This window comes from Pandoraea terrigena (assembly GCF_902459705.1).
In the GTDB taxonomy this organism is placed as follows: domain Bacteria; phylum Pseudomonadota; class Gammaproteobacteria; order Burkholderiales; family Burkholderiaceae; genus Pandoraea; species Pandoraea terrigena.
Genome location: NZ_CABPRU010000010.1, coordinates 113,577 through 168,851, shown reverse-complemented (window position 1 = coordinate 168,851; position 55,275 = coordinate 113,577). Strand labels below are relative to the sequence as shown.

Below are 55,275 nucleotides of genomic sequence, written 5' to 3'. Positions count from 1 at the left end.
CCGGCGCCACGGGCTGGGCCAATTTCAACCGAAACGTCGAACCGTTGGTTGACGCCGGTTATCGCGTGCTGCTCGTTGACTGCCCTGGCTGGGGCAAGAGCGATCCCGTGGTCAACACCGGATCGCGTTCGGAGCTCAACGCCCGTGTGCTTAAGGCCGTGCTCGACGAGCTGGACATCCAGCGAGTGCACATCATTGGCAATTCGATGGGGGGGCACAGCACGGTGGCATTTGCGTTGTCGAACCAGGCGCGTGTCGGCAAGCTGATTCTGATGGGCGGCGGCACTGGCGGCCCGAGCCAGTTCGTGGCGATGCCGACCGAAGGCATCAAGCTGCTCAACGGCTTGTACAAGGAGCCGACCATTGAGAATCTGAAGCGCATGATGAATGTGTTCGTCTTCAATGCCAGCGCGATCACCGACGATCTGATGCAGGCGCGGCTCGACAACATGCTCGCGTCGCGCGAACATCTCGAGAACTTCGTGAAGAGCCTCGCGGCGAACCCGAAGCCGTTCACGGACTACGGCGCACGTCTTGGCGAAATCGCTGCGCCGACGTTGATCGTCTGGGGACGCGAAGACCGCTTCGTTCCAATGGACGTCGGTCTGCGCCTGCTGGCGGGGCTGCCCAACGCCCAGTTGCACGTGTTCAATCGCTGTGGCCACTGGGTGCAGTGGGAGCACGCCGACGCCTTCAATCGCATGGTCCTCGATTTCCTGGCGCATTGAAGTTGGGACGGTCAGCGCAAGTTTTCCCTCGGGGAGGCCCCATACGCGCACCGGCGGGTGGGGCGCCCGTAGCAGCGACGTCTCCCCCGATTGAATGCGCCCAATACACGAGCGAACACTTCCAGGCGCTGCTCAAGGAGCAGGGCATCACGTGCAGCATGAGCCGTGCCGACGAGGTATGGGACAACTCCGCGATGGAGAGCTTCTTCAGTTCATTGAAGACTGAGCGCACGGCTCGTAAAGTGTATCTGTCCCGAGAGCAGGCGCGTGCCGATGTGTTCGACGATATCGAGCGGTTCTACAACCCGACGCGCCGGCATTCGACGCTCGGCTACGTCAACCCGATAGCGTTCGAAAAAGCGCAAGAAGCTTAGGTCGGTGTCCACCGAATCGGCAGCAGCCCACACGATTGTTCGTAAATGGCCGCAAACTGCGGCTCAGTATCTGGGTTGCTCAGGGCGATGCAGATCCTCGTCACTTCATTACCGCGAAATTCATAATTATCGAACGCTGAACGAGTTAGCCATCGGCGATGGGGATGACCTATTAGTCTTCATCCCGAGCGCCTGGTGTGGGCGCCGGTGGTTGTAGAAACGTATCCAGTCACCGATCACGCGGGCGGCATGCTGAATCGTCTCGAAGCGTTGCCGATGCACGCATTGCTCTTTCAACGTACGGATGACGCGCTCAACCATACCGTTCTGTTGCGGGCAATGCGGTGTGATGAACTCTTGGCGCAATCCGTAGCGGCGTACCAGCGTCGTGTAGCTTCGCGAGGTAAACACCAAGCCGTTGTCTGAGCGCAGCAAGAACGGAGCGGGCACGCGACCAAGCGTGCCGAAGCGAGCGATCAGGGCGTGTTCCAGTGCGCTGACGGCCGTGCAGGCTTTGCCACTCCGCGACAAGCGCCAGCCAAGCAGTTCGCGCGTATGGCAGTCGATCACCAGTGAAATTAGACTCTTCGAACTTTTCTTGCTTTTGGCTGCTCATCTGCGGCCTCGCGCAAGTTTTCACTCGGGTACGTCTCGTACGCGTACCGGTGGGCCGGGCACGCATGGCAGCTCAATTCGATGCGTATGAACGCGCATTTCGCTGTTTCTGCATGACTTGCCATCGTTCAAGAGAGCGAGCAAAAGCCCACCTGACGCAAGGTTTTGTATGGGGCATGGCCACATGCCCATCGCGATTCACTGCTCAAATCTCGTACCTGTTCGTCACTTCGACCGTGGCAAACGTGTGCGCCCATTAAGGGGGAGAGCTACGGTTGTCCCGTATGTCATTGATTTCATAAGGTTTGTATCGGCTGTCGATCTGGCGAGTTCAAAGTTGAGTGAACAAAGTTCAAAATTCAGTGAATCTCGACATCGATTTCCCCCCGGGAAAACCCCGTGTCTTGAAATCGTCAACCCTCGTCCCTATAATTAGCACTCGTTGGCGCAGAGTGCTAACGCCATGAATTCACCAAATATGCAAACGTTTGCATATTTAGGTTTTGTCGATCTCACAGAGAGAATGAGGAGCTTGTAATGAACCTTCGTCCCTTGCATGACCGCGTTATTGTCAAGCGCCTGGACAACGAAACGAAGACCGCATCGGGCATCGTGATCCCTGAAGCCGCTGCTGAAAAGCCGGATCAGGGCGAGATCCTGGCAGTCGGCCCGGGCAAGAAAGACGATCAAGGTAAGTCGATCGCACTCGATGTGAAGGTGGGCGACCGCGTTCTGTTCGGCAAGTACGCCGGCCAAAGCGTGAAGGTCGATGGCCAGGAACTGTTGGTCATGCGTGAAGAAGACATCATGGCCGTCGTGGCCGCCTAAGACTGTCTCCCCCAGACATCTACGTAAAGTATTCAAGGAGTTAATGCAATGGCAGCTAAAGAAGTCGTTTTCGGCGATGCCGCTCGTTCCAAGATGGTCGAGGGCGTCAACATTCTCGCCAACGCCGTCAAGGTGACCCTGGGCCCGAAGGGTCGCAATGTCGTGCTCGAGCGCAGCTTCGGCGGCCCGACCGTGACCAAGGACGGTGTGTCGGTCGCCAAGGAAATCGAACTCAAGGACAAGCTCCAGAACATGGGCGCGCAAATGGTCAAGGAAGTGGCTTCCAAGACCAGCGACAACGCCGGTGACGGTACCACCACCGCCACGGTGCTGGCCCAGTCGATCGTGCGCGAAGGCATGAAGTACGTGGCCTCGGGCATGAACCCGATGGACCTGAAGCGCGGCATCGACAAGGCCGTTACCGCCGCCATCGAAGAACTGCGCAAGATCAGCAAGCCCTGCACGACGAACAAGGAAATCGCGCAAGTCGGCTCGATCTCGGCCAACAGCGACACCTCGATCGGTGACTACATCGCCAAGGCGATGGACAAGGTCGGCAAGGAAGGCGTGATCACCGTCGAAGACGGCAAGTCGCTGCAAGACGAGCTGGACGTCGTCGAAGGCATGCAATTCGACCGCGGCTACCTCTCGCCGTACTTCATCAACACCCCGGAAAAGCAAGTCGCGATCCTGGAGAACCCGTTCGTCCTGCTGTTCGACAAGAAGGTCTCGAACATCCGTGACCTGCTGCCGGTGCTCGAGCAAGTCGCCAAGGCTGGCCGTCCGCTGCTGATCATCGCCGAAGACGTCGAGGGCGAAGCCCTGGCAACGCTGGTGGTCAACAACATCCGTGGCATCCTGAAGACCTGCGCCGTCAAGGCCCCGGGCTTCGGCGACCGCCGCAAGGCCATGCTCGAAGACATCGCCATCCTGACGGGCGGCCAGGTCATCGCCGAAGAAATCGGCCTGACGCTGGAAAAGGCTACGCTCAACGAACTGGGCCAAGCCAAGCGCATCGAAATCGGCAAGGAAAACACCATCATCATCGATGGTGCCGGCGAAGGCGTGAACATCGAAGCGCGCGTCAAGCAAATCCGTGCCCAGATCGAAGAAGCCACGAGCGACTATGACCGTGAAAAGCTGCAAGAGCGCGTGGCCAAGCTGGCCGGCGGTGTTGCAGTGATCAAGGTCGGTGCCGCGACCGAAGTCGAAATGAAGGAAAAGAAGGCACGCGTCGAAGACGCGCTGCACGCTACCCGCGCTGCCGTGGAAGAAGGCATCGTCCCGGGCGGTGGTGTTGCGCTGCTGCGCGCTCGCGTGGCCGTCGCCGACATCAAGGGCGCCAATCCTGACCAGGACGCCGGTATCAAGATCGTCCTGCGCGCCATGGAAGAGCCGCTGCGCCAGATCGTCGCCAACGGCGGCGAAGAAGCCAGCGTCGTTGTGGCCAACGTGATTGCCGGCAAGGGCAACTACGGCTACAACGCTTCGAGCGGCGAGTACGGCGACCTGGTGGAAATGGGCGTTGTGGACCCGACGAAGGTCACCCGCACCGCACTGCAAAACGCCGCTTCGGTGTCGGGCCTGCTGCTCACGACCGACTGCGCCGTTGCCGAACTGCCGAAGGAAGATGCACCGATGGCCGGCGGCATGGGTGACATGGGTGGTATGGGCGGCATGGGCATGGGCATGTAAGTCTCGCAAGAGACGGCATGACGGGGTGCCGCAAGGCACCCCACCTGCCCGGTCGTCGGGCTTCGCCACGGAATCTTCGATTCGGCGGCGCAAGCCCGTACCGGAAACGGCAACGAGTTCTTCGGAATTCGTTGCCGTTTTTTTATGCCTGGGCGTTTGGTGTGCCGGCGTCGCGATGTGGCGTCTGGGATGCGGCAAGCGGTGTCATGGCCGCGATCTCATCCTGCATCCACTGCCAGAAGGCGTGAATCGCATGCTCGCGCGGATGATTCTCCCGCCAGCTCACGTGATATTCGAGGCTCGGCGCAATGCGGACATCACCAATCTGCACCAGTTCGCCGGACGCGAGCGCATCGCGCACGAGCAAGCTGCGTGTGGTGGCAACCCCTTGTCCGGCCATCGCCGCACGCAGGAGCAACCCGGAATCGTCGAAAATCGGCCCGCGCGTCGGCTCGTGCGGCGTCAGGCCGGCGGCGACCTGCCAGTCGCGCCAGGATCGATAAGCGAAGCGCAGCATCGGCAGTTTGGGCGTATCGGCCACGGTGAACCCGGGCACGCGCGCGATCACATCGGGGTGGCACACGGCGATCACGTAGTCGTCGAGCAGCTTGCGTGTCACGAATCCCGTCGCTTCCACCCGTTGATGCCAGATGCCGACATCGACCGAATAGGGATCGGGCGCGGCGATATCCGCGTGAATTCGTACCACCAGATCGATATTGGATTGCCGCTCGCCAAAGCGGCCCAGCCGAGGAATCAGCCATTGTGCCGCCAGATCGGTCATGACGCTGATTTCCAGGCGCACGATCGCGGGCGACCCGCTCGATGCCGTGCCGGCCCGGGCTTCGGTCATCGCCTCGTCGAGTTCCGACATCCCGATACGCACTCGCTCGGCCAAACGCGCCCCGACACTGGTCGGGATCATCCGCGCCCCCACGCGGCGAAACAGCGTCGTGCCGAGCTGCTGTTCGAGCGAGCGCATGTGATGACTCACCGCACTGTGCGTCAAATTCAATTCGTCGGCCGCCCGCGTGAAGCTACGGTGGCGGGCTGCGGCTTCAAGCGCCCGCAGCGATTGTAGGGGAGGGAGGTGAGGGAACATGATGTCAAATTTTACTCACAATACGGACGCAAAGGTTTCGTTGGCTTCGTGAGGGGGTTCCGTCGACAATCGATACCCAAGCAAATGATCAGGGTATGGCTTCATGTCGAAGGCACTTCGCATCTTCGTGTTGTTCGCCTGCGGGTACTTCGTCTCCTACGTGTATCGCGGCGTGAATATTGGGTTTGCGCCGTATATGACAGGCGACCTCGGCCTCTCGTCGGCCGACCTCGGATTGTTGACGAGTCTCTATTTCCTCGGCTTCGCCGGTGCCCAATTGCCGGCGGGCGTGCTGCTCGACAAATTCGGCCCGCGTCGGGTGGCGTCGCTGGTGCTGCTGCTCGCGGCGGCCGGTGCCGTCCTGTTCGGACTGGCGCACGGCGTCGGCGCTTTGATGGCGGGACGCTTGTTGATCGGTGTCGGTGTGTCGGTGTGTCTGGGCAGCGCGTTCAAGGCGTTGGCCCAGTGGTTTCCGGTGGCGCGTCTGCCCTTGCTCAACGGCCTGGTGATGGCCGTGGGCGGCATCGGTGGGGTGGTGGTTGGCACGCCGCTCAACTGGCTGCTGGGGCTGACTGACTGGCGCATCGTGTCGTTCGGGCTGGCGGCATTGACCGTCTTCATGTCGGTCGCGCTGTGGTTCGGTGCCCCCGAGAAGCCGGGCTCGCACGCGCAAGGTGGTTTGTCCGAGGCGCTCAGGGGCGTTCGCCAAGTACTGGGAAGCGGAATGTTCTGGAAAGTGACGTCACTCTCCGGTATTACGCAGGGCGTGTTCTACGCGATGCAATCGTTGTGGATGGCGCCGTTCATGCGCGACGTTGAAGGGTTGTCAGCGTCGCAGGCGGCCTCGCTGGTTTCGGTCGTGGGGCTCGCGATGATGGCCGGGAGTGTGGTATTCGGTGCGGCCGCGCGCTCGCTCGAACGCCGCGGCGTGAGCGTGTTTGCCTTTTCCGGCAGTGGGATGTTGTTGTTCGTCGTGGTGCAGTTACTGCTGATGCTGCGCGCACCGATTCCGCCGGTCTGGCTTTGGGCGGCCTACGGTATCTTCGGCGGCACGGGCATCCTGTCTTATGCGGTGTTGGCGGAGCATTTCCACGGCACGCTGATCGGGCGCGTGAACACGTCGCTCACGCTCGTTATCTTCCTGCTGATCTTCTTGTGTCAGGTGGGCGTCGGGGCCGTGCTCGGCGCTTACGCGGCGCACAGCGCGCAAGCACATTTTTCCGCCTGGACGATTCTGATCGCGCTGCAGGCGCTCGGGGCGGTGTGGTACTTCTGGCCGCAACGCCAGCGTAGCTTCAGTCCTGCGCCACCCAATCCCCCGACTTCCCCCCATGCTTCTCCATCACCTTCACATCGGTGATGGTCATGCCTCGATCCACCGCCTTGCACATGTCATAGATGGTCAGCAGGCCGATTTGAACCGCCGTCAGCGCTTCCATCTCCACCCCCGTGCGGCCGATGGTTTCGACCTGCGCGCGGCAGTGGACGGCGCTCGCGCCCTCATCCACCAGAAACTCGACCGTCACACGCGTGAGCGCCAGCGGATGGCATAGCGGAATCAGATCGGCGGTGCGCTTGGCGCCTTGAATCGCCGCAATGCGAGCGATACCCAGCACGTCACCTTTCTTGGCCGTGCCGGTGCGAATCAGCGCCAGCGTTTCCGGCTTCATCTGAATGGTGCCGCGCGCCACGGCGATACGATGCGTGCTGTCCTTGCCGCCGACATCAACCATGTGGGCCTGACCGGCGGTGTCGAAATGGGTGAGTTCTGCCATGAGTCGATGCTGAGAAGAGGTTGCGATAGTGTCGGGAGACGGTTCGCGAGCGCCTTTTGCGTGCGAAAGGATAGCGCCGTTTCGGATGAGTTTTGCCTGTATTGACGACGTATTGGCGATGCTGCGGAACGTCTGCGTCTGGCTGCTATCATAGCAGCAGCCCTGAATGATCAGCGCCAAGCGGCGCCCATTTCCATGACGCGTTCGTTCCGCTCGTTATGTTCGTTTCGCGCCGCCATCGGCATCTCCGGCCTGATTCCCATGTGTCGCGCGTTCTCGTTGCCCGGTCCAGGGCGCCCATCTGGCGCATGATGCGCATGACCTCCATGCCGAAGCCGTCGTCCCAGCCGCCTCACCCCGAGCGCCACGTCGCCCGGTGGCGGCGTTTCATGGCGTTGGCCATGCTGCCCGTAATGACGGCAATGACGTTCGCCGCCGTCGTCATCCCCACCCAGGCGGCCGCGCAGTCGCTCCCGTCCCTCGGCCAGAGTTCTGCCGCGGACCTGTCGCCGGCGATGGAGCGCAAGCTCGGCGAGCGCGTGATGCGAGAGATTCGCGCCGATCCCGATTACCTGTCGGATCTGCTGCTGTCCGATTACGTCAATGCCCTGGGTGGCAAGCTCGTGGCGGCCGCGCGCACAGTGGGACTCGACGCCAGTCAGAGTTTCGAATTCTTCGTGGTGCGTGATTCGGACATCAACGCCTTCTCGCTGCCGGGGGGCTTCATCGGCATCAACACGGGATTGATCGTCGCGACGCGCACCGAGTCGGAACTCGCTTCTGTGATCGGACACGAGACGGGGCACGTTCTGCAACATCACATCGCGCGCATGCTCGGCCAACAGTCGCAGAACTCGTGGATCGCCCTCGGCGGCATGCTGCTCGGCCTGCTCGCCGGGATCGGGGCGCGTAGCCCGGATCTCGGCATGGGAATCGCGATGGGCGGGCAAGGCCTTGCCGTCGATCGGCAACTGCGTTTTTCGCGCGATGCGGAACGTGAGGCCGATCGCGTCGGCTTCCAGTTGCTCCAGGCGGCAGGCTTCGACACGTACGCGATGCCGACCTTCTTCGAGCGTCTGCAACGGGCTGATTCGATCAACGAAGCCGGTGTGCCGGAGTATGTCCGGACTCACCCGCTGACGACGGATCGCATCGCAGACATGCTCAATCGCTCGCGCACTGCCGCTTATCGTCAGCCTGTACAGTCGCCCGAATATGCGTTTGTGCGGGCGCGCTCGCTCGTCTTGCAGCAGAAGTCCGCGAGCGATTACGCGGCGATCGCCGACGCGCAACGCACTGCGATCCGCGCGCAGACCACATCGAATGTGGCGGCGGCATGGTACGCGGTGGCGCTGGCCGAGTTCAAGCAGCGTCGCTGGGTGCCGGCGCGCGAGGCGCTGGAGAAGTCGCGCGCGGCCTTCGGTGGCACGGGGCCGGGCACGCCGAGTCTGGCTGTGCTGGCGTCGGATATCGCGCGCTTGTCGGGCCAGCCGGACGAAGCCTTGCGCGTCGCCGCGCAGGCGCGTGCCGCGTTCCCACTTTCGCAGGCCGCCGATATGGCTTATGCCGACGCCTTGGTCGCCAGCCAGCGGATTCCCGACGCGACGAAATTCCTTCAAGCGCAGGTCGAGCGCTATCGAAGCGAGCCCATCTGGTGGCGGGCGCTGGCAGGGGCATGGGCCGCGGCCGGCAAGCGGACGCGTCAGCACGCAGCATTGGCGGAACAATATGCGCTGCAAGGGCAATGGATGGCGGCCGTCAGCCAGTTGAAGCTCGCGCGCGAGGCCGGCGACGCCAGCTTTTACGAGATGTCGGTCATCGACGCGCGACTTCACGAGTTCCAGCGCCGCTACAAGGACGACAAGGAAGACGAGAAGGACTTCGGCAAACTGGCCGGATAAGCGGATAAGCGGCGCGTGCTGCGAAGTTGCGTACACTTATTCGCGTGCGAGTTGCGCCGTTGCTTTTAATCTATCGGAAAGCGCCCGCCATGTGAAACTGGCGAAGCGTGAATATCTTGGGGTTTTCGCTATTTTTCGAGTGTCGATCCCAAAAGATCACGGAGAAATTGGAACATCGGAGTTTTCCCATTTGGGTTTCTGACGCACTCCCATTGCATACAACACTTCGATTGGCGAGTATGGCGACACGGTACCGTGCTCGCTTCGCAGTGTGATTTCGCTGCGAACTTTTCGACCAATATTCACTGAATGCGGTGAAGTATGGAGAATTGCCAGTACGAAGTCGTGATAGACAACGAGCGACCCATTAACAAGCCGATTGTTGCTTTAACGAAATGCCGAATCAAGTTTGGCGACCGCGATAACCTGCGCCAATGTGTCGAAGAGATTCGTAAGTCTGATCTTCGGCTGAGCTTGCGGCCAGAGGAGGACGTCCAATACGATTGGCAAAATCCAGTCGGAATTCGGGGGAATACCTTGTACTTTGGTGTGCGCTGGTTTGATGCCAAGTATTTTTCCGAGCATCGGGATGTCTATTTAAACAACATGCATACGCGATTGCTGAAGCAATTTGGTGTCGATTGGGTCGACGCCAATGTCGAGCATTTCGTAGCCGCCCGCTAACATTCGCCTAGTGGCTGCCACGGCCGACGTTCGGTCGTGGTTGCTCTTTGACCTCGCACCGTGTCCCCATTCCGCGTTTACCTGTCGTTGGATTTTTTCCTTGCGGCCTACCTAGGCATGTGGAACGCAATGGTTCCCATCGTATTGCTCGGCCGCTTCGGCACCGCGGGCGTCGTAGCGTACGAGATAGCGCTCGCCACAAGTGCCTTCATCGCGCTGCCGGTGGCGGCTTCATGGACTGAGGGGTTGTCCCGCAGTAAGGTCCTGCGCTGGGCATGTGTGATCATCGTGCTATGCGGCGTGTCGCGGCTGGTGATTGCAAGTGCAACGCATAGCGTCACTTTTTGGATAGTGAATGACATGGTGGCGGTCGCCGCCTTCGCCGTCTTACAACCGCTACTTAGCATCTACCCGGCGGAGCTTGTCGAGAAAGCGCGTGTGTTATCCGCGTTCCGCCTGAAGCGGGTTACGGTCAATCTCGGTCGTATTATCGGGCCGTTGTTCGCCGGCGCCGCCTTACTACTCAGCACTCACCAATACGCTTTGTGGTGTGTTGCATTGTTCGGGGGCGCTTTACTGCCCCTGCTGTCACGACTTCCAGTACTGCCTTCGATGTCCGGGATCGGGACGTCAGCACCTGCCCCCGCGAGAACATGGTTTCGTCGTGCGTTTGCTGGATTTACACTGAAAATCCGGTTGCCGGCGGAACGCTTCTTCACGCTCTGCGACATGTTGCTGGTTATCGCGACGGCAGGGATCGTTCCGATGCTGATTCCTCAACTCGTTCAACACGCGACACTACCGGACGCGCAGGTCGGTTGGTTGATTGCCGCATTCGTCGTCGGATCGATTGCAGGGGTTGTTGTTTTTCACCCTATCCTCTTCGGCGCACTGCAACACAGGCTGGGTTACATTGCGATTTGGGCGGCGCTGGGCGCTAGTCTTGCCGTGGCAACGGCTGTCGATTCCGTTGCCGCACTGGGTGGGTGCTTGATGTCGGCTGGCGTGTTCGGTGCGTGTCTGTCCATGAACGGCATCGATCGGCGGGTGATTGCGATGCCATCTTCCGTGCGGGTTAGAGTCGCGAGCGCAACGCTGCTGGCGGGACAGATGGCGAGCATGCTGTCATTCACACTTTACGGTGCCGCGAACGCTTTGGGCAACATGAGTGGGGGATGGTGGTTGTACGGCGGGCTGGTCTGCATCGCCGGATTGGCGTCGTGTCTCGCGCGTGAGCCGTGGATTTTGCTTGGCGAGAACGACGTCGGCGATGGCGTCGAGCGCTTCTATACGAACCGATATCCCGAGGTATTTGGTGAGGCCGAGTCAGTGCGACGTGATGTCGCGGCGTAATGGCGCAACGACTCAGGCGGATTGATTGTCGGCCTGCGGGTCCCGCTCGAACCCATACGTCTGCGGCAGGGTACCCGCATGGACCGTCGCGAACGGCAGCGAGTCGCCGTTGCGCCAATGCAGTCGCACGGCGCCCTTGGCGTCAGCGGTATCGTCCGACGTCTGCGCAATCTCGAACGCCTGCGTCAGATCGGATACCTGCGTGAGCAGGTCGATGTCGTGATCGTGCAGCAACGCGAGCGGCGCGCTCGGCGTCGATGTCCCTCCCCCCTCGCCACCGGACGCCGCGCCCACGAACGCGACATTGCCATCCTCGTCGAGCAGGCATGCCTGCGGCACGAACGCGCGGCCCAGTTGATCCGTCAACACCGGCGCGCCGCGACCGTCGTTCGCCGCCGCATCCCACGTCAGCCGTACCACGAACGGTGCATACGCGAGCGCGACGTACACGCGTTGCGGCCCGTTCTGAAAGTACCACTGCCCGGCGTCGTCGCTAGCGTAATTGCGTGCGATGAACGCCAGCAGCGCCTCGTGACGAATCGGATCGCCGGCCGTGCCCGCTGCCTGCGCCGCTTCGTCGCGCATGCGCCACTGACCGCGCCGGTCGAGGGCGAGCCAGCCGTAGCAATGCGGGACGTTGGGCCACTTGGCCATCGCTTGTTGAACGATCTCATCCATGTGGCACCCTCAGGCCGGATTCGGCAAAAATTGACGGAAATAGTCGATGACCGTGTGCGGCATCCACGTCATGCCGCCCGGAAACGGCCCGCTCATGAAGCCGACGTGCCCACCGTGCGCCGGTTGCAGGAGCCGCACGTGTTGCCCGACATCGTCGTCACCCGGCAAGACATGCGCCGGCTGGAACGGGTCGTTGCGGGCATTGATGACCAGCGTAGGCACTTCGATGGCCGGCAGAATCGGCTTGCTCGACGCACGCGTATAGTAGTCGAACGCGCTGTGATAGCCGTGCAACGGCGCCGTGACCACATGATCGAACTCGCCGAGATCGCGCGCGGCCATCATCCGGTCGCGATCGTAAAGCCCGGGGTATTGGTCGAGCTTGGCGAGCGCCTTCTTCTTGAGCGTGCCCAGGAAATTGCGCGTGTACACCATGTTGAACCCGTGCGAGAGCGCCAGTCCACCCGCCCGCAAATCGAGCGGCGCCGAAATCGCGCACGCGGCGCTCACTACCTGCGCGGCGTGCCCCTCGCGCTCGCCGAGCCAGCGCAGCAGCACATTGCCGCCCAGCGACACGCCCGCCGCAAAAATCGGGCCGGACGTGTTCGCCCGCAGTCGTCGGAGCATCCAGTCGACCTCGGTGCTGTCGCCGGAGTGATAGAAGCGCGGCGCGCGGTTCATGCGGCCGCTGCAACTGCGGAAGTGGGGGATCACGCCGCGCCATCCCTGCGCTTCGACTTCGCGCATCAGGGTGCGGGCGTAATGGCTGCCGGACCCACCTTCCAATCCATGAAACAGGACGACGAGCGGCGTCTCCACAAGCGCTTCCGGCGCGGGCGGCGCTTTCTGCGCCGCGGGCGGTGCGACCAGCCAGTCGACATCGACGAAGTCGCCGTCGGGCGTGTCCCACGTCTCGCGCCGGAATTCCACGTGCGGGCGACGACCCAGCAGTGCCGGGTAGATCGTCTGGCTATGCCCGTCGGGCAGCCACCGCGGCGGCCGGTAATCCGGGGGGAGAAACGTCGCGGGGCGCGCCGTCATGGTCGTACCGTAATGGTCAGTGCAGTCCGTCCGGACGGGCATGCATCATCAGGCTGAACTGCTCGACGGCATGCGGCGGCAACGGGCTGGAGTGGATATGGGCGAAGCGCCAGTCGCCCTGCTCGTGCACCAGCACGTAAGTCGTGTGGATGAGCTGGGCCGTCGTCTGGCCTGCGTCTTCCTTGCCGACGCGCATCGCTTCGGTCGCCGTGTGCACGACGGTGCCCACGGTGTCGTACTCGGTCGTGTCCAGCGAATCGATGAGCACCACGCTCTGCGTGAACTGGGCGACCAGACCGTTGCGGATCTGCTCCAGACCGTCCCAGCGGGTGCCATCGGCGCGAATGTAGCTGACGAAATCCTCGTTTGCCCACAGCGACATGGCGCGATCCGTCTGCCCACGGCGCAGTGCGTCATAAAAGGCCGTGATGGTTTCACTGGCGGCATCGAACAGACGGACAAAACGTGGCATGGGGATGTACCGTTGAGTGTTACCGGAATCGGGCTGAAGTCAGCACTGCCATGGGCCGGATCAGCGCTGCGTGAGCAGGATGTTGCGCAAATTCGCGAACACGTGCTCGGGCATCAGCTCATTGAGGCAGCGTGTGTGGCCCAGGGGACACTCGCGGGCAAAACACGGACTGCACTCCAATTGTAGCCACAGGATGTGCGCCTGGTCGGACAGCGGCGGCGTGTGGCGCGGATCGGACGAACCGAACAGGGCGATCTGCGGGCGACGCAACGCTGCCGTCACATGCATCAGCCCCGAGTCGTTGCTCACCACCGCATTGGCGCGTGCCAGGAGCGCGCACGCCTCGGCCAGCGACGTCTGCCCGCACAGGTTGCGCACGAACGGGGCGTCGGCGGCGATTTGCTGCGCCAGCGCGCCATCCTTGCCCGAGCCGAGCGCGATGATCTGCGCATACGGGAACGAGCGGCGAACCAACTGGGCAAGCTGCCCAAAGTGGCCCGGTGGCCAGCGCTTGGCCGGTCCGAATTCGGCCCCCGGGCAGAACACCACGAGCGGTACGCGCAGATCTAGCCCGAAGCGCGCGAAGACACGCGCCGACTCGTTCAGGTCGGCGTCGATGCGCGGCGTCGGCAGCGTCTCGGGCAACTTGGCCCCGGGCGCGAACGCGAGCGCGGCGTAGTGCCGTACCATCGGCGCTCGCTCGTCCTTGCGCGGATTGGCGTGACGCACGTTGAGCAGGCCGTAGCGCTGCTCGCCCTTGTAGCCGATGCGCAACGGAATGCGCGCCAGCCACGGAATCAGCGACGATTTCAGGGAGTTCGGCAGCACATAGGCGGCATCGTAACCCTCGTCGGCGAGCACGCTCGCGAGCCGGTAGCGCTCCAGCGGCTGCAACTTGCCGTGCGCGAGGTCGGTGGCGACGACGCGCGAAATCTCCGGCATGCGTTCCAGAACCGGGGCGACCCAGCTCGGCGCGATCGCGTCGATGGTCAGACGCGGATGCAGGCGCTTGAGCAGGGTGAACAACGGCTGCGCCATCAGCGCGTCCCCAATCCAGTTGGGGGCGATCACCAAGGCTTTATGCATCGTGGCGGAGACTCTAAACGTTAAGCGTTGCGATGAAACGGACAGGCAACCGGGGGGCGCATCTCAACAGCAGCGGGCTGCGCCCGGCCGGTCGGGGCAACGGCAGGCGGCTCAGTGGTGACCCTTGAGCACCACGCCGGCCTTCACGCGATAACGCGTGCCGCAGTACGGGCAAGCGGCTTCGCCGTGGGTCACATCGATGAACACGCGCGGATGGGCGCTCCAGGCCTCCATCTTCGGATTCGGGCAATGGACCGGCAGATCTTCGGCGCCGACTTCGACAACCGGCATTTGTTTGACTTCGCTCATGGGGTTCGGACCGTGATAGGTATTCGGGATGTTGGGGATTGCATGGCCGGTGCAAGGGACGAAACCGCCGCCCGCACGCTCGCCGAAAGACGCTATTGTAAAGCAGCCGCAGCCCTTTGCGGACGGCTCGCCGTGCCTGCGGCCTTGCCACGCCTCCCATCTCGTCATGCTCGATGCCCCCGCGTGGCGCGTACGCGACACCGCGCAGGTTGCGTCTGTAAAAACGCTCGGATACGCGCTTTCCACGTAGTAAGTAACTATTTACCCTGGCTATAATGGCCTGACGTTCGCCGCCAATGATGACGATATTCAGGAGACATTCCGGCAACCCTGGCGGGCGTCATGACCGCCAGCGGTCATCGAGGGCGTGCCGGGCGCCGTCGGGACCGCTTTGCCCCGCAATGCCAGACACTGCGCCGAACGCCTCGGTGCTCGCCCCCCAGCCGACCATGCCAATGCTTCGTCTGCCAGCCGCTGAACGTGACGGGTTCAGGGCCGGTTTCCGCATTATTTCGCCGCTCTTGCCTGCCATCTTCTCGTGGGGACTCGTGACCGGGGTCGCCATGGGCAAATCGATCCTGACAGTGCCACAAGCCATCGGCATGAGCCTGATGCTCTACGCCGGGTCGGCCCAATTAGCGTCGTTGCCGCTCTTCGCCGCCGGAATGCCGTTGTGGACGATTCTGCTCACGGTCGGCATCGTCAACCTGCGCTTCGTGATCTTCAGCGCCGCGCTCCAGCCGCATTTCTCTTATTTGTCGCTACCGCGACGCATCGTGCTCGGGTACGTGAACGGCGATCTCGGCTTCGTGATGTTCATGAACCAGAAATTCGCGAGCGGCTACGTTCCCGGCAAGGAGGGCACCTATTACGGCATCGCGCTCAGCAACTGGGCGGTCTGGCAGGTGTCGTCGATTCTCGGCATCATGCTTGGTGCGCTCGTGCCGGATAGCTGGGGCCTCGCCTTCGCGGGCACACTCGCCCTCATTCCCATGATGGTCCACACGATCACCAGCCGTTCGACGATGCTGGCGGTCACCCTCGCGTCGGTCGTCGGCCTGCTCGCCTTCGATTTGCCCTACCGGCTCAATCTCGTGCTCGGGGTGGTCGGCGCGCTTGCGGCCGGCATGGTTTGCGACGAACTCACCGCGCGTCACGCAAGGCGGCTCGCACTTGCCAACTCGCCGACGGCCTCGCACGACGGCCCCCCGCGTGACGGCGCCCAGACGCGCAATTCCGGGGAGCGTGGCTCATGAGCGCCTTCGAAACCTGGTTTGCCTTCGTGGCGATGACGGTCATCACGATCATCACGCGCACGTTCTTCCTGCTCGCGGGGGACCGCGTGACGCTGCCGCAGCGCCTGCAGCGCGCCCTGCGCTACGCCCCGGCGGCGGCCCTCGCCGTGATCGTGGTGCCCGAGGTGCTGCTGCTCGATCACCAGTTCTCGCTGCATCTGCACAACCCCAGGCTGGCCGCCGCCGTGGCTGCCACCGGCTGGTTCGTCTGGCGACGCAACATGATCGAGATGATTGTCGTCGGCATGGCGGTCTACACAGTCGGCCGCCTGTTTCTGTAGGCGGAACCTTCGCCCGCCAAAATGGGCATCCGGACGGTCGGATCAGTTAAAATGTCGGTTTTTCCCACCATTTATTCCGGATTCTCATGGCTTCCGTCGTACGTCTTTCCGATTTGATCGCCCAGGGCCGCCTGGCAGGCAAGCGAGTCTTCATCCGCGCCGATATGAACGTGCCGCAAGACGATGCGGGTCGCATCACGGAAGACACGCGTATCCGCGCCTCGGTGCCGGCCATTCAGATGGCGCTCGACGCCGGTGCCGCCGTGATGGTCACGTCGCACCTGGGGCGTCCGACGGAAGGCGAATTCAAGCCCGCCGACTCGCTCGCGCCGGTCGCGCAACGCCTGTCCGAACTGCTGGGCCGCGAGGTGAAGCTGATCGCCAACTGGGTCGACGGCGGCTTCGATGTGGCGCCGGGCACGGTCGTGCTGCTGGAGAACTGCCGCGTCAACAAGGGCGAGAAGAAGGACAACGACGAACTGGCGCAGAAGATGGCCGCGCTGTGCGATGTGTATGTGAACGACGCGTTTGGCACAGCCCACCGCGCCGAAGCCACGACGCACGGCATCGCCAAGTATGCGCCGGTCGCCTGCGCCGGCCCGCTGCTCGCCGCCGAACTCGAAGCGCTCGGCAAGGCACTGAACGCCCCGGCCCGTCCGCTGGTGGCCATTGTTGCCGGCTCCAAGGTCTCCACCAAGCTCACCATCCTGCAGTCGCTCGCCGACAAGGTCGATCACCTGATCGTGGGCGGCGGCATCGCCAACACGTTCATGCTGGCTGCCGGCCTGCCGATCGGCAAGTCGCTTGCCGAAGCCGATCTGGTCGGCCAGGCCCGCGCAATCATCGACGCGATGGCCGCCCGTGGCGCCTCGGTGCCGATTCCGACGGACGTCGTGTGCGCCAAGGAGTTCAGCGCGACGGCCGAGGCGACGGTGAAGGCCGCCAGCGACGTGGCCGCCGACGACATGATTCTCGACATCGGCCCGCAAACGGCCGCCAAGCTGGCCGAGCAACTGGCGGGCGCGGGCACGATCGTGTGGAACGGCCCGGTCGGCGTGTTCGAATTCGACCAGTTCGGTCACGGCACCGAGACGCTGGCGCGTGCCATTGCCGCCGCCAAGGGCTTCTCGATCGCGGGGGGGGGCGACACGCTCGCCGCCATCGCCAAGTACGGCATTGCCGACCAGATCAGTTATATCTCGACCGGTGGCGGCGCTTTCCTCGAATTCCTCGAAGGCAAGACGCTGCCGGCCGTGGACGTACTGCAACAGCGCGCCGGCGAGGTCAACTGATCGCTAACGCCAGGTGGAGTGGGGCTCGCAGGCCGGTTTGGTGATCGGGGATGGGCGCGAATGAGGTGGTTTTGATCGCCTTATTGCGAACATCTAAGATCGAATCAAACGATTTCGTACGGACAATACGAACTTTTTGGTTAACCTATCGCGGCCTAAATGCGCTACAAATCTCTTTGCGCCCGTCATGTCGAATGCGCTGATACCCAAAGAGGATGAAGAGATGGATGTAATGAACCGCTCCACCAAGATCGTCGCCACCATCGGTCCGGCATCGAGCACGCCGGAAGTGCTCTCGCGCATGATCGCCGCCGGCGTCGACGTCGTTCGCCTGAATTTCTCGCACGGCAAGGCGCAGGACCACATCGAGCGCGCCGAGATGGTGCGCGCGGCCGCCAAGACGGCGGGCCGCGAAGTGGCCATCATGGCCGACCTCCAGGGCCCGAAGATTCGCGTCGGCAAGTTCGAGAACGGCAAGGCCGCGCTCGTGGCGGGGGCGAAGTTCATCCTCGACGCCGACTGCGAAGTCGGTAACGACGAGCGCGTTGGGCTGGACTACAAGGAACTGCCGCGCGACGTGCGTACGGGCGACGTGCTGCTGCTCAACGACGGCCTGATCGTGCTGATCGTCGATCGCGTGCTCGGCAGCGAGATTCATACGACCGTGAAGGTCGGCGGCGATCTGTCGAACAACAAGGGCATCAACCGCCAGGGCGGCGGGCTGACGGCGCCGGCGCTCACGGCCAAGGACATGGAAGACATCAAGACCGCGATGGCGCTGGGCGCCGATTACGTCGCGGTCTCCTTCCCGAAGAACGCCACCGACATGGAAATGGCGCGCCGTCTGGCCAACGTGGCGGGCGAACCGTACGGGATCAAGCCGCTGATGATCGCCAAGATCGAGCGTGCGGAAGCCATTCCGGCGCTCGAAGAGATTCTGGCGGCGTCGGACTGCATCATGGTCGCCCGGGGCGATCTGGCCATCGAAGTGGGCAACGCCGCGGTGCCAGGGTTGCAAAAGCGCATGATCAAGCTTGCGCGCGAGATGAACAAGACCACCATCACGGCCACGCAGATGATGGAGTCGATGATCCACAACCCGGTGCCGACCCGTGCCGAAGTGTCGGACGTCGCCAACGCCGTGCTCGATGGCACCGATGCCGTGATGCTCTCGGCCGAGAGCGCCGCGGGCAAGTACCCGGTCGAGACGATCGAGACGATGGCGGCGATCTGTGTCGAAGCCGAGCGCTCGGAGATGGTCGAACTCGATCGTGACTGGCTCGACCAGACTTTTACGCGCATCGACCAATCGATTGCGGCCGGCGCCTTGTTTACCGCGTATCATCTTGGCGCGAAAGCCATCGTGGCGCTGACCGAATCGGGCGCGACCGCGTTGTGGCTGTCCCGCCACAAGATCCATGTGCCGATTTTTGCGCTGACCTCGCAGCTCGGCAGCCACCGCAAGATGGCCCTGTACCGCAACGTCTACGCGATGCGTGCCGACTCCACGCTTGAGCGCGATCACGCGCTCAAGCAGGCGGAGCAACTGCTGCTCTCGCGCGGGGTGGTCAAGCGCGGCGACACGATCGTGCTGACCGTGGGTGAGCCGATGGGACAACCCGGTGGTACCAATACGTTGAAAATCGTCCAGGTGGGCCAGGCATGACGAAGCGGGCCGCGCGAGTGCGGCGAGGCGTGCGCGTCCAAGTGCACGCCGCGTCGCCCGCGAGCCGTCGTCATCGGGGGCGCCTCTGGATCGAGGAAAGATTTGCTTAGTTTTGTGATTCCAAGGAGAACATCATGCCCCTAGTCTCTATGCGACAGCTGCTCGACCATGCCGCCGAAAACGGCTACGGTCTGCCGGCCTTCAACGTCAACAACCTGGAGCAGGTTTCCGCCATCATGGCCGCCGCCGACGAAGTCGGCGCGCCGGTCATCATGCAGGCCTCGGCCGGTGCCCGCAAGTACGCTGGTGAGGCGTTCCTGCGCCACCTGATCTCGGCGGCGGTGGAAGCGTATCCGCACGTCCCGGTGGTGATGCACCAGGATCACGGCCAGTCGCCAGCCGTGTGTATGGCCGCCATCAAGAGCGGCTTCTCGAGCGTGATGATGGACGGCTCGCTCGAAGCCGACGGCAAGTCGGTTGCCAGCTATGAGTACAACGTCGAAGTGTCGAAGAAGGTGGTCGAGTTCTCGCACTACATCGGCGTGACGGTGGAAGCCGAGCTGGGCGTGCTGGGTTCGCTCGAGACGATGAAGGGCGACAAGGAAGACGGCCACGGCGCCGACGGCACGATGACCCGCGAGCAATTGCTGACCGACCCGGATCAGGCCGCCGACTTCGTGCACCAGACGCAATGCGACGCGCTGGCCATCGCCATCGGCACCTCGCACGGCGCTTACAAGTTCAGCCGCAAGCCGACGGGCGACATTCTCGCCATCGACCGCATCAAGGAAATCCACCGCCGTATTCCGAATACCCACCTCGTGATGCACGGTTCGTCGTCGGTGCCGCAGGAACTGCTCGCCGAGATCCGTGAATTTGGTGGCGACATGAAGGAAACGTACGGCGTGCCGGTGGAAGAGATCGTCGAAGGCATCAAGCACGGCGTGCGCAAGATCAACATCGATACCGACATCCGTCTGGCCATGACCGGCGCGATCCGTCGCTATCTGTTCGAAAACCCGAGCAAGTTCGACCCGCGCGACTACCTCAAGCCTGCCCGCGAAGCCGCCAAGCTGGTTTGCAAGGCGCGCTACCTGTCGTTCGGTTGCGAAGGCCAGGCCGGCAAGATCAAGCCGGTCGCGCTCGAGAAGATGGCCGAGAAGTACAAGAGCGGTGATCTCTCGCAGATCGTGAAGTAATCGCACGCAGCATGGTCATGCCGGGCGTGTCCCGCAGACCATGCTGCCCGGCCGGGGTGGTGTGGCGCTGATGGGGCAAGCCCGTCCGCTGCGCACGACGCTCAGGTCACAGGCCCGGCTTTGGCCAGCACTCGCTGGAACAGAAGCCGGGCCTTTTCTTTGGGTATCTGCAACGGGAATTTGCCGCCCGGCGCCGAGCGGATCGCCGCGATGAGCATCGCCACGCCATCGACGATCTGCGTCATCGGTTCGTTCATAGGCCGGCGGGAAAGTTTACGCGCCCCTTGGTTCGGGCGGACGTTTCGATGCCAGGCAGCCTCCGGCAGGGAGGAAGGCGAGGAACGCCCCGGCACGGCGGCGGTGCAAAACGACAGCAATCCGCCGATTCCTGAAGTCCTGCGCGACGTCACGTGGCAGTCTCCGGTGCCTCCCGCAAACCCGCCCATGCCAATCCATGATGGGCCACCCGGAGTTGCCGATGCCATTGAATCGCCTTCCCAAGACCGTTGCCTGGTGCTTGGGGCTGTCCAGTTCCGAAGAGACGTCCCACGTGCCATCGCGGCGCTCGCCCATGGCGCGCACGATGACCTCCGTCGCCAACCGGGCACCACACGCGCGCGTGCCGCCGGGCGGCGCCGATACCACCAATGCCGCCGATGCCGCCGCCCATGCGCCGGTCGCGGGACCGGCGGCGCGCACGGCGTCGATGCGGTCCATGGCTGACGACTGGCGCGCACCAACCGGTTCGACGATCGATACGCCCGCGCCGATTGCGCTTTGGGGGGTGGAGGATCCGACGCCTGACTGGGCGGGCGGGGCGTCGGCAAACGCTTGGGTCGAGGCGTACGGCGTGAATACGTCGACGCTCATCCGCGTGGGCGACCAATGTACCCGCTTCGGACGGATCGAACTGGGCGGGCACCCATTCATCGTGGGCCCCACCGCCACGCCGGCCGAGGTGCCGGTGCTCACCCGGATGCTCAAGGCGCATCCTCAGATCGGTGCGATCTTCTGCGTCGAGCCGGGGACCATGCACGTCCGTGAGGCCGCCGTCGGCATCACGGATGCATCGGGCTACCGGGAGCGCCCGATTGACGGATACATTCTGAGCGTGATGCATGGCGCGCGAGGCACACGCGGTTCCGCCGCGCCACAGGCGTTGGCGTCGCCGGTCGGGCTCGATGGCGGCCTGTCGCACGTGCAGTTCATGGAGTTCGCGGGCATGGAGCGATTCGACGCCCAGATCCCCGGGGAGGTGCTATGGCGCGCCGGCCGGGGCGTGGCGAAGTTCATGCGCGAGAACCCGGGCAAGATCGCGCTCGTGTGCTCGGAGCGCGGCATCGCGCGTCCGAGTGCCGTGGCGGCCAGCGCCGCGCTGCAACTCCGGTGCGGCGACGCGCGCCTGCGAAACGATCTGGCGACGCAAGTCGTCGCGCAGCGGTCGGAGGCTAGCGACCATCATATCTGCGTTGCCTCTCGCAGCTTCGATCTGATGGCCGAGTTTGCCCGGTTGCTCGACATGCTTCGCAGCCCAGGGCGGGGGGAGCCGCGTTGGGAGCGCAAGGTGCATCTGCTCAGGCAGCGGCTGCCGGAACTGGCCGCCGCTCGCGGTGCCGGCATCGATTGGCAGACCGATGCCGGCCGTCGCCATGCGGCCGATGTTCTGGAAGCGAACTTCTCGCGTGTCGCCCCGCTGCTGGCCTCGGGGGGCTTGCCGGCCGGCACGGCATTGCTCTGGCTGCGCGACGAAATCAATGTCCTGAGCGGCGTGCGGTTTCTGAGTCCCGTCTATGTCGACGGCCACATCGACCGCATTTCGCAGGACGATATCGACCCGGACAGTCCGGACGCCCTACGCCTGGTGTCTTTCGACGATTACGGGCTGATGTGCGACAACAAGTATTACGACGCGGCGTCGGTAGCGGGCTGGTATCGGGCATGCCTGGGGCAGGATGGCCATTTGACGAACCCGATCTCGCGGGCCCCGGTGGTTGCCTTGCTGGTCCACGAGACGGAAAAAGCGCGGCTGGAACCGCGGTTCCTTCACCCGCTTCTGTAAGCCGGGACGCGCCGGGGGACGTCGGGAGCGGGCAGCCAAGGGGCAGTCAAGGAGCCCGGCGACCTGCCGGGCCCACATCTTCGTGAAACGCTGCCCGACGCGCGTATAATTACGCCTTTGCCCTTCCTGATATCGGGTCCTGCCGTGACTACCCCCGCTCCGAACGCCCTGTACGAATCCTCCCTCAAGAGCCTGCCGCTGCTCTCGCGCGGCAAAGTGCGCGACAACTACGCCGTTGGCGACGACAAGCTGCTGATCGTGACGACGGACCGCCTCTCGGCGTTCGACGTGATCATGGGCGAGCCGATTCCGGGCAAGGGCCGCGTGCTCAACCAGATGGCCAACTTCTGGTTCGACAAGCTCGCGCATGTGGTGCCGAATCACCTGACGGGCGTGGCGCCCGAGACGGTCGTCTCGAGCGACGAAGCGGCCCAGGTTGCCGGTCGCGCGGTGGTCGTCAAGCGCCTCAAGCCGATCCTCGTGGAAGCGGTGGTGCGCGGCTACCTGGCTGGCAGCGGCTGGAAAGACTACCAGGCGACGGGCGCCGTGTGCGGCGTGACGCTTCCCGCCGGCCTGCAAAACGCGCAGCAACTGCCCGAGCCGATCTTCACCCCGGCGGCCAAGGCCGAACTGGGCGAGCACGACGAGAACATCAGCTTCGACGAGATGGTGAGCCGTATCGGCCGCGAACTGGCAGAGCAAATTCGCGAGATCTCGATCCGTCTGTACAAGGAAGCGGCGGCCTATGCGGCCACGCGCGGCATCATCATCGCCGACACGAAGTTCGAATTCGGTTTGGACGACGATGGCAAGCTGCACCTGATGGACGAAGCACTGACGGCCGATTCGTCGCGTTTCTGGCCTGCCGATTCGTACGTCGTGGGCAGCAACCCGCCGTCGTTCGACAAGCAATTCGTGCGCGACTGGCTCGAGACGCAGCCGTGGGGCAAGACGCCGCCCGCCCCGAAGCTGCCGCACGACGTGGTCGAGAAAACGGCCGCCAAGTACCGCGAGGCGCTCGAGCGCCTGACCGGCCAGCCACTGGCCTGAGCGGGACGTCGACGACATGAGCGATAAACAAGCCGTGGCCCCGCGCGTTGGCGTGGTAATGGGGTCCAACTCGGACTGGGAAGTGATGAAGAACGCGGCCGCTGTGCTGGCCGAGTTCGGTGTGCCTTACGAGGCACAGGTCGTCTCCGCGCACCGTATGCCGGACGACATGTTCCGCTACGCCGAAGCCGCGCGTGAGCGCGGACTGGTCGCGATCATCGCGGGCGCGGGCGGTGCCGCCCATCTGCCGGGCATGATCGCCGCCAAGACGTCCGTGCCCGTGCTGGGCGTGCCGGTGCCGAGCAAATATCTGCGCGGCGAAGACTCGTTGCTCTCGATCGTGCAGATGCCCAAGGGTGTGCCCGTCGCCACGTTCGCCATCGGCGAGGCGGGCGCGGCCAACGCGGCATTGTTCGCAGTCGCGATGCTGGCGGCCGACGACAAGACGCTGGCCGACAAGCTCGACGCGTTTCGTGCCAGGCAGACCGAAGCGGCGCGCGGCATGACGCTGCCCGCGCTGTAAAAGAAAAACACGTTCCTGCTACTGTCAGCGCCTCAACGAAGATGAATTCTGCCTCTGCTGCGCCCGTCCTTCCCGGCCAATGGCTCGGTATGCTGGGCGGCGGCCAACTCGGTCGCATGTTCTGTTTTGCCGCCCAGTCGATGGGCTACAAGGTCTGCGTGCTGGACCCGGACCCGCGCTGTCCGGCCGGTGCCGTGGCCGATCGCCTGATCGTCGCCGATTATCGTGACGAGACGGCGCTTGCCGAACTGGCCTCGCTGTGCCCGGCCGTGTCGACCGAGTTCGAGAACGTGCCGGCACAGTCGCTCGACTTCCTCGCCGCGTCCACGACCGTGAGTCCCGCCGGGCGCTGTGTCGCCATCGCGCAGGACCGGGTGGCGGAAAAGCGCTTCATCGAAAGCTGCGGCGTGCCTGTGGCCCCGCATCTGGTCATCGAATCGAATGAGGCGCTCGCCGCCATCGACGATGCGGCCATCGAACGCGTGCTGCCGGGCATTCTGAAGACGGCGCGTCTGGGCTATGACGGCAAGGGCCAGGTGCGCGTGAATTCGGTCGCCGAAGCCCGCGACGCTTACACGGCGCTCGGCGGCGTGCCCTGCGTGCTGGAAAAACGCCTGGCACTGGCCTTCGAGGTCTCGGTGCTGAGCGCCCGCGGCGCGGACGGTGCGGTAGCGACCTATCCGCTCGCCCAGAACGTGCACATCGACGGCATTCTCGCGACCACGACAGTGCCCGCGCCCGACGCAGCGCCGGCACTGGCCGATGCCGCGCGCGCCGCGGCGGCCAGGATCGCATCGCAAATGGATTATGTCGGCGTGCTATGCGTCGAGTTCTTCATTCTCAAGGACGGGTCGCTCGTCGCCAACGAAATGGCGCCGCGTCCGCACAACAGTGGTCACTACACCATCGATGCCTGCGCCGCCAGCCAGTTCGAGCAGCAGGTGCGCGCGATGGCCGGACTGCCGCTCGGCGAGACGCGCCAGCACTCGCCGGCCGTGATGCTCAACGTGCTTGGCGACGTCTGGTTCGACGGCGCCGGCAAGGATCATCCGCGCGCGCCAGCCTGGGCGGATGTGGTGGCGCTGCCGTCGGCCCGTCTGCATCTGTATGGCAAGGAAGACGCCCGTGTCGGCCGCAAGATGGGGCACATCACGTTTGCCGGTGCGTCGCTGGACGAAGCACGCCAGGCGTGCGTGACGGCGGCGGCGAGCCTCGACATCCCGCTGGAAGACTGAGCGATGACGTCGCCCCAAGCGCCGCGCATCGTCATGCCGCCGGCAGACGCGATCACGCAGGCGGCCGAACAACTGGTGGCCGGCGAACTGGTCGCATTCCCGACGGAAACGGTCTATGGCCTTGGCGGCGATGCCGAGAATCCGGCGGCCATCGCGGCCATCTACGCGGCAAAGGGCCGCCCGGCGAATCATCCAGTCATTGTGCACTTCTCGCCGGAAGGCGATCCCGGCTACTGGAGCAGCGACGTCACGCCGGCCGCACGCAAGCTGATGGACGCCTTCTGGCCCGGCCCGCTCACGCTGATTCTCAAGCGCGCGGCGCATATCCCCGATGCCGTCTCCGGCGGGCAGGATTCGGTGGGGCTGCGGTGCCCGTCGCATCCCGTGGCGCAGGCGCTGCTGCGCGAGTTTGCCCGGATCAAGGGCGGAAGCCGGGGGCAGGGCGGTGTGGCCGCCCCCTCCGCCAATCGTTTCGGTCAGGTGAGCCCGACGGCGGCACAGCACGTGCGCGACGAGTTCGCCGGACTGCCGGGCGTCACCGTCCATGTGCTCGATGGCGGCGAGGCCGCCGTAGGTATCGAGTCGACGATCGTGGATCTGTCGCGCGGTTTCCCCGCGCTGCTGCGCCCCGGGCATATCACGCCCGAGCAGATCGCCGAGGTGCTTGGGGAGATGCCGCGTTTGCCGGGGCAGGACAGTGACGCGCCGCGCGCCTCGGGCACACTCAAGGCGCACTACGCGCCGCGCACGCCCTTGTACCTGTGCGATGCCGGGCAGTTCGCCCCGGCGCTGGCCGTGCGTCCCGAGGGGGAGCGCGTGGCGGTGGTGGCGTTCGCGTCGACGCTTGCGACGCTGTCTGCCGAGGTGTCGGCGTCGGCCGATATCGTGAAGGTCGTGTTACCGGGCACGCCCGCGGCGCTCGCGACGGACCTTTACGCGATGCTGCGCCGGCTCGACCGTGCCAGCGTCACGCATATCCTGTTCGAGCGTCTGCCGGATACCCCGGCATGGGCGGCGGTCGGCGACCGGCTCGGCCGCGCGGCGGCAGCGTTCGAGCGCGCGTAACCCATCGTGCCGCGCCGCCGAAGGCGCCTGCGCCTCGTCGTCAAGGCGTGTTGCGCGACGCCCCGACGCTGCGGACATCTCCCACGCTTCCTGATAAACCGTCCGGCGACGGCGTGACCGTCTGTCCGGCGGCGACTTGTGCTGCCTGCCACGCGCGTCGCCACTCGGGCGGCCCGAACAGCGCCATCACCTTGTTGCGCCAGCCCGGCATCGTGAGCGCATCGTGCGCCATTGCCCGCCATTCGTGAAATGTCAGCGTGATCGGGTTGTGCGTGCGGATCGGATCGACGATGCCGAATTCGCACGGCTCGGTCGCGCTTTCCTCCACGTAAGACCCGAAGATCCGATCCCAGACGACCAGCACCCCCGCATAGTTGCGGTCGATGTAGCGCGGGTTGCGGGCGTGATGGGCACGATGAATCGACGGCGTGTTCAGCACATATTCAATCCAGCCCAGTGTCGGGATCGCCTGGGTGTGCACGAAGAACTGAAACGCGAGGTTGAGCAGGACCACGCCGACGATCTGTGTCGGCGTGAAGCCGATGAGCGCCATCGGCGTCCAGAACAGCCACATGCCCGCGACCGGATACATCAGGCTTTGCCGGAAGGCGGTCGACAGGTTGAGACGCTCGGACGAGTGGTGCACGACGTGCGCCGCCCACAACCAGCGGATGCGATGACTGGCCCGATGAAATACGTAGTAGAGAAAATCCTGCACGACGAACAGCAGCAGGAAGCCGAGCCATCCGCCCGGCATCGTGTAGAGGCGGTGATGGTCGTAGAGCCACGCGTAGAACGGCACGATGAGCAGCCAGGCGAGTTTGTCCGCGCCCTGGTGCATGAGCGCGAGTGTGGCGTTGCTGACCGTGTCCTTCAGGCCGTACATGCCGGGTCGGCGGCGTCGCCAGTACCAGGCTTCGATGCCGATGCACAGGACGAACACCGGCGCGAGCGCCAGCAGGATCAACTCGACGTTCATGACCTCGCGTCTCCTCACGATGGGGTCATCGGAATCGGCACCCCGGCGTCTTGGCGGCGGTGGCACTGATGGAACGTCTATTCTGACGTGAATCGAACGGGGCAGCGCGGCGGTTAGAGGGAAACGTCAAATGCGTCCCGCCCGAACCGCCATTTCAGACAGTGCACATGATCGGCATCAGGATCAGGGGGCATTCTCGTACACCCACGAAATGAGCGCGTCGTTGAACCCGCGCGCTTGACTCGCGCGAGGATCGTTCACCAGCGAGACCACGACGTAGACGTTGCCGGATCGCGCGCCGACATAGCCGGCGACGGCACCCACGTCGTCGAGCGTGCCGGTCTTGATGTGCGCGTTGCCAGCCACGTCGCGGTTCATCAGACGATTGCGCATGGTGCCGTCGACGCCGACGGTCGGCATCGACTCGATCAGCACCTGTGCGGTCGGGCTGTTGATGCCGTGCTGCAGCAGTTCGGCCAGCTCCGCCGCGCTGATGCGCTCGATGCGCGACAGGCCCGAGCCGTTTTCCACGACGAGCCCCGGCATGGCGAGATCGTTATTGTCGAGCCAGCGGTTCAGCACGTCGCGCGAGCGCGTGAGGCTGGCGGGCGTGCGGTTGTTGTCGGCGGCGAGACCGAGCGTCAGGAACAGTTGCCGGGCCATCACGTTGTTGCTGAACTTGTTCATGTCGTGCACGACTTCGGCCAGCGTTTGGCCGCGATGCGTGACGAGCAGGTGGGCGCCCGGCGGCACGGTACCGTTGCGCACGCTGCCGTTGAACTGTCCGCCCGAGGCTTGCCACAAGGCGCGAAAGCCCCCGAGGAAGAAGCGATCGCGATCGGGGGCGGCCACGTTCCAGCCCTTGTCCTCGCACGAGGCCGGATACGTGCCCGAAAAGTGCGCGACGTAGCTGCCGTCGGGCATCGCGTTCAGCGTCGGGTGGATGCGCGTGAGCCAGTCGCCGCAATTGCCTGAGCCGGTGGACGACAGGTTGTTTGAAACCTGCAGGTTTGCCAACGGCGGCAGCACGCCCACGTCGACGGTGCCATTCGGATTGCCGGTGAAGCTGAACGAGACCGCCTTGAATGAGTACAGCAGTGGATCCGGTGCAACGTTGTACGGCCGGTCGTCACTGCCGTCGATGGCTCCGATCTCGCCGATGTCCGCGCTGTAGGCCGAGCGGTCGAGCACGATGTCGCCGTTGATGTTCGTCACCCCGGCGTGGTGCAACTGGTCGACGAGCTTCTCCATCTCCTCGGGCACGAGCTTCGGATCGCCCGAGCCCTTGAAATACAGATTGCCGTTGAGTGTGTGACCGTCGGACACGCCGTCCGTGAATGCCTGCGTGCGCCAGCGATAGTCCGGGCCGAGCGTGTCGAGCGCCGCAATCGTCGTGACAAGCTTCATCGTCGAGGCGGGGTTGCGCGGCACGTTCGGATTGACGGCAAGCAGCGGCGGCGCGATACGGCCCCGCGTTTGCAACGGATTGTCGACCTTCGCCACGATCACGCTCACGTGGGCGGCAGGCACCTTGCTCGCGGCGAGGGCGCGTGCCAGCGCAGGGGGGAGCGGCGTGGCGCGCGCGGCGGCGGCCGGCACCCGGGGCATCTTCGCGTGCTTGAACGGCTTCGCCTGGACGGGCGCGCTCACGAGCATCGCGACGGCCAGCGCCGCGCAGCCCGTGCGTGCGGCATCGCCCATGACGCGGACCGGTAGCGGCGAATAGTGTGAGGCCCGCAGTGAACCGGCGACGTGGGAGAAGCGAAGGGCGCTGCGGAGCAGGCGAGGAACGCGCATGACGGGCGAGGGTCTCCAGTGTTGCGCGCAGCGAAACCGTACGGCCTGAATGCACGACAGGCTCAGGCAAAGCGATGCGGACGCGGCGGCGAAACGATGAGGGGGTAACCGGGCCGCGATGTGCGTCTGCCATGCGCGGCGCATGCCTGACATTGTAAGTCGGTCATGCAACGAACTGTCGCTACAATGGGTCGAAATCCGGCGAGTGTCACGTGAAGGCAACATCGCGCAACCGCAGGCAACCTCAGGCAGCGTTGCGTTCGCGGCCCGTGACGCCCGGAGATGGTCTCAACCGGTGCCCAATCCATGCGAATCTTGTTGGTGGAAGACGATGCGATGATCGCCACGGCCGTCGTGAAAGGACTGCGCCAGGACGGCTGGACCGTCGATCATGTCGGCGACGGGCAGCGCGCGCTCGACGTGCTCTCGCTCGAGTCGTACGACGCGTTGCTGCTCGATCTCGGTTTGCCGCGTCGCGACGGCATCGACGTGCTGCGCACGCTGCGTGCACGCGGCCAGGCGCTGCCGGTGCTCATCGCCACGGCGCGCGACGCGGTGGCCGACCGGGTGAAAGGGCTCGATGCGGGCGCCGACGATTACCTCGTCAAACCGTTCGATCTCGATGAGCTGGCGGCGCGCTTGCGTGCGCTGGTGCGACGCCAGGCCGGGCGCAGCGAGCCGTTGTTGCGTCATGGCGGCATCGTGCTCGATCCCGCGACGCGCCAGGTCACGTGCGGCGGCTCGCCCGTGGTGCTCTCCGCGCGCGAGTATGCCGTGCTCGAAGCGTTGCTCAACCGGCCGGGCGCGGTGCTCTCGAAGGCGCAACTGGAAGAACGCATCTATGGCTGGGGAGAGGAAGTGGCGAGCAATGCGGTCGAAGTTCACATCCACGGGCTACGCAAGAAGCTGGGCGCGGACGCCATCCGCACCGTGCGCGGCGTCGGTTACATGATGCCCGCGCATGTCGGCGAGACGCCGCCCGCGACGGGCACGGCGACACCGGGGGCGAACTGATGCGATCGATTCGCCGTCGTCTGCTTTTCGGGTTGCTGATCACGCTCGCGGTGGCGCTGCTGCTCGCGGGCATTGCCATCTTCCGGCAGTCGCGCACGGAGGCCAACGCGCTGTTCGATTTCCAGTTGCAACAAATGGCGCTGTCGTTGCCCGCCGAGCCGTTCTCGAGCGTGCCAGGTGCGCACAACGACGCGGGGGGACTCGTCATCCAGATATGGAGTCGCAACGGTGTGGAGTTGTATTACTCGCACCCGAGCACGCCGTTGCCGCCGCGTGCCGAACTCGGTTTCACGACGGTGCAGACGCCCGAGGGCGACTGGCGCGTCTACGCGGCGCTCGTCGGCGATAACGTGGTGCAGCTCGCACAGCCGATGGTCATCCGCGATTCGCTCGCGGTGTCGATGGCGGTGCGCACGCTGTTGCCGCTGGTCGTGGCAATGCCGGTGCTCGCGTTGCTCGTCTGGATTGTGGTGGGGCGCGGTTTGCAGCCGCTGCGTCGTGTGACGAAGGCGCTCGACACGCGGGCGCCGGGGGCGCTGGACGCCTTGCCCGAGGCCGGGTTGCCCGATGAGGTGCGCCCGCTCGTGCGGGCGCTCAACAGCCTGCTCGGCAGGCTCGACGCGTCGCTCGCGCAGCAAAAGGCCTTCGTGGCAGACGCGGCGCACGAATTGCGCACGCCGCTTGCCGCGTTGCAACTGCAAGTCCAACTGCTCGATCGAGCCCACACTGACGCGGAGCGGGCCGAGGCGATGCGTGACCTGCGCGACGGTGTGCGACGCGCCTCGCATATGGTGGCCCAGTTGCTCACGCTCGCGCGACAGGAGCCGGATGCCGCGCGTGCGGCCGCGGCATTCGTCGAGGTACCGCTGGCCCCGCTGCTGGGGGAGGTCGTCGCGCATCATGCGGCGCTGGCGGTGGCGCGCGGGATCGATCTCGGGCTGGACGCACCCGACGCGTTGGCAGCCGTCAGTCGCGTGCACGGCGACGCGAACGCGTTGCACACGCTCTTCGGCAATTTGGTCGACAACGCACTGAAGTACACGCCGCGTGGCGGTCATGTCGACGTGCGTCTGGTCGCGGTAACACCGGCACCGGTGGTGGAGATCGAAGACACCGGGCCGGGGATTGCGCCGGCCGAGCGCGAGCGCGTGTTCGACCGGTTCTTCCGTGGGGGTGCGGCATCGGGACCGCCTGTGCAGGCGGACACCGCGTCGCAAGACGATACCGATGGCCCGCGCGCGCAGGGCAGCGGTTTGGGGCTTGCCATTGTGCGCAACATCGCGCAGGCGCATGGCGCGCACGTGGCGTTGTTGGACGCTCGCCATGGTCAGGGGCTTCGCGTGCGCGTGAGCTTCGGCGGCGCGCCGTCGGGGCCGCCACCGGAACTTTGACACGCTTGGCGCTCAACCGCGCGTCGCACGTGTGACCTTGTCGTTATCGATGGTGAGTGTGCGGCGCTCCGGCCGATAGTCGCGCGTCGCCCCTTCAAACGCTTGCTGCCGTAACGTATAGCACTCAGCCAAACGTCCGTTGGCGGCTGATAAGTCACTTTCGAGATCGCCTTAAGGTTGCCTTAAGGGAGCCTCTTTACCATCACAGTCATGTCAAACGTGGTGTCAGTAAGGAGAGACTCATGCCGACCTCGAAGCTCACTCGTACGCTGGTTGCCAGCGCTGTGCTCGTCGCGTTGACGGGCGGCTATGTCGCAGGACGCCAGCACTGGCAGGCGCCATTGGCCTCGGAGATGGTCGCCGACGCCAATGCGGCCAACCCTGCGACGCCCGCCGCCAATGTGCCGAACACCCCGAATACCGCGCCGCGCATGCTTGTGCCGGACTTCTCGCAACTGGCGGAACAATACGGACCGGCCGTAGTCAACATCAGTGTGACGCACGATGGGAAACCATCGGCGGGTGGTGGTGCTGCCGCGATGCCGATGCCGCCGGGCATGGATCAGAACGATCCGCTGTTCCAGTTCTTCCGTCACTTCTACGGTGCGCCGGGCAACGACGGTGGCGATGGCGGCGGCGATGCCGGAAGCGCACCGACGCGCAGTCTGGGTTCGGGCTTCATCGTGAGCCCGGACGGCTATATCCTGACCAATGCACACGTCGTGGACGACGCGAGTCAGGTCACGGTGAAGCTCACCGACAAGCGCGAATACAAGGCGAAGGTCGTGGGCAGCGACAAGGCGAGCGACGTGGCGTTGCTCAAGATTGCCGCGACGAATCTGCCGACAGTGAAGATCGGCGATCCGTCGAAATCGAAGGCCGGGGAATGGGTGGTGGCCATCGGGTCGCCTTATGGCTTCGACAACACCGTGACGGCGGGCATCGTGTCGGCAAAGGCACGTGCGTTGCCGGACGAAAACTACACACCGTTCATCCAGACGGACGTGCCGGTCAACCCGGGTAACTCGGGCGGCCCGCTGTTCAACCTGAGCGGTGAGGTCATCGGCATCAACTCGATGATCTATTCGCGCACCGGCGGCTTCCAGGGTCTGTCGTTCGCGATTCCGATCAACATGGCGATGAAGGTCAAGGCGCAGTTGCAGCAGTACGGCAAGGTGAGCCGAGGCCGGATCGGCGTGACGATTCAGGAAGTGAACCAGTCGCTGGCGAAGTCGTTCGGCTTGCCCAAGCCGTCAGGCGCGCTGGTGTCGTCCATCGACAAGAACGGCCCCGCCGCGAAGTCGGACCTGAAGCCGGGCGACGTCATTCTGGCGGTGAACGGCACGACCATCGAGGACTCGGTGCAGTTGCCGGAGAAGATTGCCGACATGCGTCCGGGCGAGAAGGCGACGCTGACCGTCTGGCGCAACGGGGCGAAGCAGGACGTGAGCGTGACGGTGGCAGCTCTGAACGAGAAGAAGGACGTTGCGAGCACTGACGACTCGGCCACGCACGGCCGGTTGGGTCTTGCGGTGCGCGAACTTTCGCCGGACGAGAAGCGTGCGGCGCAAGTCACGCACGGTTTGCTGGTGGCACGCGCCAGCGGCCCGGCCGAACAGGCGGGGGTGCAACCGGGCGACATCATCCTGTCGCTCAACGGCACGCCGGTGACGAGCGCCTCGCAACTGAGCAACAAGCTCAAGAAAGCGGGCAACAATGTCGCGTTGCTTGTACAGCGCGACGGGCAACAGATTTTCATCCCGGTCGATCTCGGCTAACCGTCGGGAAAGACACTCGCGGGATGCCACGCACTACCTTGTGTGCTGGTGCGCGGCGGCGATGACATCACGACTGCCGCGTCACCGGTGCGATCCTGCATCATGACATGATGAATGGGAGGTCGAACATGAGGCAACAATGGCAACGCTGGTCGATGGCCGCTGCTGCGGTCGTAGCATTGGCCGGAGGGCTTGGCATATCGGTGGCGCATGCGCAGGGCGGCACGCTGCCGCCGTCGATGCAACAGGGCGAGGTGACCTACGTCTCGGGCGGTATCGACAGCGATCAGTCGGGCGCCTTCAAGCGCGAAGCGTCGCACTGGCCGCTATCCATCGAGATGGCGGCACGTGGCGACGGGGCGAACGAGTATGTTGCCGACGCCCAGGTGCAGATCATGCGCGGGAGCAAGACGGTACTCGACGCACGATCGAAAGGGCCGTTCATGCTGGTGAAGCTGCCCGAAGGCAGCTACACCGTGAAGGCAACCTATGACGGCAAACTGATGACGAGAGAGGTGAAGGTGCCCGCCAAGGGGCACGCCGCAGCAATGTTTTTGTGGCCGCACGACTGATGTGCCGATCGGTCGTGTCAAGTGAAGCGCCACGAATGACGAGGTAACCCAGGTAGTATCACTCAGCAACGAGTGAGCGAGTTGCGCCGCCGAAAGGCGGCGCTTTTTTTTGCGCCGCGTGATGCGGCGGCGAGCAAAGCAAGGGAGCGAGCCGGAGTTCGCGTCGTGGTTCAGGCCGTGCTGCGACACGCCGGGGCGTCGTCGTTGACGGAGGCATCGACGGTGCGCAGGGCGAAGGTCTGCTTGACGTCGATGCCGTTCTTGATGGCCGTCATCTCCGCGAGAATCGCCACGGCGATCTCGGCCGGCGTGCGTGCGCCCACGTACATGCCGACCGGTCCGTGGAGCCGGTCGATTTCCGTCGAACTCAGATCGAACAGCGACAGCCGCTCGCGGCGCCGCGCGTTACTCACGCGCGAACCGATGGCGCCGATGTAGAACGCAGGCGACTTGAGCGCTTCGAGCAGTGCCATGTCATCGAGCTTGGGGTCGTGCGTGAGTGTCAGCACGGCGCTGTGCGAGTCGAGCTGTAAACGCACGATCAGGTCGTCCGGCATCTCGCGCGAAAGTTCTGCGCCGTCCGCATGCCACGCGTCTGCGTATTCGCTGCGCGGATCGCAGACGATCACGTGATAGTCGAGCGCGCACGCCATGCTCGCCACGTACTTCGAGAGTTGCCCGGCACCGACGACCACCAGCCGATGGCGCGGGCCGTGCGAGGTGATGAGACGCACGCCGTCGAATTCGAGCGGTGGCGTGCGATGGCCGGGCGCGACGCGCACCGCCCCGGAAGCCATGTCGAGTTCGCGCACGACGAGTCGGAATTGCGAGATCGCGTCGAGCAGTTCCGGAATGCGCGAGGCGTCGCGCACCGGCTCGAGCACCAGTTGCAGGGTGCCACCGCATGGCAGGCCGAAGCGTTGTGCTTGCTCCGCGGTCACGCCATAGCGGGTGAGTTGCGGCCGGTCCTGCGGCCACTCGCCGTCCCGAATGCGGGCGATGAGGTCGTCCTCGACGCAGCCGCCTGACACGGAGCCGACCAGACGGCCGTCCTCGCGAATCGCGAGCATCGAGCCCACTGGGCGCGGCGCAGAGCCCCAGGTGCGTACGACGGTGCCCAGCGTGACGAAAAAGCCCGCGCGGGTCCACTGTGCGGCAGACTTCAGCACCTCCAGATCGACACTGTCCATAGTCCGGTTCCTTGGCCAATACGCGAGCGGTAGCGCATCGGCCAAGGCATGGGCCGTCGTCAATTTGCCGCTCGATGTGATGCGCCGAGTATAGCGCGCCTTGGCTTGCGCTGTATTCCACCAGATATTGCGGTTTGCCCCCTCATTTGATTGCCTCGCGACACCTTGCCGAGCGCTGTGCTGCGGCGCGGGCGGCGTGTCGAAACGGAGGATCGAATGCGGGGGAACTCGTGTCACAATAGCTCGAAGTTCGCGACGACGCTGCACGATTGACGAGCGACCGCAAGGCGTTTGGGGAGGCGCAATGGAGCTACATGACAGACGGCAATTGCCGGTGGCGCGAGACCTCGCATGGATCGCGCTGAACGATCCGGGCATCTTGCGCGGGTGCATACCGGGCTGCGAGTCGATCGAGCGGATCGACGACAGTACGTGGACGATCGTTGTGTTGGCTGCGCCGGGCCCACTGGCCGGTCGCTGGTCGGGCCGGATCACGGTGACCGACGTGATGGCGCCCTCGTCGTACACGTTGAATTTCGACGGTCTGGGCTCGGCTGCAGGACACACACGAGGCAAGGCCACTGTCACGTTGCAAGCGCAGGGACCGATGCACACATTACTCACGTATGACCTCACGGCGCACCTGGGTGCCGAGTCTGCGCATCTGGACACGCCCCAGGCGCAGGCGGCGGCCCACGCGCTCGTCGACGAATGCCTCGCGCGTCTGACGGTAGCCGTTGCGCCGCATGTCGCGACATACCCGCCGATTGCCGCCGACGGCGACGTGGCCGGCGCGCTCGCGGCGGATGCTGCGTTGCGCGACATGCCGGTCACGCGCGGCAAGCTGGCGCGCTGGTGGCCGTGGGTCGTGGTGGCGTTGATGCTGATCGTCGTTTTCCTGTGGGGCGGCCATGCCAGTTGAGCGTCGTCGAGGCAAAGGCGGTGCGGCCAAGGCGGACGTCGCCCTGACGGGAGACTCGCCCGCGCGCGGGCGACGGGCCACGGCCACGGCCGCGGCGCTGGAGGCGCTGGAAGCCTTCGGCAAGGTGCCGGCGCCAGCCGGTGAGGCCGGCTACGACGTGCGCGTCCGTGTGCGCGATGGCGACACGCCGGTGTTCGGTCCGGGACGCCAGACGTTGCTGCGCGCCATCGAAGCGACCGGGTCGATTTCCGCCGCCGCGCGCCGCATGGGCATGTCGTACCGACGTGCGTGGCTGCTTGTCGAAGCGATGAACCACGAATTCCGTGAGCCGCTCGTCACCCGTCACATAGGCGGTGTGGCCGGCGGCGGGGCCCAACTCACGCCTTTCGCGCAGAACCTCGCCGCGCACTACGACACGCTTCTCAATGAGATCCGGTTGCTGCTCGACGCCCACGTGCCGACCTTTGACGCCTATCTCAGAGGCGGTGAGGCGCAAGACCCGGATGCCGGACCGGCGTCACCGCATCAGCCTTGATGCCGGTCGACCCGACTATCACGAAAACGTTATTTTTCCGTGAGGACTTCGTCACCGGCCTGACGTGACACTGGCTCCATCGACGCCAACCCAGCGATGGAGGTCCCCATGTCCACCTTGACGAAGTCCGTGCCGCCCGCCGCCCAGCCTCCCGGGCGAACCGGTCCGGTCCAGCCGGGCTGGCTGCGCATCACCCACTGGCTGAACGCGCTGGCGGTCCTCGCGATGGTCACGAGCGGCTGGCGAATCTACAACGCGTCGCCGATCTTCGGCTTTCGCTTTCCCAACGAGATCACACTGGGCGGCTGGCTCGGCGGTGCATTGCGGTGGCATTTTGCCGCGATGTGGCTGCTGGCCGCCAACGGGCTGGTTTATTTGCTCGTGAACGCCGCGAGCGGACGCCTGTCGCACCGCTTCTTCCCGCTGACGCTGCGCGGCATGTTGCGCGATGCGTTCGCCGCACTGCGCGGGCGTCTCGCGCACGACGATCCCCATCAATACAACCAGGTCCAGCGTGCCGCGTATCTGTTCGCGGTGCTCGATCTCGTCTTGCTCGTGGTGTCGGGACTCGCGATCTGGAAGCCCGTGCAGCTCGGATGGCTGTGCGCGTTGTTCGGTGGATTCCAGGGGGCGCGCTGGGTGCATTTCCTCGCGATGGCGGGCCTCGTGGCATTCGTCGCGATCCACGTCGTGATGGTGGCGCTGGTGCCGCGCACCTTGCGCACAATGATTACCGGACGCTGAGCGCGACGGCGACAAGACACGGAGCTGCCATGACCTTCGATCGAAAGCCCAGCCACCTTCCCCCCGACGCACCGGTCGTGCGCGACGGCGAAGCGATTCTCCATGAAGCGCGTGCATTGATGACACGGCGCGTGGTCGAACCCTCACGCCGGGCCTTTCTGACGCGCACGCTGTCGCTCGGTGGCGTGGCGCTGCTCTCGGGCTGCTCGCTGGACGACAACGCGGGCGTCGCGTCGGCGCTCGACACGATCTCGCGATGGAACGATCGTGTGCAGGGTGCCCTGTTTCGTCAGGATGTGCTGGCGCCAACGTTCCCGGCATCGCGCATCACGCGCCCGTTCCCGTTCAACGCGTTCTATTCGATGGACGAAGCGCCGGTCGTCGAGGAAAGCGATTACCGACTGGAATTGTCCGGCCTCATTGCGGACAAGGCCCCTTGGCGGCTCGACGCATTGCGCCGTTTCGCCGCCCCGCGCGCGGCAGAGCAGATCACGCGGCATGTGTGCGTGGAAGGCTGGAGCGCCATCGGTCGCTGGGGCGGCGTGACGTTCGCCGACTTTCTGCGTCGCATCGGCGCGGACACCACGGCGCGCTACGTCGGCTTCAAATGTGCCGACGACTACTACACGAGCATCGACATGCCGACGGCGCTGCATCCGCAGACGCTGCTCGCGCTGACCTATGACGGCCAGACGCTCCCACGGGCGTATGGCTTTCCGATGAAGCTGCGGATTCCTACGAAGCTCGGCTACAAGAATCCCAAGCATATCCGCGCGATTTTCGTGACCAACACGTATCCGGGCGGATATTGGGAGGACCAGGGCTATAACTGGTTCGGCGGCAGTTGACGCAAACGCTCGACTGCACGATGGACGGGGCGCTTGCACGGCGCTCCGGCAGGACACACTCACTCTTTGAGGACTACGGCAATGAAAATGCGATATCTGGCAATCATGACGATGGGACTGGCGCTCGGCACCGGTGCGGCATTCGCCCAGGACGCGATGGGCAAGGGCGACGCGATGTCCAAAGCTGGCGCGATGAGCAAAAGCGATGCCATGAGCAAGGACATGGACAAGAGCGGGAAAATGTCCAAGGGCGACGCGATGAGCAAGAACGACGCGATGTCGAAGGGCGATGCGATGAGCAAACCCGATGCCATGGGCAAGAAGAGCAAAGGCGACGGGATGGGCAAGGCCCAGTAAGCGAGCGGGTGTCGGCGTAGCACGACAAGCCGGTAAGGCGTCGCTCCGGATCTGCGCGGCGACGCCTTGCGCGCGCTGGGCGACGGCCGCGCAGCTTTGACGCTTCGCCGCTTCACCACGTCAGCGTGTCAGCGCGACCGATTTGATGAGCAGATACACATCGCGGCCCGGCGCCAGTTGCAGTTGATCGGCGGAGAAGCGCGTGATGCGAGCGCGCAGCACGGTCCCGACGGTATCGCCGAGCAGCGTGGCGCCGACTTCCACCGAATCGCCCAGATCGCGCAGCGATGCCACGCGTGCTTCCAGCACGTTCAGTACGCTGGTGTTGACCGGCGGCGACGTGGCGACGGCAACGTCGCGCTCGCGCACGAGAATCCGGCACGCGTCGCCCGCCTCGCCACTGGCGCGTGGAACCCGTAGCCGAACGGTGTCGCTGCCGTTGACGGCCAGTTCGGTCAGCCCATACCGGGCGTCGTGCGCGACGATGCGCGTCTCCAGAACGGTACCCGGTGTTTCGGCGGTGCCGTCGAGCGCATCGCGATGGACGTTGAGAACATCGGCTGGTGCGCCTTGCGAGATCGTGCGTCCGTCCTTGAACAACACCACCTGATCGGCCAGTCGCATCACTTCGTCAAGCGAATGCGTGACGTAGAGCACGGGCAGCGCCAATGCGTGACGGATGCGGTTCAGGTAGTCGAGCACCTCGAGACGTCGCGCATGATCGAGCGAGGCGAGCGGCTCATCCATGAGCAGCAGGCGCGGGCACGACAACAGCGCGCGGCCAATCCCCACGCGTTGCTTCTCGCCGCCGGAGAGGGCGCCCGGGCGGCGACTCAGCAAGTGTCCCAGGTTCAGCACGTCGACCACATGATCTAGCGCAATGGCGCCGGTGCCGGCGGCCACGTCGCCACGTCGTAACCAACGGCCGAACAGCAGGTTCTGACGCACGGTCAGGTGCGGCAGCAGGCGTGCGTCCTGGAATACGTAGCCGATGCGGCGACGCCATGTCGGCAGCGCGACACCTGCGACGCTGTCGAAGAGGACATCGTCGCCCACGACGATGCGCCCGGCATCGGGCCTGAGCAGGCCGGACACCGCGTTGACGACCGTGCTCTTGCCGCTGCCGGACGGCCCGAACAGCGCCGTCACGCCCATGCCCGCGGCGAACTCGGCATCGAGCGCGAAATCGCCGAACCGATGTTGGAGGCGTACTTCAACCGTCATGGCCGAGCGCCTTGCGGTGGCCGAAGCGGATCAGCACTTCGGAGACGATCAGCGTGGCGACCGCCAGCACGACCGAGATGGCACACAGGCGCCAGACCATGGCGTCGCCATCGGGCACCTGCGTGGCCGTGTAGATCGCCAGCGGCAGTGTCTGCGTCTGTCCGGGAATGTTCGAGACGAACGTGATGGTGGCGCCGAACTCGCCCAGCGCGCGTGCGAACGCGAGCACGAAGCCGTGCAGGGCGCCGGTCGCGGTGAGGGGCAACGTTACCGTCAGGAAGGTGAGCCATGGGCCTGCGCCAAGCGTCTGTGCCGCCTGTTCGAGTTTCGTGTCGGACGCTTCGAGCGCTTGCCGGATGGCGCGCACGAGCAGCGGGAATCCCATCACGCCGGCGGCCAGCGCGGCGCCTGTCCAGCGGAACGCGAAGGTGAAGTGAAACCAATCGTGCAGCAGCTTGCCGATGGCCCCCTGAGTGCCGAACAGCACGAGTAGCGCGAAGCCGACGACCACCGGCGGCAGCACGAGCGGCAAGTGCAGCAGGGCATCGAGCAGCGACTTGCCCGGGAACCGTCGGCGTGCGAGTAGCCAGGCGGCCGCGTAGGCGAGGGGCAGGCTGCACAGCGTGCCCCACAGGCCGACGCGCAGGCTGAGTTCGACGATGCCCCATTCTTCCGGGGTGAGGCTCATGATGGACGGGCGAGTGGATTTACGGACGGGTGAAGCCGAAGCGCTGGAACGTGGCCTGGGCGCCTGGCGTTTGCAGGAATCGGTAGAACGGATCGGCGTCGGCGCGGTTGGCCTGCTTCGTCACCGCTACCGGGTAGACGATCGGCGCATGGCTGTCGGCCGGGAAGGTGCCCGCGATGCGCACGCGCTTCTCGGCGTTGGCGTCGGTCTTGTAGACGATGCCGTAGGGCGCTTCGCCGCGTGCGACCAGCAACAGCGCATTGCGCACGTTGTCGGCGGCGGCCACCTTGCCTTGCACCCGCGACCAGATACCGAGCTTTTCGAGCGCTGCCTTGCCGTAGAGGCCGGCCGGCACGTGCGCCGGGTCGCCCATCGCGAGCTTGCCGCTGCCTAGCCTGGCGTCAAGGTCGGTGCCGCCCGGCGTCAGGTCGACGTTGCCCGTCGTCGTGGCCGGTGCGATCAGCACCAGCGCGTTGCCAAGCAGGTCGTGACGCGTGCGCGTGTCGATCAGATCGTGCTTCTGCGCATAGTCCATCCAGTCCTGGTCGGCCGAGATGAACACGTCGGCCGGTGCGCCTTTCTCGATTTGACGGGCCAGCGTGGAGCTGGCGCCGTAGACCAGCACTGGCTTCTTGCCGGTCTCCTTCGTGTAGGCGGCCGACACGTCGTCAAGCGCGTTTTTCATGCTGGCGGCGGCAAACACCTGCTGGGCCGCCGCGTGGCCGGCAAACAACAGGCTCGCGCCAATGGTGGCAACGCCGAGTGCGCGGTGCAACATCGTGCCGGCTTTTCGCGAGGCGCGGGACTTGAGGCGAGCGATGACGGCGATAACGACAGCTTTCACGAACGTGGTCTCCAGCGTAGGGTGGATCGGCTGACTCTGTATTCGGCGAATGTCGCCGTGAGCCGGCTCATGAATGGAGTCCGGCGGCGAGGCCGGACCACCGGTCGCGCAAGGTGCGCAACGCGTTATGTAGGATTATATATAACGCTGCGACGCTGTACAGGTATACGGCGTATCACGGCGCTCAGATGGCACTCATGGAGCGTAAAGGCGCGTCAGGCAGCGTGAGGGGGGAACGTCGGGGGGGAGGCGTCAGGGGGCGCTCGGCGGGGGTTCGCTGCCAGCGCGCAGCATTGCGGGGCTCGTGCGCAGCATGTCGAAGAAGCCGTCAACCACAGCATCGCACTCCACGCCGAGGTCGTAGTCGGGCAGGAAGAGCCAGTCCGACATCATGCCGACCACGAGCGCGTGCAGCATGATTGCCGCGCGGCGCGTGTCGAGCGTCCTGGGGAGTTGGCCGCGTTCGATCGCGCGCTCCATATCTCGCATGATGCGTTGTTTGCCGTCGGTGCGTGCTTCGCGCTGGCGTTCGAGCACCGACAGCATCTCGTTCGTGTATTCGCACTTGTGAAACAGGATGTCGAGCACGCGGCGGCGTCGCTCGTTACGCGCTGTCTCGCCGAGCACGAGCTTGCAGATCTCGTGCATGCGCACCATCGGGTCACCGTCCAGCGGCTCCGTGCATTCCTCGTCGATCATGCGCTCCATCGGCAGGCGGATGCGATCCGTCATGGCGTTGAAGAGGTCGATCTTGTTCTTGAAGTGCCAGTAAATGGCGCCGCGGGTCAGGCCGGCGGCTTCGGCGATGTCGGCAAGCGACGTGCGCGACACGCCCTTCTGTGCGAACACCGTCTCGGCGGTGTCGAGCAACAGGTTGCGCGTCTCGATCGCTTCCTCTTTGGTTCTGCGGGCCATCGTCGTGTTACAGGGCAGCGGAAATTGGCGAAATGCAATGGAATGAAACGTAATTGGCGCCGTACTTTGGTGCGACGCGATATCATTTACATACATTCATGAATGTATCTATAATAGCAGCCGCTTGCTCTATTGCACAGGGAACATTTAAGCTCCTTCGTCTAAGGGAAACACCTCACTGATCCCAGGGAGCGAATTGACCGGGGCGCACCGCGTGGCTGGCGGCAGGATTGACCTGCCCCATTGCCGGGTACCCCGGAGCCTGCTCGACGATCTCGCATGAGTGCCAGCGTGCGCGAGATTCGCCGCGCCGGGGACATCTTCATGGCCGCCTTCCGGGCCTGTCTCCGTGGGGCCGTATGCCGGCCCCCCAGGGCACTTGCCGGCCCGCCTTCGTGCGACGGGATTGCGGACGGGGCTTCGCCGCCGCAATCGTACGCAACAGACTTGTCATTTTGTTTGACCGCATTCCATTTTTCGGGGGCGTATATGCACGTCAAGAGAAGTTCACTGGGGATGGCCACCGCCGTCGCCGTCGCGGTGCTGACCCTGGCCGCCTGCGGCAAGAAGCCACAGGCGCCGCAGGCCATGGTGCCGGAGGTCGGCGTCGTGACACTGCAAACCCAGAACGTCACGCTGACGACCGACCTGCCCGGACGCACTTCGCCCTTCCGCGTTGCCGACGTTCGCGCGCGTGTCGACGGTATCGTGCTCAAGCGCGAATTCACCGAGGGCAGTGACGTCAAGGCCGGTCAGCGTCTGTACAAGATCGATCCGGCGACGTACCAGGCCGCGTATGAAAACGCCAAGGCGACGCTGGCCAAGGCCGTGGCCAATCAGGCGTCGACGAAGCTGCTGGCCGATCGCTACAAGCAACTCGTGGCCGTCGAGGCCGTGTCCAAGCAGGACTACGACAACGCCGTTGCCGCGTCGCTGCAAGCCGATGCCGATGTGCAGGCCGGCAAGGCGGCCGTCGACACGGCGAAGATCAACCTTGGCTACACCGACGTGCCGGCGCCGATCTCGGGCCGCACGGGGTTGTCGCAGGTCACCGAAGGCGCGTATGTGCAGGCAGGCACCGCCACGCTGATGACGACCGTTCAGCAGATCGATCCGATGTACGTGGACGTGACGCAATCGGCGGCGCAAGGACTGCGTCTGCGTCGTGCGCTGGCCGAGGGCAAGCTGCAAAGTGCGGGCAAGAATGCCGCCAAGGTGGAACTGATGCTGGAAGACGGCACGACGTACCCGCTCGAAGGCAAGCTGCAGTTCTCCGACATCACCGTCGATCAGACGACCGGTTCCGTGACCGTGCGCGCAATCTTCCCGAACCCCAACCGCGAGTTGCTGCCCGGTATGTTCGTGCACGCCAAGCTCCAGGAGGGCGTGAAGGAAGGGGGTCTGCTCGTGCCGCAGCAGGGCGTCACGCGTGACCAGAAGGGCCAGCCGACCGCGCTGATCGTGAACAAGGAAGGCAAGGTGGAGTTGCGTCAACTGGTCACCGATCGCGCGATCGGCAACATGTGGCTGGTGAGTTCCGGTCTCGTCGCCGGCGATCAGGTGATCGTGTCGGGTCTTCAGAAGGTGCGCCCGGGCGCACCGGCGAAGGCGGTTCCGGCGCAGTTGCCGGGGGCCGAGGCGCCCGCGGGTGCCAGCGCACCGGCCGCGGCCGCCCCCGCCTCTGGCGCCAAAGCCCAATAACGGGGAGCCTCTTTCATGGCAAAGTTTTTTATCGATCGCCCGATTTTTGCGTGGGTGATCGCGATTGTCATCATGCTGGCTGGTGCGCTTTCGATTCTGAAGCTCCCAGTCTCGCAATATCCGCCCATTGCACCGCCGTCCGTGCAGATCACTGCGACTTACCCGGGCGCTTCGGCGCAGACCGTCCAGGATACGGTCACTCAGGTGATCGAGCAGCAGATGAACGGTATCGACCACCTCGAGTACATGTCGTCGACGTCTGACGGCTCGGGGACTGCCCAGATCACGCTGACCTTCGCGCAAGGCACGAATCCGGACATCGCGCAGGTGCAGGTGCAGAACAAGTTGCAGCTCGCCACGCCGCTGCTCCCGCAGCAGGTGCAGCAGCAGGGGATCAAGGTCGCCAAGGCGACCAAGAACTTCCTGCTGGTGATCGGCGCGTACTCCGACGACGGTCAAATGACCGACATCGACCTCGCGAATTACCTGGCGGCCAACGTGCAGGATCCGATCAGCCGTGTGAACGGCGTTGGTCAGGTCCAGCTTTTCGGTGCGCAGTACGCCATGCGCGTCTGGGTCGATCCGCAGAAGCTCAACGGCTACAACCTGACGATCCTCGACGTCTCGAGCGCCATCCAGGCGCAGAACGTCCAGGTCTCGGCTGGTGAGCTGGGCGGCGCGCCAGCGGTGAAGGGCCAGCAGCTCAACGCCACGGTGATGGCGCAGAGCCGTCTGCAGACCCCGGAGCAGTTCCGCAAGATCCTGCTCAAGGTCAACAAGGACGGCTCGCAGGTGCGCCTGGGCGATGTCGCCCGCGTGGAACTGGGCGGCGAGTCGTACCAGGTGGTTGCGCGCTATAACGGCAAGCCGGCGGCGGGTCTCGCGGTCACGCTGGCCACGGGCGCCAACGCGCTGCAAACAGCCACGGCCGTCAAGCAGAAGGTGGCGGAACTCGCGCAGTACTTCCCGACGGGCATGAAGGCCGACTTCCCGTATGACACCACGCCGTTCGTGAAGATCTCGATCGAGGAAGTGATCAAGACCCTCATCGAAGGGATCGTGCTCGTGTTCCTCGTGATGTACCTGTTCCTGCAGAACCTGCGGGCGACGATCATTCCGACGATTGCCGTGCCGGTCGTGTTGCTGGGTACGTTCGGCATCATGGGCGCGGCGGGCTTCTCCATCAACACGCTGTCGATGTTCGGCCTGGTGCTTGCCATCGGGCTGCTGGTGGACGATGCGATCGTGGTGGTGGAGAACGTCGAGCGGGTGATGTCCGAAGAGGGGCTGAGTCCGAAGGAGGCGACGAAGAAGGCCATGGGCCAGATTATCGGTGCGCTGGTGGGGGTGGCGCTCGTGCTCTCGGCGGTGTTCGTGCCAATGGCATTCTTCGGCGGCTCGACCGGGGCCATCTATCGCCAGTTCTCACTGACCATCGTGGCCGCGATGGCGTTGTCGGTGCTCGTGGCCATCGTGCTCACGCCGGCCATGTGCGCCACGATTCTCAAGCCCATCAAGAAGGGCGAAGTGCATGAGAAGCGCGGCTTCTTCGGCTGGTTCAACCGCACGTTTGACAACAGCTCGAAGAAGTACCAGAGCCAGGTGGAGCGTATTCTCAAGCGCAGCACGCCGCTCTTGATCGTCTACGTGGTGATCGTGGCTGCGGTCGGCTTCCTGTTCGTGCGCATGCCGACGGCGTTCTTGCCGGACGAAGATCAGGGTTACTTCTTCAACCTCGTGCAATTGCCGCCGGGGGCGACGCAGGAGCGCACGCTCAACGTGATGAAGCAGGTCGAGAAGCACTACCTGGAGAATGAAAAGGACGCCGTGCGTTCGATCTTCACGGTGACGGGCTTCGGTTTCAACGGCCGGGGCCAGAACGTGGGTCTGGCGTTCACGATGATGAGACCGTGGGATGAGCGCCAGTCGTCCGACCTCAAGGTGCAGTCGGTGATTGCGCGGGCGTATCGGGCATTTGCGGGCATGAAGGACGCGATGGTCTTCGCGATCAACCCGCCTTCCGTGCCGGAACTCGGTAATGCAGGTGGTATCGACTTCGAGTTGCAGGATCGTGCCGGTCTCGGTCACGCCGCGCTCATGGCCGCCCGTAATCAGATGCTCGGGATGGCCGCAAAGAACCCGAACCTCGCGAACATGCGTCCGAACGGACTCGACGACACGCCGCAGTACAAGGTGGACGTCGACGAAGAGAAGGCTGCGGCGTTGGGGCTGTCGATTTCCGACGTGTACACCACGCTCTCGGCGTCGTGGGGCTCGTCGTACGTGAACGACTTCATCGACCGTGGGCGCGTGAAGAAGGTGTACGTGATGGCCGAGGCGAAGGACCGCATGCTGCCGCAGGACATCAACAAGCTCTACGTGCGTAATTCGAGCGGGGCGATGGTGCCGTTCTCGGCGTTCGCCACGGGCCAGTGGATTTACGGCTCGCCACGCCTGGAGCGATACAACGGTGTGCCTGCCGTGGAAATCCAGGGCATGCCGGCCCCGGGCAAGTCGTCGGGCGACGCCATGAAGGCGGTCGAGGAAATCGCGAAGCAACTCCCGACCGGGATCGGTCTGGAGTGGACGGGGCTGTCGTTCGAAGAGCGCATCTCCGGCTCGCAGGCGCCAGCGCTGTACGCCATCTCGATCCTGATCGTGTTCCTGTGTCTGGCGGCGTTGTACGAAAGCTGGTCGATCCCGTTCTCGGTGATTCTGGTGGTGCCGCTGGGGGTGTTGGGGGCACTGCTCGCCGCGACCCTGCGCGGGTTGTCCAACGACGTCTACTTCCAGGTGGGTCTGCTGACGACCGTGGGGCTGTCGGCGAAGAACGCGATTCTGATCGTGGAATTCGCCAAGGATCTCCAGGCGCAGGGCCGGACCCTGATGGAAGCGACGATGGAGGCGGTGCGACTGCGTCTGCGACCGATTCTGATGACGTCGATGGCGTTCGTGCTTGGCGTGTTGCCGCTGGCGATTTCCAATGGTGCAGGTTCGGCCTCGCAGCACGCGATCGGTACCGGCGTGATCGGCGGTATGCTGGCGGCGACGTTCCTCGCGATCTATTACGTGCCGGTCTTCTTCGTGCTGGTGCGCAAGCGTTTCGCGCATGAAGCCCTGGACACCGTGGAACATCCGGAAGCGCGCAAGCCGAATCCGGATGCCACTGAAGGCCCCGCCAAGGAAGGAAACTGAGCCATGAAGCACAAAGCATTGTCGATTGCCTTGGCGGCAGCGTCCCTGGCAGGCTGCACCTTGGCGCCGCACTATGAGCGGCCCGAGGCGCCGATTGCCACGACGTTCCCCAGCGGCCCGGCCTACAAGACACCGGGGGCGGCGAACCAGAACGGCACCGCGGGCAGCAACGCCGTGGTGGCGGCCGATCTGGGCTGGCGAGAGTTCTTCACCGATCCCCGCCTGCAGAAGTTGATCGAGATCGCGCTGCGGAACAACCGCGATCTGCGTGTCTCGATGCTCAACGTCGAAGCCGCGCGTGCGCAGTACCAGATCCAGCGCGCGGCGCTGCTGCCCTCGGTGGGGGCGGCAGGGCAGGCGTCGGTGCAGCGCCTGCCGGCGGACCTGACGTCCTCGGGCCATGCCAGCATCAGCCGTACCTACCAGGTGGGCGTGGGCTTCACGTCGTACGAACTCGATCTGTTCGGTCGAATCCAGAGCCTGAAGGATCAGGCGTTGGAGACGTATCTGGCCAGCGAGGACACGGCCAAGACGGCGCATATCACGCTGGTCTCGGAGGTGGCGACGGCGTACCTCACCTGGCTGGCCGATCAGGAGTTGCTCAAGCTCACGGCCGACACGCTCAAGAGCCAGGCGTCGTCGTATCAGTTGACCAAGCGTAGCTTCGACGTGGGGACGGCCTCCGGGCTGGATCTGCGCCAGGCGCAAACGCCGGTCGACGCGGCGCGGGCGAATCTCGCGCAATACACGCGCCAGGTCGCGCAAGACGAGAATGCGCTCGCGCTGCTCATCGGTCAGCCGTTGCCGGCCGATCTGCCGTCGGGACGTCCGCTCGACGGGCAAGGCTTGCTCACCGATCTGCCGGCCGGATTGCCTTCCGATCTGCTGCTGCGTCGCCCGGACGTGACGGCGGCCGAGCACACGCTCAAGGGAGCCAATGCCAATATCGGTGCGGCGCGTGCTGCGTTCTTCCCGTCGATCTCGCTCACGGCGAGCGCGGGTACGGCCAGCGCGTCGTTGAGCAATCTGTTCAAGGGCGGGCAGGGGGCATGGTCGTTCGCGCCGAGCATCACGCTGCCAATCTTCGCGGGGGGGCAGAACCGTGCCAATCTCGATCTGGCCAAGGTGAAAACGCGTATCGAGGTTGCCAACTACGAGAAGGCGATTCAGACGGCGTTCCGCGAAGTGTCCGACGGGTTGGCCGCACGCGGCACGCTCGACGATCAGATCGCGGCGCAGGAGTCGCTCGTCAAGGCGAGCGACGAGAGCTACAAGCTTTCGGATCTGCGTTATCGGAACGGCGTGGACAGCTACCTCAACGCGCTCGTCTCGCAACGCTCGCTATATTCGGCGCAGCAGACGCTGATCGCGACGCGCCTGTCGCGCTGGACCAACCTCGTCACGCTGTACAAGGCGCTCGGCGGCGGTTGGGAAGAACACACGGTTCCGGCCAGCGCCGGGGTGGCATCGGCCCCGGTAGCGCCGGCATCGTGACCGTGCGGCGAGGCAGGTGCGCGGCGTGAGCAGTGCAAATGTCTCGTGGCGGTGCAAGGCTTGACGATCGAGACGCCCGGCAATGCGCCGGGCGTTTTGCGTTTGTGCGTCGCGTTTCGTGGCGAAGAAGCTCAGTTCCCGAGAGGTTTAGACGTGGGGTTCTACGCTCGCCCCTACCTGGCTTCCGGCTTCGTCGATATCCTAGTTCGCGTTGTGTTCGCAACACCCCGAGCGTCGACGCGAGCGTTTTCAAGACGTTGCCGACGCGACGCACGGGTCACTTATAAGCTGACAGCTTTCCCAGGGAGAGACACCATGAGCGATCTACAAGTGCGCTTCGACGAGGCGGTAGCCCAATCCAAGACGCTGCCCGAGCGCCCCGATAATTTCACGTTGCTGCGAATCTACGCGCTCTTCAAGCAAGGCACGGAAGGTGACGTGTCGGGTGCGCGCCCCGGCATCACGGATTTTGTCGGGCGTGCCAAGTTCGACGCCTGGGAGATGCTCAAGGGCAAGTCGAAGGAAGAGGCACAGCAAGCGTATGTCGCGCTCGTCGACGAGTTGAAGGGATGAGAGGTTGGCGGGCATCGCGTTGCCAGTCGGGGGGTGATGCGGCGATGCGTTGATGACGCAGCGTGGAATCCCTTCGGTACGACAAGCCAACAGACGGCGACTTCGGTCGCCGTTTTTTTATGGGCGTTTGCGTGATTGGGGGGCGATGCGTTGCGTATGAGAAGTGCGGTGGCATATGACGGGGTGGGTTTTGCGGTGGTGTCCGATTGGCGTGTCGCTGGCGGTGCGCGACGATGGATGCGTCATCAACGAGACGAGGTATCGAACCATGAGACTGGATCGCCGACATCCCATGCGCTTTGCCGATCGGCAAACGCTTCGCGACGCGGGGGCCAATCGTGTGCAAACACGCTTGCGACCAGGTGAAGGTATGCCCCCACTCGACACGGGCCGAAGCCGGCGGCGAGGGCCGAGGCCGCTGCCGCCGCGTGCATCGGTGCCGCCGAGGTGCGCGACGGCGGCGGGGCGGCCGCAGTGCGGTGTGCGGCGCAAGACATTGGTGCGGGGTGCGACATTACTCGACGTCATGTTCGCCATGCTGGCGCTGACCGCCGGTGCGCAGGGCTTTGCACGATGGCAGGCCGCGGGGGGGATGGCTTCGGCCGAACTCGCGTCGATACCGAACGTGGCGGTGATGGCGATGCCCGCGCGGTGGCCTGCACTCGCACGCGCCTCGGTGGCGAGCGATGCATGGCTCGTTCGCCATCGACCATGAACGCGCCACGCCGTGACGTGGGCAACGCCATGCGCAAGCGTCGTATGGCTGGCTTCACCCTGCTCGAGGGGGCGCTGGCCATGCCGCTGGGATTACTGGTCGTCATGGCGGCGACGGCGATCTATCTCGCGGGCATTCGCTTGTGGCGAGTGCAGGCCGAGCGATACGACGTCAACGAGCGCGCCGTCTTTGCGCTGACGCAGCTCGCGCGTGCCGTCGGTATGGCCGGGTATCGGAACTGGGATCCGATGGAGGGCGCGATCCGGCTGCCGGGGCAGGGGGAGCGAGGCTGGCCGTCGCTGCGGGTCAGTGCCGAGTGTGCGGGCACGGCCGACGGATGTCTGCGGTTCGGTTGGCAGGGCAGTGCGCTGCTCGAGGTGCAATTTCACGGGGCGGGCTTTTCGAAGGGCAATGGGGCCATCCACAACTGTGCCGGGCGGCGCGTGAAAGCCACGGGGCGACCGGACGAGCGTCAGCTCAGCATCTTCTATGTCGACAAGGGGGAAGACGCGATTCCCTCGCTTTACTGCCGCTACGGTTCGCGTCAGGTGAAGGCGACCGATCTGCATCGCGCGCAAGTGCTGGTCCGCGGTGTGGAGGCGATGTACATCCGGTTGGGTTTTCGCGACAGCGGGACTGGGGGACTGCGTTGGGTCGCACCGGTCAGGCAGATGCGGAACCGGCCACCGCGCCCGCCGGCCGGAGAGCGGGGATGGGAGAACGTGGCGGCGGTCGCGTTTTCGCTGGTGATGCGCGGTGCGCCGCGAAGCGGAGGCAAGCCGCGGGCGGTGCGCGTGGTCGAAGTGTTCGATGCTGCGTCCGGCGGTCGCGAGTTCAAGCAACTGGGCAAGGCCGGGGATGTCCATTTGCATGTCTTCAATGCGGTGGCCTACCGTCGTAACGACGGTGGCGTGGAGGAGGAGGCCAAATGGTTGGCGTCTTCATCGTGATGTGGTTGGCCGCCCTGATGTCGCTCGCCGCGTCCGGCATGCAGCATCGTCAATTGGCGAGCCGTTTCATCGCCTACACGAACGATCGCGCAGGAGCGTTTGCCGCAGCCAACGAGGCACTTGCCGAGGCGCGGCGCTGGCTCACCGATGACGCGCGCGCTGCGGAGGTCGCGGCGATGTCAGCGTTCGATGCCGGGCCGCACGGGGTGCTCGCGGCGAGCCATCGCGGCGACGCCGGGTACCGACAAGGGGTGCCCCGATGGCGAACGCTCGAGTGGGGCGGCAGTGATACGGTCATCAGAGGCACCAAGGCGCGCTACTTTATCGAGAGAATCGCCTTCTCGGCCTATTTGACGGTCGACGCGGCGAAGCGCGATGCGTCGGTGCGACGGTATCGGGTCAGTGCGATGGGGTGTGGCGACTTGCCCGGGACGCGCGTCTACCTGCAGGCGATCTACGAGGTTCGGCGGCAGGTACAGGGGGGGCATCCCGATGGGGCGACTCGATCCGATGCCGCGCGTTCGGCGCCTTTGTCGTATTCGTCGCGCTCACTGAGTTGGCGTGAGGTGGCGACTTGGCATGACAGTGCCGCGAAGCCGTCCGCGCAGGGCGTTCAGCGAGAGCCTTGCGATGCGTGGTGATCCGCGGGCTATGTCGGGCGTCACGTTGTTGGAGTGTGTCGTCGCGATGGTCGTGCTCGTCGTGGCGCTGCTCGCGGTCGCGCCTTCCATCGAGGCGGTTCGCCGCCGGGTGGGGGTGGATATCACGGCGCGCGCCTTCCTGGCATCGATGCAGGCCGCGCGAGCGGAAGCGCTGGGGCGTCATCGGCGCGTGGCGATAGCGCCGCACGATGGTGGGCGTCTGAGCAGCGGCTGGGTGACGTTCGTCGACGAAAATCGGAATGATCGCTTCGACGCGGGGGATCAATTACTAGGGCGACATGCACCACTGCCACCGGGGGTAGACGTCGAAGCTGACTGGGCGCTGTATGACACGGGGGGGCTTGCGTTCGCGGAAAACGGCTTCATGCGCACAGAGAACAACGGATGGCTCTCGGGGACGGTGCGGATCGAGGGGCACGGGCGGCGCATTTGCGTCACGATCAATGCCTTCGGCCGTGCTCGCATCCCACGCCGCTGCGCCCCGATGAAGCCGTGACGACCGAAAGTGGAGATCCGCCACGTCACACTGCGGCGCGACATGGAAGGCGATTGTGCCGGTTACATGGCGGGCGGAATGCCGGTGTCGTTTGTGTTGCTTCTGGAAGCGTTCGTGGCGGACGCCGCGGACGTGCCAGATCCTGCTGGGGGGCGGGGGGCACTGGGATCGTCGGCGTGCGGCGTCGACGGTTTTGTCGATTCCTGCCAGAGCTTGATGCCTTGCCAGGCAAGCACGCCGAGGCCGCCCCACTTGAGGCCGCGGCGAACAACGCGTCCGACAGGGGTATGCGACAAACCGGTCAGGGCCAACGAGGCCACCGAACTGACGAGCGGATAGCGCTCGAGCAGGCCGCCGAGCTTGAGTCCAGAGCTGGCAAGTCCGCCAAGGCCGGCGAACTTTGCGAAGCCGCCCGGCAGCAGGTAGCGCATCCAACGGAAATTGCGCAGACGTTCGCGCGTGACGCGTGAGGCCTGGATCAGTTCGGCGCGCTCGACGGCGATGCGCGTGAGCACCAGCTCCTTGCGGATGGCGAGGAGTTCGTGACGCGAGCGTCGTGACGGTCGCGTGCGGCGAGGGCGGGTCGGTTCGAGCGGCACGGGCATATCTCCTTCAGTCCGGACGCAGTGCGTCGCGATCCTTTTCGAATTCGGCCAGTGTGGCCTCGAACGGCATCGGGGCATCGCGCAAGATGCTTCGCGCGCGCACGGCGCACCATCCCGCGAGCAGCAGATACACGACGAAGATGCCGGTCATCGCCTGAAGACGATAGGTGTCCCAGAAGACCACGATCACCAGCGCGGTGAGCGATACCAGGGCGAGCACGCCGAAGAGCATTGCCGCCAGGCCGAGAAAGGCGACGCCCAATAGGCGTTCTTTCTCTTCGGTCAGCTCGATGCCGATGAGTTCGATGCGCGACTGTACGATCTCGAGCAACGCACCGGCGAGGCGCCGCAGCGAAGGCCGCGGCGGGGTCGTACGATCATTGTCGGTCATGAGTGAGCTGGGCGGCCCACCCGACCCGTCGCGCCGGTCAGGCAGGCTCCGCCTTGGGCAGAGAGTGAGCGAGGAAGTGCCGGAGACGGGCGTCGACGCAGCTTACTTGCGGTTGAGCAGCAGGCCAATCACCACGCCGATGCCGGCGGCGATGCCCACGGCCTGCCACGGATGGTCGTGAACGTAGTCGTCGGTCACACGAGCGGCCTGCTTGCTCTTCTCCACGACGACGACCTGTACGTCGGAGGCCTTTTCCTTGGCTTGCTTGAGCAATGCCAGGGCTTTGTCGCTCAGTTCGGAGGCGCGCTCACCGGTGGTGTTGGCGGCTTGCTTGAGCAGGTCTTCGGCGTCGGCCAATACGGATTTGATATCGGTCATGAACTTCTCCTTGTTGGTAGGTACTTGCGACATGGTCGTTGCCCGAATTTGGGAGGAAAATGCCGGAGGGATATGAGTGACATCGTAACGCGTTCAATGCGTCGTTGCCAGAAAACAACGTCCCGAGGGTCTTATATTTCGATTAATTATTTGCACCAAATTTTTTATTCGTTCTGACAAGGGTTAGCATCCTTTAGTCTTTACCCCACTGAGTTGACGGATCTCAAGGAGAATGTAAATGACATTGCGTTTGGGTGACATTGCCCCCGATTTCGAGCAAGACTCGTCGGTTGGCAAAATCAAGTTCCACGAATTCCTCGGCGACAGTTGGGGAGTGCTCTTCTCACACCCGGCCGACTACACACCGGTGTGCACGACCGAGCTGGGTCTGACCGCCAAACTCAAGGGTGAGTTCGAAAAGCGTAACGTGAAGGCCATTGCGTTGTCGGTGGACGATGCCGAATCGCACAAGGGCTGGATCAACGACATCAACGAAACCCAGCACACCACGGTCAACTTCCCGATCCTGGCCGACAGCGATCGCAAGGTGTCGCAGCTCTACGACATGATCCATCCGAATGCCAGCGAAACGGTGACTGTTCGCTCGCTGTTCGTGATCGATCCCAAGAAGAAGGTGCGTCTGATCATCACGTATCCGGCCAGCACGGGGCGCAACTTCGATGAGATCCTGCGTGTGATCGATTCGCTGCAACTGACCGACAACTACTCGGTGGCCACGCCGGGTAACTGGAAGGATGGCGAAGACGTCGTGATCGTCCCGTCGATCAAGGACGAAGCCGTGCTGAAGGAAAAATTCCCGAAGGGCTACAAGGTCGTGCGTCCGTACCTGCGACTCACGCCGCAGCCGAACAAGTAATCCGCCTAACGCGTCGGCAAACCGCCGACGACGGCAGAAGTCAAGATGCCAGCGCGAGAGCGCTGGCATTTTTGTTTTTGTTTGGTACGCGCCGTCGCCCGGGGGATTGACGGCCCGCGACTTGCGGCCTGAGAAACGACGCGTACCAGACAAGTGCCAGGCACCGCGCGACGCGCGCGATGCCTGGCATCGGGTCAATCGAATCCGATCGATCAGAAGAACGCCTGGATGCCAGTCTGTGCGCGGCCGAGGATCAGGGCGTGGATGTCGTGCGTGCCTTCGTAAGTGTTGACCACTTCGAGGTTCACCAGGTGGCGGGCGATACCGAACTCGTCGGAGATGCCGTTGCCGCCGAGCATGTCGCGCGCGAGGCGGGCGACGTCAAGTGCCTTGCCGCACGAGTTGCGCTTCATCATCGACGTAATCTCGACGGCGGCAGTGCCTTCGTCCTTCATGCGACCCAGACGCAGGCAGCCTTGCAGGCCCAGCGTGATTTCCGTCTGCATGTCCGCCAGTTTCTTCTGAATCAACTGATTCGCGGCGAGCGGACGGCCGAACTGCTGACGGTCGAGCACATACTGCCGTGCCGTGTGCCAGCAGAATTCAGCGGCACCCAGTGCGCCCCAGGCGATGCCGTAGCGGGCCGAGTTCAGGCAGGTGAACGGACCCTTCAGGCCCGAGACGCCCGGCATCAGGTTCTCTTCCGGCACGAACACCTGGTCCATCACGATTTCGCCGGTGATCGATGCCCGCAGGCCAACCTTGCCGTGAATTGCCGGGGCGGAGAGACCCTTCCAGCCTTTCTCCAGAATGAAGCCGCGAATCTTCTCCTCGCCATTCTCGTCAGCGAGCTTGCCCCAGACGACGAAGACGTCAGCGATCGGCGAATTCGTGATCCACATCTTGCTGCCGCTCAACTCATAGCCCCCCGCGACTTTCCTGGCGCGCGTGGTCATGCCGGCGGGATCCGACCCGTGGTTCGGTTCCGTGAGACCGAAGCAGCCGATCCACTCGCCGCTGACCAGCTTCGGCAGGTACTTCTGCTTCTGCGCTTCGCTGCCGAATTCGAAGATCGGCACCATGACGAGCGACGACTGCACCGACATCATCGAGCGATAGCCCGAATCCACGCGT

Annotated in this window: 53 protein-coding genes and 3 pseudogenes (2 of these 56 running past the window's edge); 36 read left to right on the top strand and 20 right to left on the bottom strand. The window is 64.4% G+C overall.

The window, feature by feature from the left end; all coding sequences use genetic code 11:
• Nucleotides 1–728, top strand: the 3' portion of a protein-coding gene (locus PTE31013_RS18805) for an alpha/beta fold hydrolase (RefSeq protein WP_150614280.1). It extends 130 nt beyond the left edge of the window; 728 of the gene's 858 nt are visible here — the last part of the coding sequence; its start codon lies off the left edge, out of view; the stop codon is at nucleotides 726–728.
• A gap of 98 nt (nucleotides 729–826) precedes the next feature.
• Nucleotides 827–1,102, top strand: a pseudogene (locus tag PTE31013_RS18800) (integrase core domain-containing protein); the annotation flags it as partial.
• Between the two features lie 126 nt (nucleotides 1,103–1,228).
• Here PTE31013_RS18800 and PTE31013_RS18795 read toward each other — a convergent pair.
• Nucleotides 1,229–1,687 (bottom strand): annotated as a pseudogene (locus tag PTE31013_RS18795) (transposase); the annotation flags it as partial.
• A gap of 567 nt (nucleotides 1,688–2,254) precedes the next feature.
• On the opposite strand from PTE31013_RS18795, the gene groES reads away from it, so the two are divergent.
• A complete protein-coding gene (groES, locus tag PTE31013_RS18790; protein WP_017231613.1) occupies nucleotides 2,255–2,545 on the top strand; it encodes a co-chaperone GroES in 291 nt (96 codons plus the stop codon).
• 48 nt (nucleotides 2,546–2,593) lie between these two features.
• Nucleotides 2,594–4,240, top strand: coding sequence for a chaperonin GroEL (gene groL, locus PTE31013_RS18785; protein ID WP_150614279.1), 1,647 nt, complete (start codon nucleotides 2,594–2,596; stop codon nucleotides 4,238–4,240).
• 142 nt (nucleotides 4,241–4,382) lie between these two features.
• Here groL and PTE31013_RS18780 read toward each other — a convergent pair whose 3' ends face one another.
• Complete coding sequence (locus PTE31013_RS18780; RefSeq protein WP_150614278.1) at nucleotides 4,383–5,342, bottom strand: LysR substrate-binding domain-containing protein; 960 nt, start codon at nucleotides 5,340–5,342, stop codon at nucleotides 4,383–4,385.
• A 103-nt stretch (nucleotides 5,343–5,445) separates the two neighbouring features.
• On the opposite strand from PTE31013_RS18780, the gene PTE31013_RS18775 reads away from it, so the two are divergent.
• On the top strand, nucleotides 5,446–6,702 hold the full coding sequence (locus PTE31013_RS18775) for an MFS transporter (RefSeq protein ID WP_150614277.1): 1,257 nt from the start codon (nucleotides 5,446–5,448) through the stop codon (nucleotides 6,700–6,702).
• On the opposite strand, the gene moaC is transcribed toward PTE31013_RS18775, so the two are convergent.
• Nucleotides 6,638–7,117: a cyclic pyranopterin monophosphate synthase MoaC gene (moaC, locus tag PTE31013_RS18770; RefSeq protein WP_150614276.1), complete on the bottom strand. Its 480-nt coding sequence runs from the start codon at nucleotides 7,115–7,117 to the stop codon at nucleotides 6,638–6,640. The genes PTE31013_RS18775 and moaC overlap by 65 nt on opposite strands.
• Before the next feature lie 317 nt (nucleotides 7,118–7,434).
• Between moaC and PTE31013_RS18765 the strand changes: the two genes are divergently transcribed.
• The 3 genes from PTE31013_RS18765 (at nucleotide 7,435) to PTE31013_RS18755 (ending at nucleotide 11,055) form a co-directional block, all read left to right on the top strand.
• The gene (locus PTE31013_RS18765; RefSeq protein WP_246174706.1) at nucleotides 7,435–9,018 is read left to right on the top strand and encodes a M48 family metalloprotease; all 1,584 of its coding nucleotides are present in this window, start codon (nucleotides 7,435–7,437) and stop codon (nucleotides 9,016–9,018) included.
• A 321-nt stretch (nucleotides 9,019–9,339) separates the two neighbouring features.
• The gene (locus PTE31013_RS18760; protein WP_017231607.1) at nucleotides 9,340–9,702 is read left to right on the top strand and encodes a hypothetical protein; all 363 of its coding nucleotides are present in this window, start codon (nucleotides 9,340–9,342) and stop codon (nucleotides 9,700–9,702) included.
• 129 nt (nucleotides 9,703–9,831) lie between these two features.
• Complete coding sequence (locus PTE31013_RS18755; protein ID WP_150614275.1) at nucleotides 9,832–11,055, top strand: MFS transporter; 1,224 nt, start codon at nucleotides 9,832–9,834, stop codon at nucleotides 11,053–11,055.
• A gap of 12 nt (nucleotides 11,056–11,067) precedes the next feature.
• On the opposite strand, the gene PTE31013_RS18750 is transcribed toward PTE31013_RS18755, so the two are convergent.
• The 5 genes from PTE31013_RS18750 to PTE31013_RS18730 form a co-directional block, all read right to left on the bottom strand.
• On the bottom strand, nucleotides 11,068–11,733 hold the full coding sequence (locus PTE31013_RS18750) for a DUF2946 family protein (RefSeq protein WP_150614274.1): 666 nt from the start codon (nucleotides 11,731–11,733) through the stop codon (nucleotides 11,068–11,070).
• Between the two features lie 9 nt (nucleotides 11,734–11,742).
• Nucleotides 11,743–12,774: a hydrolase gene (locus tag PTE31013_RS18745; protein WP_150614273.1), complete on the bottom strand. Its 1,032-nt coding sequence runs from the start codon at nucleotides 12,772–12,774 to the stop codon at nucleotides 11,743–11,745.
• A gap of 16 nt (nucleotides 12,775–12,790) precedes the next feature.
• Entirely contained in the window at nucleotides 12,791–13,246 is a 456-nt protein-coding gene (locus PTE31013_RS18740; RefSeq protein WP_017231603.1) for a nuclear transport factor 2 family protein, read from the bottom strand.
• A 60-nt stretch (nucleotides 13,247–13,306) separates the two neighbouring features.
• The gene (waaF, locus tag PTE31013_RS18735; protein ID WP_150614272.1) at nucleotides 13,307–14,332 is read right to left on the bottom strand and encodes a lipopolysaccharide heptosyltransferase II; all 1,026 of its coding nucleotides are present in this window, start codon (nucleotides 14,330–14,332) and stop codon (nucleotides 13,307–13,309) included.
• A 111-nt stretch (nucleotides 14,333–14,443) separates the two neighbouring features.
• Nucleotides 14,444–14,641, bottom strand: a complete 198-nt coding sequence (locus PTE31013_RS18730) for a zinc-finger domain-containing protein (RefSeq protein WP_010808463.1) — start codon at nucleotides 14,639–14,641, stop codon at nucleotides 14,444–14,446.
• A 455-nt stretch (nucleotides 14,642–15,096) separates the two neighbouring features.
• Here PTE31013_RS18730 and PTE31013_RS18725 point away from each other — a divergent pair, with 455 nt between their 5' ends.
• From PTE31013_RS18725 to fba, 5 genes are all read left to right on the top strand, one after another.
• Entirely contained in the window at nucleotides 15,097–15,897 is an 801-nt protein-coding gene (locus tag PTE31013_RS18725; protein ID WP_150614271.1) for an AzlC family ABC transporter permease, read from the top strand.
• On the top strand, nucleotides 15,894–16,217 hold the full coding sequence (locus PTE31013_RS18720; RefSeq protein ID WP_150614270.1) for an AzlD domain-containing protein: 324 nt from the start codon (nucleotides 15,894–15,896) through the stop codon (nucleotides 16,215–16,217). Before PTE31013_RS18725 ends, PTE31013_RS18720 begins: the two co-directional genes overlap by 4 nt.
• A gap of 86 nt (nucleotides 16,218–16,303) precedes the next feature.
• The gene (locus PTE31013_RS18715) at nucleotides 16,304–17,509 is read left to right on the top strand and encodes a phosphoglycerate kinase (protein WP_150614269.1); all 1,206 of its coding nucleotides are present in this window, start codon (nucleotides 16,304–16,306) and stop codon (nucleotides 17,507–17,509) included.
• A gap of 232 nt (nucleotides 17,510–17,741) precedes the next feature.
• Nucleotides 17,742–19,175: a pyruvate kinase gene (gene pyk, locus PTE31013_RS18710; protein WP_150614268.1), complete on the top strand. Its 1,434-nt coding sequence runs from the start codon at nucleotides 17,742–17,744 to the stop codon at nucleotides 19,173–19,175.
• Between the two features lie 134 nt (nucleotides 19,176–19,309).
• On the top strand, nucleotides 19,310–20,374 hold the full coding sequence (fba, locus tag PTE31013_RS18705; RefSeq protein WP_150614267.1) for a class II fructose-bisphosphate aldolase: 1,065 nt from the start codon (nucleotides 19,310–19,312) through the stop codon (nucleotides 20,372–20,374).
• Nucleotides 20,375–20,475: 101 nt separating this feature from the next.
• On the opposite strand, the gene PTE31013_RS24865 is transcribed toward fba, so the two are convergent.
• Nucleotides 20,476–20,619 (bottom strand): hypothetical protein, encoded by a 144-nt coding sequence (locus tag PTE31013_RS24865; RefSeq protein WP_174978629.1) that lies wholly within the window; start codon nucleotides 20,617–20,619, stop codon nucleotides 20,476–20,478.
• A 233-nt stretch (nucleotides 20,620–20,852) separates the two neighbouring features.
• Here PTE31013_RS24865 and PTE31013_RS18700 point away from each other — a divergent pair, with 233 nt between their 5' ends.
• From PTE31013_RS18700 to PTE31013_RS18680, 5 genes are all read left to right on the top strand, one after another.
• Nucleotides 20,853–22,433, top strand: coding sequence for a hypothetical protein (locus tag PTE31013_RS18700; RefSeq protein ID WP_150614266.1), 1,581 nt, complete (start codon nucleotides 20,853–20,855; stop codon nucleotides 22,431–22,433).
• 144 nt (nucleotides 22,434–22,577) lie between these two features.
• Nucleotides 22,578–23,483 carry a phosphoribosylaminoimidazolesuccinocarboxamide synthase gene (locus tag PTE31013_RS18695; RefSeq protein WP_246174703.1) on the top strand — a complete coding sequence of 302 codons (906 nt, stop codon included), beginning with the start codon at nucleotides 22,578–22,580 and terminating at the stop codon, nucleotides 23,481–23,483.
• Between the two features lie 16 nt (nucleotides 23,484–23,499).
• On the top strand, nucleotides 23,500–24,006 hold the full coding sequence (purE, locus tag PTE31013_RS18690) for a 5-(carboxyamino)imidazole ribonucleotide mutase (protein ID WP_150614265.1): 507 nt from the start codon (nucleotides 23,500–23,502) through the stop codon (nucleotides 24,004–24,006).
• Nucleotides 24,007–24,047: 41 nt separating this feature from the next.
• On the top strand, nucleotides 24,048–25,241 hold the full coding sequence (locus tag PTE31013_RS18685) for a 5-(carboxyamino)imidazole ribonucleotide synthase (protein WP_150614264.1): 1,194 nt from the start codon (nucleotides 24,048–24,050) through the stop codon (nucleotides 25,239–25,241).
• Nucleotides 25,242–25,244: 3 nt separating this feature from the next.
• Entirely contained in the window at nucleotides 25,245–26,306 is a 1,062-nt protein-coding gene (locus PTE31013_RS18680; protein ID WP_150614263.1) for an L-threonylcarbamoyladenylate synthase, read from the top strand.
• Nucleotides 26,307–26,346: 40 nt separating this feature from the next.
• Here the strand turns inward: PTE31013_RS18680 and PTE31013_RS18675 are convergent, their stop codons facing one another.
• Both PTE31013_RS18675 and dacB read right to left on the bottom strand, forming a co-directional pair.
• The gene (locus tag PTE31013_RS18675) at nucleotides 26,347–27,285 is read right to left on the bottom strand and encodes a sterol desaturase family protein (protein WP_150614262.1); all 939 of its coding nucleotides are present in this window, start codon (nucleotides 27,283–27,285) and stop codon (nucleotides 26,347–26,349) included.
• 183 nt (nucleotides 27,286–27,468) lie between these two features.
• On the bottom strand, nucleotides 27,469–29,082 hold the full coding sequence (dacB, locus tag PTE31013_RS18670; protein WP_246174701.1) for a D-alanyl-D-alanine carboxypeptidase/D-alanyl-D-alanine endopeptidase: 1,614 nt from the start codon (nucleotides 29,080–29,082) through the stop codon (nucleotides 27,469–27,471).
• Between the two features lie 306 nt (nucleotides 29,083–29,388).
• Here dacB and PTE31013_RS18665 point away from each other — a divergent pair, with 306 nt between their 5' ends.
• The 4 genes from PTE31013_RS18665 to PTE31013_RS18650 all read left to right on the top strand — a co-directional run bounded on the left by PTE31013_RS18665 (nucleotide 29,389) and on the right by PTE31013_RS18650 (nucleotide 33,837).
• Complete coding sequence (locus tag PTE31013_RS18665; protein ID WP_150614261.1) at nucleotides 29,389–30,096, top strand: response regulator; 708 nt, start codon at nucleotides 29,389–29,391, stop codon at nucleotides 30,094–30,096.
• A complete protein-coding gene (locus PTE31013_RS18660; protein ID WP_150614260.1) occupies nucleotides 30,096–31,487 on the top strand; it encodes an ATP-binding protein in 1,392 nt (463 codons plus the stop codon). Before PTE31013_RS18665 ends, PTE31013_RS18660 begins: the two co-directional genes overlap by 1 nt.
• Nucleotides 31,488–31,729: 242 nt before the next feature.
• Entirely contained in the window at nucleotides 31,730–33,265 is a 1,536-nt protein-coding gene (locus PTE31013_RS18655; protein WP_150614259.1) for a DegQ family serine endoprotease, read from the top strand.
• Nucleotides 33,266–33,393: 128 nt separating this feature from the next.
• Complete coding sequence (locus tag PTE31013_RS18650; RefSeq protein ID WP_246174699.1) at nucleotides 33,394–33,837, top strand: carboxypeptidase regulatory-like domain-containing protein; 444 nt, start codon at nucleotides 33,394–33,396, stop codon at nucleotides 33,835–33,837.
• A gap of 170 nt (nucleotides 33,838–34,007) precedes the next feature.
• Here PTE31013_RS18650 and PTE31013_RS18645 read toward each other — a convergent pair whose 3' ends face one another.
• Nucleotides 34,008–35,027, bottom strand: a complete 1,020-nt coding sequence (locus PTE31013_RS18645; RefSeq protein WP_150614258.1) for an XdhC family protein — start codon at nucleotides 35,025–35,027, stop codon at nucleotides 34,008–34,010.
• A 304-nt stretch (nucleotides 35,028–35,331) separates the two neighbouring features.
• Here PTE31013_RS18645 and PTE31013_RS18640 point away from each other — a divergent pair, with 304 nt between their 5' ends.
• The 5 genes and pseudogenes from PTE31013_RS18640 to PTE31013_RS18620 form a co-directional block, all read left to right on the top strand.
• Complete coding sequence (locus tag PTE31013_RS18640; protein ID WP_150614257.1) at nucleotides 35,332–35,949, top strand: SRPBCC family protein; 618 nt, start codon at nucleotides 35,332–35,334, stop codon at nucleotides 35,947–35,949.
• Complete coding sequence (locus PTE31013_RS18635; protein ID WP_150614256.1) at nucleotides 35,939–36,484, top strand: winged helix-turn-helix domain-containing protein; 546 nt, start codon at nucleotides 35,939–35,941, stop codon at nucleotides 36,482–36,484. Before PTE31013_RS18640 ends, PTE31013_RS18635 begins: the two co-directional genes overlap by 11 nt.
• 108 nt (nucleotides 36,485–36,592) lie before the next feature.
• Nucleotides 36,593–37,228: a cytochrome b/b6 domain-containing protein gene (locus tag PTE31013_RS18630; RefSeq protein ID WP_150614255.1), complete on the top strand. Its 636-nt coding sequence runs from the start codon at nucleotides 36,593–36,595 to the stop codon at nucleotides 37,226–37,228.
• 29 nt (nucleotides 37,229–37,257) lie between these two features.
• Nucleotides 37,258–38,076, top strand: coding sequence for a molybdopterin-dependent oxidoreductase (locus PTE31013_RS18625; protein WP_217426243.1), 819 nt, complete (start codon nucleotides 37,258–37,260; stop codon nucleotides 38,074–38,076).
• An 81-nt stretch (nucleotides 38,077–38,157) separates the two neighbouring features.
• A pseudogene (locus PTE31013_RS18620) lies at nucleotides 38,158–38,400 on the top strand (pentapeptide MXKDX repeat protein); the annotation flags it as partial.
• Nucleotides 38,401–38,553: 153 nt separating this feature from the next.
• Here the strand turns inward: PTE31013_RS18620 and modC are convergent.
• The 4 genes from modC to PTE31013_RS18600 all read right to left on the bottom strand — a co-directional run bounded on the left by modC (nucleotide 38,554) and on the right by PTE31013_RS18600 (nucleotide 42,104).
• The gene (gene modC, locus PTE31013_RS18615; RefSeq protein ID WP_150614253.1) at nucleotides 38,554–39,657 is read right to left on the bottom strand and encodes a molybdenum ABC transporter ATP-binding protein; all 1,104 of its coding nucleotides are present in this window, start codon (nucleotides 39,655–39,657) and stop codon (nucleotides 38,554–38,556) included.
• A complete protein-coding gene (gene modB, locus PTE31013_RS18610) occupies nucleotides 39,647–40,345 on the bottom strand; it encodes a molybdate ABC transporter permease subunit (RefSeq protein WP_150614252.1) in 699 nt (232 codons plus the stop codon). Before modB ends, modC begins: the two co-directional genes overlap by 11 nt.
• Before the next feature lie 19 nt (nucleotides 40,346–40,364).
• On the bottom strand, nucleotides 40,365–41,189 hold the full coding sequence (gene modA / locus PTE31013_RS18605; RefSeq protein WP_246174696.1) for a molybdate ABC transporter substrate-binding protein: 825 nt from the start codon (nucleotides 41,187–41,189) through the stop codon (nucleotides 40,365–40,367).
• A gap of 252 nt (nucleotides 41,190–41,441) precedes the next feature.
• Entirely contained in the window at nucleotides 41,442–42,104 is a 663-nt protein-coding gene (locus tag PTE31013_RS18600) for a TetR family transcriptional regulator (RefSeq protein ID WP_150614251.1), read from the bottom strand.
• Nucleotides 42,105–42,593: 489 nt separating this feature from the next.
• Here PTE31013_RS18600 and PTE31013_RS18595 point away from each other — a divergent pair, with 489 nt between their 5' ends.
• The 8 genes from PTE31013_RS18595 (at nucleotide 42,594) to PTE31013_RS18565 (ending at nucleotide 51,890) form a co-directional block, all read left to right on the top strand.
• Nucleotides 42,594–43,805 carry an efflux RND transporter periplasmic adaptor subunit gene (locus PTE31013_RS18595; protein ID WP_150614250.1) on the top strand — a complete coding sequence of 404 codons (1,212 nt, stop codon included), beginning with the start codon at nucleotides 42,594–42,596 and terminating at the stop codon, nucleotides 43,803–43,805.
• A gap of 15 nt (nucleotides 43,806–43,820) precedes the next feature.
• Complete coding sequence (locus PTE31013_RS18590; RefSeq protein ID WP_150614249.1) at nucleotides 43,821–47,000, top strand: efflux RND transporter permease subunit; 3,180 nt, start codon at nucleotides 43,821–43,823, stop codon at nucleotides 46,998–47,000.
• A 3-nt stretch (nucleotides 47,001–47,003) separates the two neighbouring features.
• Nucleotides 47,004–48,494 carry an AdeC/AdeK/OprM family multidrug efflux complex outer membrane factor gene (adeC, locus tag PTE31013_RS18585; protein ID WP_150614248.1) on the top strand — a complete coding sequence of 497 codons (1,491 nt, stop codon included), beginning with the start codon at nucleotides 47,004–47,006 and terminating at the stop codon, nucleotides 48,492–48,494.
• A 315-nt stretch (nucleotides 48,495–48,809) separates the two neighbouring features.
• Nucleotides 48,810–49,067 (top strand): acyl-CoA-binding protein, encoded by a 258-nt coding sequence (locus PTE31013_RS18580; RefSeq protein WP_150614247.1) that lies wholly within the window; start codon nucleotides 48,810–48,812, stop codon nucleotides 49,065–49,067.
• 526 nt (nucleotides 49,068–49,593) lie between these two features.
• Nucleotides 49,594–49,782, top strand: coding sequence for a hypothetical protein (locus PTE31013_RS24860; protein WP_174978628.1), 189 nt, complete (start codon nucleotides 49,594–49,596; stop codon nucleotides 49,780–49,782).
• The gene (locus PTE31013_RS18575; protein ID WP_174978627.1) at nucleotides 49,758–50,732 is read left to right on the top strand and encodes a PilW family protein; all 975 of its coding nucleotides are present in this window, start codon (nucleotides 49,758–49,760) and stop codon (nucleotides 50,730–50,732) included. Before PTE31013_RS24860 ends, PTE31013_RS18575 begins: the two co-directional genes overlap by 25 nt.
• Nucleotides 50,711–51,373, top strand: a complete 663-nt coding sequence (locus PTE31013_RS18570) for a pilus assembly protein (RefSeq protein WP_150614245.1) — start codon at nucleotides 50,711–50,713, stop codon at nucleotides 51,371–51,373. The genes PTE31013_RS18575 and PTE31013_RS18570 overlap by 22 nt, the downstream gene beginning before the upstream one ends.
• A 10-nt stretch (nucleotides 51,374–51,383) precedes the next feature.
• Nucleotides 51,384–51,890, top strand: coding sequence for a GspH/FimT family protein (locus PTE31013_RS18565; protein ID WP_174978626.1), 507 nt, complete (start codon nucleotides 51,384–51,386; stop codon nucleotides 51,888–51,890).
• A gap of 62 nt (nucleotides 51,891–51,952) precedes the next feature.
• Here PTE31013_RS18565 and PTE31013_RS18560 read toward each other — a convergent pair whose 3' ends face one another.
• From PTE31013_RS18560 to PTE31013_RS18550, 3 genes are all read right to left on the bottom strand, one after another.
• Nucleotides 51,953–52,489 (bottom strand): DUF3318 domain-containing protein, encoded by a 537-nt coding sequence (locus PTE31013_RS18560; RefSeq protein ID WP_174978625.1) that lies wholly within the window; start codon nucleotides 52,487–52,489, stop codon nucleotides 51,953–51,955.
• Between the two features lie 13 nt (nucleotides 52,490–52,502).
• Nucleotides 52,503–52,886, bottom strand: coding sequence for a phage holin family protein (locus PTE31013_RS18555; RefSeq protein ID WP_150614242.1), 384 nt, complete (start codon nucleotides 52,884–52,886; stop codon nucleotides 52,503–52,505).
• 102 nt (nucleotides 52,887–52,988) lie between these two features.
• The gene (locus PTE31013_RS18550) at nucleotides 52,989–53,297 is read right to left on the bottom strand and encodes an ElaB/YgaM/YqjD family protein (RefSeq protein ID WP_026131540.1); all 309 of its coding nucleotides are present in this window, start codon (nucleotides 53,295–53,297) and stop codon (nucleotides 52,989–52,991) included.
• A gap of 205 nt (nucleotides 53,298–53,502) precedes the next feature.
• Here PTE31013_RS18550 and PTE31013_RS18545 point away from each other — a divergent pair, with 205 nt between their 5' ends.
• Nucleotides 53,503–54,141, top strand: coding sequence for a peroxiredoxin (locus PTE31013_RS18545; protein WP_150614241.1), 639 nt, complete (start codon nucleotides 53,503–53,505; stop codon nucleotides 54,139–54,141).
• A gap of 212 nt (nucleotides 54,142–54,353) precedes the next feature.
• Here PTE31013_RS18545 and PTE31013_RS18540 read toward each other — a convergent pair whose 3' ends face one another.
• On the bottom strand, nucleotides 54,354–55,275 hold the 3' portion of the coding sequence (locus PTE31013_RS18540) for an acyl-CoA dehydrogenase (protein WP_150614240.1). It continues 272 nt past the right edge of the window; only the last 922 of its 1,194 coding nucleotides appear in the window; the start codon falls outside the window, past its right edge; the stop codon is at nucleotides 54,354–54,356.

Coding starts and splice junctions, on each gene's coding strand:
- PTE31013_RS18715 (WP_150614269.1), top strand. CDS start 16,304: ATGGCTTCCGTCGTACGTCTTTCCGATTTGATCGCCCAGGGCCGCCTG.
- PTE31013_RS18685 (WP_150614264.1), top strand. CDS start 24,048: ATGAATTCTGCCTCTGCTGCGCCCGTCCTTCCCGGCCAATGGCTCGGT.
- PTE31013_RS18545 (WP_150614241.1), top strand. CDS start 53,503: ATGACATTGCGTTTGGGTGACATTGCCCCCGATTTCGAGCAAGACTCG.
- PTE31013_RS18665 (WP_150614261.1), top strand. CDS start 29,389: ATGCGAATCTTGTTGGTGGAAGACGATGCGATGATCGCCACGGCCGTC.
- adeC (WP_150614248.1), top strand. CDS start 47,004: ATGAAGCACAAAGCATTGTCGATTGCCTTGGCGGCAGCGTCCCTGGCA.
- PTE31013_RS18575 (WP_174978627.1), top strand. CDS start 49,758: ATGGCTCGTTCGCCATCGACCATGAACGCGCCACGCCGTGACGTGGGC.
- PTE31013_RS18700 (WP_150614266.1), top strand. CDS start 20,853: ATGCCATTGAATCGCCTTCCCAAGACCGTTGCCTGGTGCTTGGGGCTG.
- dacB (WP_246174701.1), bottom strand. CDS start 29,082: ATGCGCGTTCCTCGCCTGCTCCGCAGCGCCCTTCGCTTCTCCCACGTC.
- modB (WP_150614252.1), bottom strand. CDS start 40,345: ATGAGCCTCACCCCGGAAGAATGGGGCATCGTCGAACTCAGCCTGCGC.
- PTE31013_RS18745 (WP_150614273.1), bottom strand. CDS start 12,774: ATGACGGCGCGCCCCGCGACGTTTCTCCCCCCGGATTACCGGCCGCCG.
- purE (WP_150614265.1), top strand. CDS start 23,500: ATGAGCGATAAACAAGCCGTGGCCCCGCGCGTTGGCGTGGTAATGGGG.
- PTE31013_RS18760 (WP_017231607.1), top strand. CDS start 9,340: ATGGAGAATTGCCAGTACGAAGTCGTGATAGACAACGAGCGACCCATT.
- PTE31013_RS18720 (WP_150614270.1), top strand. CDS start 15,894: ATGAGCGCCTTCGAAACCTGGTTTGCCTTCGTGGCGATGACGGTCATC.
- PTE31013_RS18660 (WP_150614260.1), top strand. CDS start 30,096: ATGCGATCGATTCGCCGTCGTCTGCTTTTCGGGTTGCTGATCACGCTC.
- PTE31013_RS18625 (WP_217426243.1), top strand. CDS start 37,258: ATGACCTTCGATCGAAAGCCCAGCCACCTTCCCCCCGACGCACCGGTC.
- pyk (WP_150614268.1), top strand. CDS start 17,742: ATGAACCGCTCCACCAAGATCGTCGCCACCATCGGTCCGGCATCGAGC.
- PTE31013_RS18600 (WP_150614251.1), bottom strand. CDS start 42,104: ATGGCCCGCAGAACCAAAGAGGAAGCGATCGAGACGCGCAACCTGTTG.
- PTE31013_RS18750 (WP_150614274.1), bottom strand. CDS start 11,733: ATGGATGAGATCGTTCAACAAGCGATGGCCAAGTGGCCCAACGTCCCG.
- PTE31013_RS18740 (WP_017231603.1), bottom strand. CDS start 13,246: ATGCCACGTTTTGTCCGTCTGTTCGATGCCGCCAGTGAAACCATCACG.
- moaC (WP_150614276.1), bottom strand. CDS start 7,117: ATGGCAGAACTCACCCATTTCGACACCGCCGGTCAGGCCCACATGGTT.
- PTE31013_RS18595 (WP_150614250.1), top strand. CDS start 42,594: ATGCACGTCAAGAGAAGTTCACTGGGGATGGCCACCGCCGTCGCCGTC.
- PTE31013_RS18590 (WP_150614249.1), top strand. CDS start 43,821: ATGGCAAAGTTTTTTATCGATCGCCCGATTTTTGCGTGGGTGATCGCG.
- PTE31013_RS18775 (WP_150614277.1), top strand. CDS start 5,446: ATGTCGAAGGCACTTCGCATCTTCGTGTTGTTCGCCTGCGGGTACTTC.
- PTE31013_RS18780 (WP_150614278.1), bottom strand. CDS start 5,342: ATGTTCCCTCACCTCCCTCCCCTACAATCGCTGCGGGCGCTTGAAGCC.
- PTE31013_RS24865 (WP_174978629.1), bottom strand. CDS start 20,619: ATGACGCAGATCGTCGATGGCGTGGCGATGCTCATCGCGGCGATCCGC.
- PTE31013_RS18635 (WP_150614256.1), top strand. CDS start 35,939: ATGCCAGTTGAGCGTCGTCGAGGCAAAGGCGGTGCGGCCAAGGCGGAC.
- PTE31013_RS18680 (WP_150614263.1), top strand. CDS start 25,245: ATGACGTCGCCCCAAGCGCCGCGCATCGTCATGCCGCCGGCAGACGCG.
- PTE31013_RS18555 (WP_150614242.1), bottom strand. CDS start 52,886: ATGACCGACAATGATCGTACGACCCCGCCGCGGCCTTCGCTGCGGCGC.
- PTE31013_RS18580 (WP_150614247.1), top strand. CDS start 48,810: ATGAGCGATCTACAAGTGCGCTTCGACGAGGCGGTAGCCCAATCCAAG.
- PTE31013_RS18765 (WP_246174706.1), top strand. CDS start 7,435: ATGACCTCCATGCCGAAGCCGTCGTCCCAGCCGCCTCACCCCGAGCGC.
- waaF (WP_150614272.1), bottom strand. CDS start 14,332: ATGCATAAAGCCTTGGTGATCGCCCCCAACTGGATTGGGGACGCGCTG.
- PTE31013_RS18565 (WP_174978626.1), top strand. CDS start 51,384: ATGTCGGGCGTCACGTTGTTGGAGTGTGTCGTCGCGATGGTCGTGCTC.
- PTE31013_RS18630 (WP_150614255.1), top strand. CDS start 36,593: ATGTCCACCTTGACGAAGTCCGTGCCGCCCGCCGCCCAGCCTCCCGGG.
- PTE31013_RS18650 (WP_246174699.1), top strand. CDS start 33,394: ATGAGGCAACAATGGCAACGCTGGTCGATGGCCGCTGCTGCGGTCGTA.
- PTE31013_RS18755 (WP_150614275.1), top strand. CDS start 9,832: ATGGTTCCCATCGTATTGCTCGGCCGCTTCGGCACCGCGGGCGTCGTA.
- PTE31013_RS18675 (WP_150614262.1), bottom strand. CDS start 27,285: ATGAACGTCGAGTTGATCCTGCTGGCGCTCGCGCCGGTGTTCGTCCTG.
- PTE31013_RS18550 (WP_026131540.1), bottom strand. CDS start 53,297: ATGTCGCAAGTACCTACCAACAAGGAGAAGTTCATGACCGATATCAAA.
- PTE31013_RS18730 (WP_010808463.1), bottom strand. CDS start 14,641: ATGAGCGAAGTCAAACAAATGCCGGTTGTCGAAGTCGGCGCCGAAGAT.
- groES (WP_017231613.1), top strand. CDS start 2,255: ATGAACCTTCGTCCCTTGCATGACCGCGTTATTGTCAAGCGCCTGGAC.
- PTE31013_RS18725 (WP_150614271.1), top strand. CDS start 15,097: ATGCTTCGTCTGCCAGCCGCTGAACGTGACGGGTTCAGGGCCGGTTTC.
- PTE31013_RS18570 (WP_150614245.1), top strand. CDS start 50,711: ATGGTTGGCGTCTTCATCGTGATGTGGTTGGCCGCCCTGATGTCGCTC.
- groL (WP_150614279.1), top strand. CDS start 2,594: ATGGCAGCTAAAGAAGTCGTTTTCGGCGATGCCGCTCGTTCCAAGATG.
- PTE31013_RS18640 (WP_150614257.1), top strand. CDS start 35,332: ATGGAGCTACATGACAGACGGCAATTGCCGGTGGCGCGAGACCTCGCA.
- PTE31013_RS24860 (WP_174978628.1), top strand. CDS start 49,594: ATGTTCGCCATGCTGGCGCTGACCGCCGGTGCGCAGGGCTTTGCACGA.
- modC (WP_150614253.1), bottom strand. CDS start 39,657: ATGACGGTTGAAGTACGCCTCCAACATCGGTTCGGCGATTTCGCGCTC.
- PTE31013_RS18645 (WP_150614258.1), bottom strand. CDS start 35,027: ATGGACAGTGTCGATCTGGAGGTGCTGAAGTCTGCCGCACAGTGGACC.
- fba (WP_150614267.1), top strand. CDS start 19,310: ATGCCCCTAGTCTCTATGCGACAGCTGCTCGACCATGCCGCCGAAAAC.
- PTE31013_RS18655 (WP_150614259.1), top strand. CDS start 31,730: ATGCCGACCTCGAAGCTCACTCGTACGCTGGTTGCCAGCGCTGTGCTC.